Genomic DNA, 55,334 nt, shown 5'->3' with positions numbered 1-55,334 from the left:
TGGCGAACCTTCTCTTCACGCTGGAACTCCAGCGCCGCCTGACGGAGTCCGGCTCCCCGGTCCGCTCCCTCGCCGCCCACCCCGGCTGGGCGGCGACCAACCTGATGAGCCATGCCGCGAATCCGGTGATGAAGACGTTCATAAAGGTCGGCAACAGGTTCTTCGCCCAGGACGACAAGGCGGGCGCCCTGCCGACGCTGTACGCCGCGACGCAGGACCTGCCCGGAGCGAGCTACGTCGGGCCCGACGGGCGGGGCGAGATGCGCGGAGGGCCGACGCTGGTCGGACGGTCGGCGGCGGCGAGCGATGCGGCGGCGGCGCGGCGGTTGTGGACGGTGTCGGAGGAGCTGACGGGCGTGAGCTGGCCGGTGGAGCAGCCGGCCGCCGGGCGCTAGTACCAACGCCGTGTAGTTGGAAGCTGTATCTCAGTCGATCATGGAACGTGCGGGTCGAACAGGTTTCTCGCCGGGGTGATCTTCCCGTCGTTCCGGGCCCGCACGCGGTCTCGCCCCCTCGGTTTGGGTCACCGACCAGGGTGGCGGGCGGCACGCAGGGTGATCTCCATGGGCACCACCAGGGGTACGTCTGGCAGGTCAGCCTTGGGAAACAACGGATTGAGCGGGCCCGCACGTGCCAGAGAGCGGTCGATGACGGGCATCGTCAAGTATCTCGCCAGCCGCTACGCATCTATCCCTGCACCACCGACTTACAGGGGCGCCAAGCCCCCTTCAAGGAGCGGACCGTGTCTTTGACCATGAACCTGACGCGCCCCCTCCTGCGCCTGAGACCGAACACTTTCGTCACGGTGGAAAGCATGCGGAAGTCCATGGCCCGCCCCCACCCGGCTGCCCCCGTCCCGGCAGCGTTGCGGCGTTCCTGCTCCATCGCCACCGATACTGTCCACGGCCACCAGGTCATTACGCTGACCCCGAAGTCGGGCCGCAGGAACACAAACCTGATTTACACCCATGGCGGCGCCTACATCTACCCGCTGGCCGGCATGCACTGGCGGATCATCGCGACGCTGATCCGCCGGACGGGAGCGAGGGTCACCGTCCCGCTCTACGGACTCGGACCCGAGCACACCGCCGACGATGCCTACCAGCTCCTCGAAGACGTCTACCGGACAGTGGCCGAGCGGGCCGGGAACGACCCGGTGTTCCTCGTCGGCGACTCCGCCGGGGCGGGTCTGGCCATCGGCCAGGCGATTCTCTACCGTGAAAAGGGTCTTCGGGCGCCGAACGGCCTGTTTCTGTTCTCCCCGTGGGTCGATGTCACCATGAGCAATCCCGACATCGCCGCCATCACCGGCCTCGACCCCATCCTCGCTCCTCAGGGGCTCGCCGCCGCCGGCGGGGATTGGGCAGGAGCCCGAAGCACCACCGACCCCCTCGTCAGCCCGCTCTACGACACCCTCGAGAAACTGCCGCAGACGTTCATCTACCAGGGGGGTCACGACATCTTCCTGCCCGATGCGAAGAAGTTCGCAGCCAAAACCAACGCCGCGGGCACCAAGGTGGACCTGCGTATCTACCCCGCCGCATTCCACGTCTTCGTCGCGGCAGCTTGGACCCATGAAGCACGCCACGCGCTACACGATGCAGCAGACCGCATCACGGCCAGTTGACCACAGACGACGGTCCTGCCGGCGTGGACGCAAGCTTCCTCTGGTCGCCCCAGACAGATGTCTTGGACCTCGCGCACGATGATGTCCGCTCCGGTCGGGAGATCGGTGCCGGGGACGGCGCGAACTTCACCCACTACCCGCCAACCGTCACCCACGTACTGGCGGTCGAACCCGAACCACACCTGAGGCGACTCGCAGAAGCCGCCGCACAGCAGGCGCCCGTTCCGATCCATGTCGCCGCCGGCAGTGCTGAAAGGCTTTCCGTTCCCGGTAAGAGCTTCGTTGCCGCGGTGTTCTCGTTCGTGCTGTGCACGGTCCCCGATCTCAACGTGGCCCTCGGTGAAGCCCTCCGCGTACTCAGACCAGGTGGACAACTCCGTTTCCTGGAACACATCCGCGCCGATACCTCCGGCCTCATCCGAGTTCAGCACCTGCTGGACGCCACCGTCTGGCCGCTCCTCGTCGGCGGGTGTCACACCGGCCGCGACACTCAAGAAGCCATCACGCGGGCGGGATTCACCATTGAGCACCTCGACCGCTTCCTCTTCCCTGAAGCGCGGATTCCTGTCTCCTTCCACATGCTGGGAACAGCATCCCGAGACTCGAGGTCGAAGTAGGCCGCAAGGTCAAGTTCGTTGCCCCGGCCCTCAGCACGAGACCGCTCGCTAGAGTCCGGGCTTCGTCACACGCCACCCGGCGCACCCCCACCGAGCTTCGTGATCAGCGGAGTGGGGCCTGCAGTTGAGGATGGTCTCAGCGTTCCGGGACTTCGAGCTGACGCGCGGCGGCGTCCACGGTCTGCGAGAGCAGGACGGTGATGGTCATCGGTCCGACGCCGCCAGGGACGGGAGTGATCAGGCGGGCGCGGGTGCGGGCGGTGTCGAAATCCACGTCGCCGATGTTGCCTGGGTTGTATCCGGCGTCGATCACCACCGCCCCCGGTTTGATGTCCTCTCCGCGGATCAACCGGGGCTGTCCTACGGCCGCCACCAGGATGTCCGCTTCCCGGAGGACAGCGGACAGGTCCGCGGTGCGGGAGTGGCAGTACGTCACCGTGGCGTCCTTGGCGAGCAGGAGCATCCCGACCGGTTTGCCGAGGATCGCGCTGCGGCCGACAACGACGGCATGCTGGCCCGCGGGGTCGACATCGTACTCGTCCAGCAGCCGCATGATCCCGCCGGGCGTGCACGATACGAAGCCGGGCAGCCCGAAGCTCATCGCGCCGAAGGAGTGCACCGTGACGCCGTCGACGTCCTTCTCCGGGGCGATGGCTTCGAACGCCGCGCGCTCGTCGATGTGTTCACCCGCAGGGTGCTGCAGCAGGATGCCGTGCACCCCGGGGTCCTGGGACAGGGCGGCGAGCGTGTCGACCAGTTCGGCGGTCGTGGCGGTGGCGGGCAGACCGACATGGCGGGAGGTGATGCCGGCCTTCGCGCAGCGGGCCCGCTTCATACGGACGTACGTCACGGATGCCGGGTCCTCGCCCACCAGTACCGTCGCCAGGCATGGCGCCACGCTGGTGCGCTGTGAGATCTGCGCCGCGCGGGCGGCGGTCTCCTCGATGATGCGCCGGGCGAGTCCGGTGCCGTTCATGAGCTGGGCCGTCTGTGTCGGGGACATGGCCGCCTTCCAGGCGTAGTTGACCACTCGCCCAGGCGCACGGCATCGACCGATTCGTCGGGCCGCTCCCCGGTGGTGCTCCACCTCAGCGCCAGTCACGGCCCACGTCGCACTGTAGTGGACGTGAACGGCCCCGGGAATGACGAAGATCCCGCACCCCCCCGGGGGGGTGCTGTGTCGCAAAGCGTGAGCACTTCCCCCCACGGTGTTCGCGTACCGCTCGCTTGAGCGTCCGAAGGACATCTTCCCCGTGACTGTTCACGCTTTTCACGGATAGGGGTGGGGGCCGGCGATGCCACGGGGCGCGCCAGAGAGGAAGTCAGTGCTGTCCGCCCACTGATCCACGCTGCCGATCAGTGGGCGGGAGCGCAGTTCCGGGTCGGTGACCGTCTGGTTCAGGGCCTGGGCGAAGCGTTCGGCGTGGAGGACCAGGAACGGGCGGTTGTGGTAGCGGCGGCGGGTGGGGTCGATCGGGTCGGTGACGCCGGAGGCGTTGTGGAGGGTGGCGACCTTCTCGTACGCGTCGCAGAGGTGCCGTTCCCGGTCCGCGTACTCCGTCGCGGCGAGCGCACCGCGCAGCGACGGGGTCAGGTCAGCCGCCACCGGCAGTCGGGCGAAGGTGCTGCCGAGCCATTTGCTGTACGGGGCGTATGTCCGCGACAGGAGGAGGCACAGCCGCATCAGGTCGCGTACCAGGCGCGCGGCGACCACCGCGGAGCCGAGGTCGTCCCCGACCTCCGCGCAACGGCCGACGAACGCCTCCTCCTGGGAGAGCCGTTGCCACTGGCAGGCCAGCAGGTAACGCCACACCTGGTCCGGGTACCAGGCAAGGCGCCGCCGTACGGCGTCCAGCGCGCCGAGTCCGTCGTGGAAGACGGCGCCCGCGGTCACCTCGAGGAGCCGCTGCTGCGGGATGGAAAGCCAGTCGTGCACGGTCAGTTCGGGGGTGGCGAGCGCGTCCACGCCGAGCTGCGCCACGAGCCACGGCCCGAGCCCGTCCACGGACACCCGGTGGTCGACGGGCCCGTCGACCAGTTCCATGTGGCCCGACACCGGGTCCAGCGCGTCGTCGTCACGGCGCCGAAAGTGCGTGGGCCAGCCGCGCACCTCCTTGGGCAGGCGCTCCGCCAGCAACCGGTGAATGCGCTTGCCACGCTCGGCGACCTCCTCGTCCGACAGGAACAGGTTCAGGCGCGGACCCCATTCATGATCCGCCGACCGTGCCGTGTCGAAGCCCAGCACCTCCGAACCCGAGCCGATCCGGGCGGCCGTGTACCGCAGCCCCGGGTACGCCTCGGCGAGGATCGGCCGCACGGCCTCCTCGTACAGAATCCGGGAGAGTTCGAGGCCCGGGAGGAACGCGGCTCGTGTCGGCATACGGTCACTCTGCCGGGACCGGGCTGCCGCCCACCACCGGATTACGTGCGGGCCGGGTTCGCGAGCCGAAGGCGGCGGTGGCCGCGTCGGCGGGCATGGTGTACCGGCTGCGAATGTTACACATCTTGGGAATCTGTAACGTTCGTAGATCTACCTGCCTGGGGGCAGCCGCCGCACCACGTGCGTGTACGCGAGCCACTCACAGCGGCACCTCCGCCCAGATCGTCTTGCCCGGACCGTCCGTCTGGAGGTCCACACCCCACCGAGCCGCCAGCCCCGCGACCAGCAACAGACCACGCCCGCCCTCGGATTCAGTGCCTGGCGCCCCTACCACCGGCAACCGGTCCCCGCGCTGATCGGACACCTCGATACGGAGCACTCGCTCGTCCTCCGTCAGCCGTACGCGGAAGTCCCGGCCGGACACCCGCCCGTGACGCACCGCGTTCGCCGCGAGCTCGGCCGCGATGGACGTGAGGGTGTCGTTGGTCTCGCTGCCGTACGGGTGGCCCCACTCGTCGAGCCGGTGGGCGACGAGGCGCCGGGCGAGGCGGGCTCCTCGTGGCGTCGAGCTCAGTCGCTGTGTGAACGTGCGTGCGGTGACCGGGACTTGGGGCAGGGCGTGGTTCGTCATGCGTCCACGGTGGCGGCGTACGCGCGCGGTCACCAGCTCTGCAACCCGTACGCAACGTCAGCGTACGAGTACTCAGGGTAGACAGGACGCTTAACTGACCGTAACCATGGGTGACTTCGCGCGGTTGCGCACACAACACCACCCTGGAGTACGCGACGCAATGACAACCGGCAGCAACAACACCGAACCCGAGCCCTCCGAGAGCCTCCAGACCTTCGGCGCGGTCCTGCAGGGCTTTCGCGAGCACGCTGGACTCACCCAGGAGGAACTTGCCCGGAAGATGAAGTTCTCGGTGCACTTCCTCGCCTCCGTCGAACAAGGCAGACGCCTGCCTCCGGACGACTTCGTGGAGGCAGCCGAGCAGGCCCTCAACGCGTACGGGATCCTCCGGAAGGCGGCCCGCAAGATCGGACGGCAGCCTGGTCTCGCCGCGTGGTTCCGCAAGTGGGCGGGGCTGGAGGAGACAGCCATCAGTCTGTGCACGTACGAATGCCGGTTGATTCCGGGCACGTTGCAGACGGAGGCGTACGCACGGACGCTCTTCGAGAACCGGCTTCCTCTGTTCACCGACCAGGAGATCGAGGACCGGCTGACCGCCCACCAGGATCGGCAACGGATGCTGCGGGAGCGGCAGAACACCGCGTTCAGCTTCATCCTCGATGAGCACATGTTCAAGCGCTGCACGGGAGGGGCTGAAGTCACTCGTGAACTCATCGAGCAAGTCCTGGAGTTGGGCTCGCTGAGGAATGTCGAGATCCAGGTCCTGCCGCTTTCTCGCGGTGTGCATGCCGGGCTGAACGGGCCCATGATGCTGCTGGAAACGCCGCAGAACCAGTGGTACGGCTACATCGAAGGCCAGGAAACCGGCCAGCTCATCTCCGACCCGAAAACGATCAGCGTGCTCCAGATGCGGTATGCGAAACTGCGCTCGCAGGCCCTCACTCCCGAGGACTCCGCGAGCCTGTTGAAGCAACTGCGAGGAGCGCTATGAGCACCGACGAACTGGCCTGGTTCAAGAGCAGCTACAGCGGCGACGCCAGCGGCGACTGCCTCGAAGTCGCCCTGGACTGGCGCAAGTCCAGCTACAGCAGCGGCTCCAGTGGCGACTGCCTCGAAGTCGCCCCCGGCTGGCACAAGTCCAGTCACAGCGGCAGCTCCGGCGACGACTGCATAGAGGTCGCCGCCTGCCCCACCACCATCCACGTACGCGACTCCAAGAACACCGAGGGCCCCCAGCTCGCCCTCTCCCCCACCACCTGGACGGAGTTCGTCACGTACGCCGCCCGCGGCTGAGCGACGGCGTTCAGTGATCCGCGCAGCACGGCGTCGGGTCCGGTACCTCGAACGGGACCAGGACGCCGCCCGCGGCAGGCATGGCGGCCAGGACCAGTTCCCCGTCCCGCCATTCCGGACGTACGAAATCCCTCGTCAGGATCCGCTGCTCCGGCGCGGGTTCGCCGGACCCGCCCAGCACCGCAACCCGGTCGATCGCCGAGCCCGACACAAGCTCCGCGACCGTCACCGTCCCGGTAAGCCGGGCGACCCCGGGGTAGAGGACGGCGCGGCCCACCTCGTCGGGAACGCCGACCGTCACCTCGTACCCCTTCGCCGCCAGCCCCTGCCTCGCCTCCGCGGACGCCCCGGTGAACGACAGCACAACCCGCGGCCGTTCCCCCCGCACCAGGTGCGTGCAGCCGAACACGCCCTCCGGAAGGGCGAGTTCGGCAGCCAGCGACTGGAGCAGATGGTCCGCCTCCTGCAGGGTCGTCGTCTCGGTGTCGACCCAGAAGGCGCTGTCGCCGTCGAACGTGGTCACGACGGGAGGACCCACACGGGGTTGGAGTAGAACCACAGGTCGGCCCACGGGTCCGCGTCGCCGACGACGTCGATCGCGGGGCCGGACGGGTCAACTGCCTTGCCCATCAGGCCCGGTGCCGAGCGGTTGCCGTCGGTGCCGCGCAGGCGGACGTACAGCGGGCGGTCGACGCGGCCGAGTTCGTACGTGAGCCGGACCTTGCCGGAGGACTTTCCGACCTCGTACGACTTGACGACCTTCGCGGTCGGCGCGGTGAAGGTGTCCTTGTCCTTCACCGCACCCGTCACATCGCCCTGGATGACGTCGACTCGGGCCAACTCCGGTACGAAGCCAGCCCAGTTGGCGCCGCTGGCGAGCGCGACCTCGACCGTCAGCGTCACCTTCGTGCCCTTCTTGACGTGCAGCGCGCCGCCGAGCGTGGCCCAGCGGCTGCCGCCCGAGACGCGTACGTCGAGGCCGCTGATGAGCTGACCGTGGTCGACCCAGACGCGGCCGGCGCGGATGCCGTCCATGACGGCGGCGTAGTTGAAGCCGTCGGCGCCGACGTGGGTGCGGCTGTACTGGCCGGGCCAGTAGTCGCCCTCGGTGAGGTCGATCGTGCCGCTGTAGACGGGGTCGGTGTGCTTGCCGTTGGCGAGGTAGTCGCTGTCGGGGCCGCCGCGCTTGGCGGTGTCCGTGTAGACGTTGTGGGAGTCGGAGTTGGCGGTGATCCACCAGGGCTTGCCCTCGGCGAGGAGGCTGTCCCACAGGCCGCCGACGGTGGCGGTCATCCAGTCGAAGCCGCCCCAGGTGCGGTAGCTCTCCAGGGGGTAACCGGCGAAGGAGTTGGCGCTCGGGCTGCCGTCGTAGATACCGCGGGCGCGGCCCATGCCGAGCGGCTCGGCGATACCGCCGGCCTGGTGGCCGGGCGCGCCCTCCATGCCGACCGCGATCTGGTGGCGTGCGGACGTGGCGTCGCGCCAGGCGCGTATCTCGTGCGGCGAGTCGATGCCCTTGCGCGCCGGGTGGTTGGCGAGCATCAGGGCGTCCTTGACCTTGCGCCGCTGGACCTGCTCGGCAAGGAAGTTGAGGCCCGCGATGGCGAGGGCCTCGTTGGCGGGCGTCGAGTCGGTCGCCTTCTTCACGCCGCCGTCGTAGTCGGTCTCGAACTGCTTGAGTACGGAGACCTCGTTCTTGCCGGGGTGGACGAAGACGGTGCCGTGCTCGGCGGCCGGGATGTTCCACTCCAGGCCCTGGAAGACGAGGGTGTCCTCGTACGTGTCGCGGGCCTCGACGATGTCCGGGTTGACCTTCTCCACACCGATCTTGGCGTGCGTCTCGTTGCCGTGGTCGGTGATGACCATCCAGTCCATGCCGTGCTTGGCGCCCTGGCGGACCTGGTCGGAGACGCGGTACTTGCCGTCGTTGCTGTACTGGGTGTGGATGTGGTGGTCGCCGGCCAGCCAGAGGAAGCCCTTGCCCTTCCGGCTGCCGGTGGAGGCCGGCGCGGAATTGGTCACCTGCGCGGCAGCCGTTCCGCCGAGCACTCCGGCCGCCGTCAGACCCGCGCCGAGCAGGCCCGCGCGGCGCAGCATGGAGCGGCGCGAGTGCTGCTCGGGGGTCAGGGCCTCGTCGGGTACGGAGGTGTCGAAGGCGGCCGGGAGATCGGTGCCTTGGTGGTCGTGATGGTGGTGATGCCCGTGTCCATGCTCGTGACCGTGCCCGTGCCCGTGACCCATGTCGGCCTGCCTTCTGTGCCTTCTTCGCCTTCGCGCTGTCGGTTTGACCACGCGGGTGCGAGACTCGGCGCGAAACATGAACAATGTTCAACCAGGGCATGATCCGCAGGCAACTTGGTCGCATCAACTGTCCCCGCGCTTCACAATTTTCGCAGGATTTCCGCAACTACCCTTGTGCGGCGCATGAGTTGCCTCGACCCTGAGCACCGCTGATCTTCCTCTCCCGTTCCTCCGTCCCCTGGAGACACCCCCCATGAGAAGACTCATCGGCACACTTGTGGCGGGCGCGTTGGCCGCGGCCGGGCTCGCCGGCGCAGCCACGGCCAGTGGTGCACCCGCCACGACCTCGGCACAAGCGAGGGCCGCCGCCCCCTCGTCGGGCACCTTCAACGTCCTCGCGTACAACGTCGCGGGCCTCCCGGAGGGGCTGAGCTCCGGCAACCCGGCGAAGAACACCCCGCTGATCTCCCCGCGACTCGGGGCGTACGACATCGTCAACGTGCAGGAGGACTTCAACTACCACGCGGCGCTGTACGCGGGCGACGACCACCCGCACCGCACCGCGACCAGCGGCGGGGTCCCGTTCGGCGACGGCCTCAACACCCTCTCGGACTACGCCTTCGACGACTTCCAGCGGGTGAAGTGGAACAACTGCACCGGCACCAACTGCCTGACCCCGAAGGGCTTTTCACTGGCCCGGGTCCGGCTCGCCGAGGGCGTCTTCATCGACCTCTACAACGTCCACACGAACGCCGACTCGACCGACGACGCCCTCGCCGCCCGCCGCGCCAACATCGACCAGCTCTCCGACTTCATCCAGGCGAACTCGGCGGGCAACGCGGTGATCGTCATGGGCGACACCAACACCCGCTACACGCGCGCGGGCGACAACATCCGCACGCTCGTGAACGAGAACGGCCTGAGCGACCCCTGGGTCGACCTGGTCCGCGGCGGCAACGCCCCCGCGCAGGGCAGCGAAGCGCTCGTCTGCCCCCAGACGGCGCCGACGAACGACTGCGAGGTGGTGGACAAGGTCCTCTACCGCGGCAGCGACCTGGTGAACCTCGACGCCACCCGCTACAACAACGACTGGTCGAAGTTCCTGGACGAGGCCGGTGGCAACCTCTCCGACCACTTCCCGCACACGGTCGACTTCTCCTGGACCCTGCCCTCGGACCTCCGCGCCAGCGACTTCTTCGGCGGCCCGCACGGCACGGCCTTCAACGACGCGGACAACCTCCCGGCCACGCCCGCACCCCGCACGCTCACATTGCGCGGCAACGCCCGCCTGGATGCCGTATCCCTGACTCACGACGGCGGTACGTCCCTCACCCACGGCGGTACGGGCGGCACGGCCACGTCCCTCACCCTGGCCGCCGACGAACATCTCACCTCGGTGAAGCTCACCAGCGGCCAGAAGGACGGCCACACGCGCATCTTCTCGGCGGCCTTCACGACGGACAAGTCCCGTACGGTGGCGGCCGGTTCACCCACCTCGAGCACCGTGACGTACACCGCCCCGTCCGGCTGGCAGATCGTCGGCTTCACGGGCCGCGCGGGGAACGAGATCGACAAGTTGGGGGTGCTGTACGCACCGATCGGCTGACCTGAGGCGCCGTCGAACCACCCCCGGAAGCCAGACCCCCATGGGCTTGGCTCCGGGGGTGGATCCATGCCGGGCAACGTAGACGAACGGATATGGACCTGAGTCTGCTTGGCATGGTTGGGGCGGGTTGCGGCTGGTTCAGTTGAGTTCATGAATGACGACATGATCTTGGTGACGGGTGCTACGGGCAAGACGGGACGCAGGGTTGTACGGCTGCTTGAAGAGCGGGGCGTGGGGGTCCGCGCGGCGTCCCGTTCGGGTACGCCCGCCTTCGACTGGTCGGACCGCGGTACCTGGGAGCCCGTACTGCGCGGCGTGACGAAGATGTACCTGGTGCACCCCGACCTCGGCAGCCCGCAGGCCGCGGAGGACGTCGCCGCGTTCGCCCGGCAGGCAGCCGCCGCCGGAGCCCGGCACGCGGTGCTGCTGTCCACGCCCAGCGATGCCTGGGGTCCCGCCCAGGAACACGTGCTGGCCACGGAGCGTGCGCTGGAGCACGCGGGCCTGGAGTGGACCGTGCTGCGGGTGCGGTGGTTCTTCCAGAACTTCAGCGAGGACTTCCTGTACGACCCCGTGCTGAGCGGCGAGGTGCGGTTGCCGGCCGGGGACGGCAAGGAGGCGTTCGTCGACGCCGACGACATCGCCGAGGTGGCGGTCGCCGCGCTCACCGAGGACGGGCACGCCGGGTGGTGCTACGAGATCAGCGGCCCTCGCCTCATGTCCTTCGCCGACACGGTCGAGGAGATCGCCCGGGCCACCGGCCGCGACATCCGTTACGTACCGCTGACCCCGGAGGAGTACGCGGAGGAGCAGCGCGCGCAGGGCGTGCCCGAGGAGTGGGTGCAGCTGTCGATCGGCCTGTACGAGCACGTACGCTCCGGCGGCCTCGCCACACTCGGTGACGGTGTCAAGCGCGCGTTGGGGCGACCTGCCCGGGACTTCTCCGACTACGCCAAGGCTGTTGCCGCGCAGGGCGTCTGGAACGCCTGACACCCCAGATGGGCAAGCCCACCAGAGCAAGGGCCGCGACAGCAGGGAGAGTTGAGGCGGGGCGCGAGGCCCGCGTGGTGGCGGTGCTCCGGGTTCGGGAGCGCCGCCACCGCGTCTTCCTCGTCACGATCAGCGTGATCGTCCTCGCGTGGCTCGTCGGTTACTGGGCGCTGAGCGCCCATGAGGACGGCGAGCGGAAAGCCGCCGCGGCCAGGAAACACGTACAGGGCGAAAGGGTCTGGGACGCCGACTCGCTGACGTACGACCACGTCAAAGGCACCGTCGACTACCCCATGACCCCGCCCGTCGGCGGTGACCACGACGCGGCCTGGACGAACTGCGACGGCACCGTCTACAGCAAGCCGGTCCGCAACGAGAACGCCGTCCACTCCCTCGAGCACGGCGCGGTGTGGGTCACGTACAACGGCACGGCCACCGCCGCCGACATCGAGAGGCTGGCCGATACGGTCGCCAGGACCCCGTACACCTTGATGAGCCCCGTCACCGGTCAGTCGGGGCCGATCACGCTGTCCGCCTGGGGCCATCAGCTCACCGTCGACGCGGCATCCGACCCCCGCGTCGAGCAGTTCATCACCGCCTATGTGCAGGGCCCCCAGACTCCCGAACCCGGCGCCCCGTGCACAGGCAGCCCGAGCTCGTCCTGAAGGTGCGTGACCTCGGGTTTCTCCTTCGCTAACACTCTGACGGCATGGTTTCGCCATTCGCCAAATCCGCCCATCGGCACCATCGCCATCCTTTGGAGTTCCCCTTGCCTTCCGACAGCACGACCACCGCACCCCCGGCACAGCCGGGTGCCGACGCGTCCGGGGCCCCCTCGGGCGGCCGACGGCATCTGGGTCTGGCGCTCTTCGTGATCGCCACAGCCCAGTTGATGGTGGTCCTCGACGCCACCATCACCAATATCGCCCTGCCGAACATCCAGACCGACCTGGGCGTGTCCGACGCGAACCTGGCGTGGATCGTCAACTCCTACGCGCTCGCCTTCGGCGGACTGCTGCTGCTCGGCGGCAAGGCCGGTGACCTGTTCGGCCGCAGGCGGATGTTCCAGGTGGGCATAGCCGTCTTCACCCTCGCCTCCCTGCTGGGCGGACTCGCCCCGAACGAGGCCCTGTTGATCGGCGCCCGTGTCCTCCAGGGCGTCGGAGCCGCACTCGCCGCACCCAGCGCGCTGGCGCTGATCACCACCACGTTCCCCGAGGGCAAGCCCCGCAACTCGGCGATGGGCGTGTACGCGGCCATGTCCGGGATCGGCGCCACGGTCGGCCTGCTGCTCGGCGGCGTCCTCACCGACTTCCTCGACTGGCGCTGGGTGTTCTTCGTCAACATCCCGATCGGCCTGGCCGTCCTCGCCGGCACCCGCACCCTCGTCGAAGCCGAACGCCACCCCGGCCGTCTCGACGTGCCCGGCGCCATCACCGGCACCGGCGGCCTGATCGCCCTCGTCTACGGCATCACCCGCGGCGGCGAACACGGGTGGACCAACGATCTGACCCTGGCCTCCTTCGCGGCGGCCGTCGTACTGCTCGCGGTGTTCCTGATCCTCCAGTCCCGCGTCTCGGACCCGATGATGCCGCTGCACCTGTTCAAGGACCGCAACCGCTCCGGCAGTTACGCCGCCATGCTGTTCCTGGGCGCGGGCCTGTTCGCCACCTTCTACTTCCTCACCCTCTACATGCAGCTCATCCTGGGCTACAGCCCGGTGAAGACCGGCTTCGCCTACGTGCCCTTCAGTGTCGGTATGGGCATCGCGGCAGCGCTCAGCTCCAAGCTGGTCACGTACGTCGGTCCCCGCATGATCGCCGGACCGGGGCTGCTGGTGGCAGCCGCGGGGATGTTCTGGTTCGCCACGCTGGAGCCGGCCTCCTCCTACGCCGGGCACATCATGCCGGCGATGGTCGTCACCGGGCTCGGCATGGGTACGGGCTTCGTGCCGCTGACGCTGGGCGCGGTCAGCCGCGTCAGCCACCAGGACACCGGCATCGCCTCCGCCCTCCTCAACACCGCCCAGCAGATCGGTGGCGCGCTGGGCCTCGCGGTGCTGTCGACGATCTCCACCTCCGCGGCCGACGACAAGCTGCCCGAGGCGGCCGGAGCCCTCTTCCAGGGCCTCAAGACCCAGGACTTCGCCCTGGTGGCAAAGGCGGGCGAGGCGCTGACCCACGGCTACACCATGGCCTTCGTCGCCGCGGGCGCCATGTTCCTGGCCGGCTCGGCCGTCACCGTCCTCGCGATCAACGCCAAGAAGCAGCAGCACGTGGAGGGTGCGGCGCCCGTCCACATGGGCTGACATCACGGAGGGTGCGGCCCTGTCCCCGTGGGCCCCTGTCCTTCTGGGCCGCACCCTCCGGGCCGCATGACTCCCTCACCCAAGGAGACACCGTGAAAACACTGGTCTGGTGCAGCAGCGTCATCCCCGTACACCCCGCGGAGCGACGCGCACGGCGCCCGATCGGCCGGGACGTCCACGCCTTTCAGGCCATGCTGCGCAACTACGAGGACATCGCCCGCTGGGCCGACGCCTTCGGCTTCGACGGTTTCGGCAGCGCGGAGCACCACTTCCAGACCGAGGGCGGCGAGAACATGCCCAACAGCCTGCTGCTCTACGCGAAGCTCGCGGCGCAGACCAGGCAGATCATGTTCGCTCCGATGTCCCTCGTCCTGCCCGCCCACAACCCCGTGCGCATCGCCGAGGACCTCGCGATGTTCACCCATATGTTCCCCGGCCGGCTCGGCGTCGCCTTCGCCCGTGGCCGCCAGAGCCGCTGGATGCAGACACTGGCCCAGGACGACGCCGTCGTCTCCTCCCACCCGGGCTCCGACGCCCGTAACCGGGAGATCTTCAACGAGTACCTGTCGATCGTGGAACAGGCCTGGGCCGAGGACTCCTTCCAGCACATCGGCAAGCACTTCCAGGTGCCGTACCCGACCGGCGGCATCCGCGACTGGCCGCTCGCCGACTGGACCCGCGCCTACGGCGGCCCGGGCGAGATCGACGACGAGGACACCGTGCGGCAGATCGGCGTGGTCCCCAAGCCCCTGTACCGGCCGACGATCTTCATCCCCACCACCACCTCACCGCGGACCGTGATCGACGCCGCCCGCAACGGACGGACACTGCTGCTGACCGCCCGCAGCCGGGAGAAGGTGCGCTCGATCGCCGAGCTGTACCGCGACACCGCCCGCGCACACCGCCGCGACCTGCGGCTCGGCGAAGGCATGGGCGTCGTCGCGAAGGTCTTCCTCGGCGACACCTTCGACGAGGCCTTCGACCTCGCCGTCCAGACCGCGGGCTACTGGTTCCACAACTTCTTCCAGGCCTTCGGCTTCAACGAAGGACTGCGCACCGCCGCGGACGACCCCCACCGCAAGCTGCGTCTGGACGACGCGCGGGCGCTGACCCGCCGTATGTACGAGACGGGACTGCTCTTCTGCGGCACGGCGGAGCAGGTCCGGGACCAGATGAAGGACATGTACGAGGTCTACGGCGGCGGCCGGCTGGACTGGTTCGTCTGGGAGTACTGGGCGCAGGCGCTGCCCGGCGACGAGGCGCCGGACATTCAGCGGGCGCAGCTGAAGACGTACGCCGAGCAGATCATGCCCGAGTTCCGCAGCACTTCACCCCACGAGGAGTGAGCGATGCCCAGACTGCCCGCGCCCTTTGCCCGGATGATCGAGGTCCGTGGGACGCCGTGCACAGTGACCGATATCGAGGATCTGTCTCCGTCGTTTCGGCGTGTGTATTTCTCCGGCGAGGGTTTGCGGGGGCGTGAGTGGGCGCCGTGCCAGGTGACCACGTTCCTGGTCTCGCCGACCGAGTTCCGGCGGTACACGCCGGACGCGTTCGACGCCACGACGGGAGCGATGTCGATCCTGTTCCACCGGCACAGCGTCGGCGCCGAGGGCCCGCTTTCGCCGGGTGACGCGTGGCTGGACGGGCTCGCGATCGGCGACAGTGTCAGCGCGATGGGGCTGGAGGCGACGCAGAGCTTCCGGGCGCGTGAAGTGCCCGGCCCCGTCCTCGTGTGCGGTGACGGCACCACGGTGGGCCTGTGGAACTCGCTGATCCGCTGGCTGGGTGACCAGGGCCAGGTGTGCGGCGTGGTCGAGGTGCCCGCACCGGACGTACCACTGGTGCAGGACCTGTTGCCCGGCGTGGACGTCGTCGCGCAGAGCGAGCAGCCGGGGGCGGTGGTGCTGTCCTGGCTGGACGACACCCCGCGATCCGGGGAGGTCACGCACGCCTACCTGTCCGGGCACGGGCAGACCATCCAGCGGGCCCGCAACGTCGTCCGTGCCCGGTACGACCTGCACCGGTCCGTCATCTACACACAGCCGTACTGGGCGACGGGCAAGGTGGGCCTGTGACCTGCTGCGTGACAGTGCCTTGGTGCGCTGGACCGAGAGGCCAGTGAAGGGGCAGACTCCGGGGCACCGCTGCCGAGCCGAGTCGCGGACCACTTCGGCAGGCCCTCCTGGTCAGGTGACATGAACGACCCCCGTCAGACAGCGCCCGACGCCGTAGGTCTCATCCAGCACAAGATCTCCGTTCCGGACGTGCCGGAACGGCTCGTCCCACGGCCGAGGATCGACACCGCCCTCGGCACGCTCATCGAGCGACGGCAAGTGGTGCTCGTACTGGCGACGGCGGGCGCAGGCAAGACCATCGCCATCCGGCAGGCGACGACGCGGCTGCCCCACCCGGTGGCATGGCTGTCGGTCGACGCGACCGACAGCCGGCCGGGACGCCTGCTCGCCTACCTCGAGGACGCGTTGGCACGGCACGTACCGGCCGCCCGCCAGGTGGCGACCCGTGCGCTGCGCGCGGGCATCCAGCACGCGGAGTCCGCCGGGCTGCTCGCCGAATCCCTGAAGGGGCACCAACTCGTCCTCGTACTGGACAACTTGGAACGCCTCGGGGTCTCGGGCGACGGATGGGAGGCGCTCGGCGCGTTCCTGCACTATCTGCCGCGTACGGTGCGTGCCGTGCTGCTCAGCCGACGTGACATCCCGGCGGCGGTCCATCGGGAGCTCGACCCGACGTCGGTGGCGTGCCTGCGCGAAGAGGACCTCGCCTTCACCGTCGAGGAGGCGGCCGACGCCCTGCGGCTCAACGACAACGACACGATCGATGCGGCCGAGGCGGTGTCGGCGACGGGCGGCTGGGTCACCGGCGTGCTGTTCGAGGCCTGGCGCTCCGAGGAGCACACCGCGGTCGTCGGGGGTGAGGCCGACCCGCTGCACGGCTACATCTCCTCGCGGATCCTCGGCGAACTGCCCGGCGCGGACCGGGAGTTCCTCGTGACGACCTCGGTCCTCGACGCGGTGACGGCCGAGCGGGCCCGGGTGCTCGGACTGGCCAGGCCAGCCGGGCGGATGGGGTCGCTGCGGTCGGTACGGCTGCCCGTCGTCTGGTCCCCGGACGGGCGGACGATGCGCTGCCACCCGCGATTCCGCGAGTACCTGCTCGAACAGCTCGGCCACCGCGATGACGTGGAGCTGCGCCGGATCCGCCTCGCCCACGGCAGGCTGCTGGCCGCCGAGGGGCATGACGAAGAGGCCACTGAAGTCCTGCTGCAGGCCGGGGAGTTCGCCGAGGCCCGCGTCTGCGGGGCGCGCGTGATCCGGCAGTTGATCGAGCGGCTGGACCTTCCCGTGGCCGAGCGGTGGCTGGACGCGTTCGGCACGGCCGGGCGCGAACCGCGGGAACTGACCACGGCGCGGCTCATGCTGGCCTGGGCCCGGGACGACTTCCGAGGGGGAGCGGCCATCGCCGACGCGCTCCTGGAGTCCGGCGTCCGGGACGAGGTAGCCCGGACATCCGAGCGGGCGGCGGCGCTGATGACGTACTGCTACGCCCAGTGCGGCCGTCTCCAGGACGCGGACGAGATCCTGCGGCTGGCCGAATCCGGTGCGGAGGTCGCCGCCGTGCGCTACGCACTCGGGACCCTGTTTCCCTCGTACCGCATCGATACGCCCCCGGAGCTGACCGGGGGACCCTTCGACGCGGCCGTACTGTTCGCGAAGTACTGGTCCGGCCATCTCACCGACCTCGACGTCTCCTTGGAATCGCACTGGGGCAGGTCTCTGGCCACCCCGTGGCGGATCGCGGCGCTCCGCGCTCAGGGCCACACCCGCGAGGCCCTGGAGCTGTACGAGCGGACCCGTGACTCGGTCTCCAACTCCCTGAGCCTGCACGCGGTCCTGCCGGAACTTCTGCTGGACGCCGGGCGCCCCACCGAAGCGATCACTGCCCTCGAGGAAGGCCGCAAGCTCGCTCTCGACGCCGGGGCACACGCCTGGTACCTCGGTTTCACGGAAGGGCTGGTCAGGCTCCGGATCCTGGATCGCCGCGACGTCGCGACGTCCCTGGCGATCCTCGACGAGCTGGAGAACGACCCGCTCATCGAGCACGCGTTGCAGCCCCTGGCCAAGGGCCGGGCCTGGCGAGGCTGGCTCCTGCTGCGCGGCGGCGCCGACGCCGAGGCGCTCGACTGTCTGCGCGAGGCCGTGTCGCTCATGCAGGCAGGCGGTCTCTTCCTGGAACTGCCCATCGCCGCGGCGCTGTTGGCGGAGGCGGAGTGGCGCGCCGGTCACGAGGACGAGGCCGACCGGGCCGCCGACCTGGCCTTCCGGGTGGCGGGCCGCCACGGCTCCCATCACGTTCTGCTCCAGATCCTCACCGAGTTCCCCGCGGTCGCCTCGCGGCGCATCGACGCCGAGGCCGACGCGGACACCCCGTGGCACGCCGTCGGCCGGGCACTCGCCGCCCAGGGGGCGAACATCCAGGTCATGGAGCGGACGCCGACGGTGACGGTCACGGAGTTCGGACGGCACGCCCTCGCCGTCGACAGCACCGAAGCCCGCCTGCGCATCAGCAAGAGCCTCGAACTGCTCTCCTACCTGGGCAGCAGGCACGGCCACGCCGCCGATCGCCGCGACGTGCTGGACGCCTTGTTCGCCCGCGACGACCGGTCGACCCGCGCCTACCTGCGCCAGGCCGTCCACCAGCTGAACCTGGCACTACCGCCCCAACTGCGCCTCACCATCGAGCAGAACAGACTGGCTCTCGCCGAAGAAGTCGCCCGCGGGTGTCAGTCGCTGCGCTTCGAAGCCGGCCTCGCCCAGGCGCACCGGCTGGCCGGACAAGCGAAGCTGTCCACGATCGAGGGGCTCCTGGCCCGCAACGAGGGCGAGTACCTGTCGGACCGCACCTCTCAGTGGGTGGAGGAACGGCGCGGGACCCTGACCCGGCAATCCGTCGAGGCCCTCTCGTCGGCGGCCGAACTCGCCCTGCAACTCCATCAGTACGGCAACGCCGCCCGCCTGTGCGACCGGGCGACCGCACTCGACCCGCTCCGCGAAGTCGCCTGGCGCGTCCGGATGCGCGCCGCGAACGCATTGGGCGACGACGGCGGCGTCCTCACCGCGTTCCAGCGTTGCGAGGCGGCGCTGAGCCGCATCGACGCGTCCCCTTCTCCCAGCACCCGCAGACTGCTCAAGCAACTACAGCGGTGAGCGTGGGAAACGTGCTTACATTAGGCGCCAACCTAGGAGGTCTAGGTTCTGCCGGAGGTGACACCGCATGGCCCGAGCCGGGCTCACGACCGCCCGCGTGGTCGAGGCCGCCGCCGAGCTCGCCGACGAGGTCGGGTTCGAGAACGTCACCGTCACCGCGCTTGCGCGGCAGTTCGGCGTGAAGGACGCGAGTCTGTACTCGCACGTCAAGAACGTGCAGGAGCTGCGCACGCGGCTCGCGTTGCTGGCGGGCGGCGAGATGATCGAGCGGATCGAGCTCGCCGTGGCCGGGCGGGCCGGGAAGGACGCGCTGGTCGCGTTCGCCGGTGCCTACCGGGAGTACGCGCTGGAGCACCCTGGACGGTACGCGGCCACGCAGATCCAAGTCGATCCGGCCCTGGTCGCCGACTCGGCCGTGTTCCGGCGCACCGCCGAAGTCACGTACGGCATGCTGCGCGCCTACGGCCTCACGGAGCCCGACCTCACCGACGCCGTACGGCTGCTGCGCAGCACCTTCCACGGTTACTGCCACCTCGAAGCGAGCGGCGGATTCGGCCACCCCCGCGACGTCCAGACGTCCTGGGACAAGGCCGTCGACGCCCTGCACATCGCCCTGGAGCACTGGCCCCGAGAGGAGAAGACACATGTCTGAGACCACCCCGCCCCACGAGGTGCGCGGCAGCGGACCCGTGCTGCTGGTCATCCCCGGTGGGGCCGGGCATCCCATGGGCCTCGACGGGCTCGTGGAGCGACTCGCCGACCGGTTCACCGTGGTGACGTACGACCCGATGGGTCTCGCGCACGGCCGGCTCGGCGAGCCCGTGGAGGACCAGCGGGTGGAGGCGTGGAGCGACGGCGCGCGTCAGGTGCTCGACTCGGTGCTTCCCGGCGGCGCGTCCGCGTACGTCTTCGGCAGCAGTTCGGGCGGCATCGCCGCACTCGACCTGCTCACCCGCCACCCGGACCGGGTACGACACGTTGTCGCCCACGAGCCGCCGAGCGTGACGGTACTGCCCGATGCCGCGCGACACCGGGCGATGTTCGAGGAGGTGTACGAGATATATCGCGCGGAGGGTCTCCAGGCCGCGATGGTCCGACTCAACGCCGGGCTGGAGGACCGGGCTTGGGAAGCACCGCCACCCGTCGGTACCTCCCCGACCCCCGCATCACCGTCCGTCCCCGACAACCCCATGGCCGTGTTCGTCGTCCACGTCCTGCGCCAATTCACCGCGTACGTACCGGACTTCGCCGCCCTGAAGCCCCTTTTCGCCCGGCTCACCCTCGCCGGTGGACACGACTCGCACGGCCAACTCCCCCACCGCACCGCGCGCATGCTCGCCCAACGAAGCGGCAGCGACTTCGTGGAGTTCCCCGGCAACCACATCGGCGCGGTCACGCATCCCGTCGACTTCGCGGAACGTCTCGCGGAGAGGTTGCCTCCGGTCACCGCCCCAGGTGTCCCGCTCACCACTTAGGGCGTGCAGACTCGACAGGCGTGGCCTGATGACTCATCAGCGGTCGCTGGTGTCTATGTGCGCTCCTGGCAGGCGGCCTTTGCGGGGCTCGTTCCCCAGCACTACCTCGACGCCATGGACCGGAGCCGCGAAGAGGCCGAGTGGAAGGCACGCATCGCGGAGGCACAGTGGCCGTGGACGGGAGTACTGGTGGCCGAAACCGAGGCGGGCATCGTCGGATTCGCAAGCTTCGGCCCGTCTCAGGAGATCCCTGCCACCGCGGAAATCGGCACGCTCTACGCGATGCCCGAGGTCTGGGGCACCGGGATCGGAAAGCAGTTGATGTCGGCCACGCTGACGACCCTCGGACAGGCCGACTACACGCAGGCCACCTTATGGGTCCTGGAGGACAACGAACGGGCCCGGCGGTTCTACGAAGCCGCCGGATGACGCCCGGACAGCGCGGCCGTGGAGGACACCACCGGCGGAGCCTCTCTCAACAAGTTGCGCTACCGCCGCTGTCTTGGCCGAACCGGGGGCCGTTGACCGCCCAACTGGCCCGGCAGACGTGGACACGGTGCGCGTTACGTTCCACGGTCACGTCCATTGAGGAAGCGGCGTTGCGGAGGCGGGCGTGCCGGTCGGCCGCCGGGCCTGTGGTCCTCCCTGGGGGTTGAGTCCGAAAGCGTGAGCATTTCTCCCTGTTGTGTTCATGCATCGCTCGTTTGGGCGGCTGGAGGACATTTCACCCCTCACTGTTCACGTTTTTGCGTGACAGGCCCATGGGCTCGCTCGCGGCGCCCGGTCCCTGGCCGCGCCGAAGTCGATCGGGGTGGCGGGGCCCGATCAGGCGGCCCGGCAACCTTCGCGGCAGTCTGCAACAGGCCAGGCAGGACAGTCGGGGCCCACTCCTCGATGGTCTTCGCGTGCTTCTCCGCCTCCAAAGCCCGCTCGTAGTACCCGGCATGTCCCTTCCGCTTGGCCTTCCGCACGTCCTCGCACCGTCGCGCGAAGAACCCGTCCGTCTTCAGCACCCGGTCGACATGTACGGCGAGATCCTCGGGCATTCTCCGCTGCCCCCGCTCGATCTCACTCAGGTAAGTAGGTGCGTAGAAGCTGCCCTCCACCGTCTCCTGCAGCGTGAGCCCCATCTCCTCCCGCTTCCACCGCAACTCCTTGCCGTAGAACTCCGGAACGCTCGCCGAACCGTCAATGTCCTTGCGCAAAACCATCGTTGACCACCTTTTCCACACCCGGCGCCGTGGACCCCAAACCCCTTTTACAGTACGCCGCCTGACGTCATTGTGTGACGAGTTCGTCACGCAACGCACAGGAAGGCGTACAGCCATGACCCACCACGGCGATCTCCACGACGTACAGGACTGCGTGGAGCACCTCCGCACCGCGCTGGAAGCCAACGGCATCACGCTGCCGTCGCTCGGCGTCGAGGCGGCGGCCTTCGCGGGGACCTACCCGCCGCGTCACGGGGGCCTCGTGGCGCTCGGCAACTGCAACACGGCCACCGCCCGCAAGCTGGCCGAGGCGCTGCACAAGGCGGCGGGCCGATGAAGCCCCTCGTCCTCGAACTGCTGGCGGTGGCCAAGGCCGTTCCCGAGGTACGTCGGGCTGTGCGCGAGTACTTGGGCGGGCCCTGCCCCGAAGTGCAGCTCTGTGTCAGCGAGTTGCTGGCGAATGTGATCAACCACCTGGGCGAGGGCACGCCGGTGACGGTCCGTCTGAGCCGTATGGACGGTGGCCGTACGCGCCTGGAGGTCAGCGACCCGGAGGCGTACGCCTGGCTCATCCGGCGTCGGCCGGGGCCGGACGACGAGACGGGCCGCGGCCTCCTGCTGCTCGACGCGGTCGCGCTGTGCTGGGGCGTGGAGCAGGGGCCGGGCGGCAAGACGGTGTGGTGCGAGTGCGCCCTGTGAGTAGCACTTAGACTGGAAGCTTCGCCATGACCCACATGTGCCGCCCCTGGGGAGGGAGCGCGCCTTGACTCAACAGCAGCTGGGACGGGGGCCGTTGAGAACGGATCCCGTGCCGCCGGTGCCGGACGGTCCCCGGCCACCCCGTTTCGTACGGTGGCTGGGCGGTTTCGGCTGCGTAGCCGCCGGTTACGCGGTGTTCCAGGCGCTGTTCGGCCTGCTGCCGGACAGCATCGACGGGCAGGCCGCGAGGTATGCGATCGCCGGAGTCGCCGGTCTCGGTACGGCGCTCTCGGCCTGGCTGGCGGCGGAGCTGCTGCGGGCCCGGTCCGAGCGCAACGCCCCAGCGGGGACAGGGCAGTTCATCGCGGGATCGGCGTCGCTGTCGGGGCCAGGACCGCTTCCTCAGCTGTTCTCGTCGGCGTACGACAATCTCGCCGAGCAGATCTGCGTGGTCGACGATCCGGTGTGCGGGCGGCTCACCGGCTGGCCGCACTCGCTCGGCGAGAGCGCGGGCCGGCCGACGCCGGTCGGTACGGCGTACGGGCTGCACATCGCGCTCGATCTCGGCGTCCCCGACGGGCGGTTGAGCACGGGTGAGCTGGTCGAGACGCTGTGGCGGCTGCGCCTGCCGGACGGCGGCTGGTCGGCGCGCTCGCAGGGGACGGTGGCCCGGCCCGAGGTGACCGCGCTGGTGCTCGGCGCACTGGCCCGGGCAGGTGTGGACCCGGCTCGGGTGGCCGCGGAGGTGACGCGCTGCGAGTCGGGCTTCACTCTCGAACTCGACCGCACCGGGCGCGAGTTGACGCATGTCGTGACGACCGTGCTGCGCGGCCTGCTGCGCGCCGCGCCCCGCTCGGACGTACTACGCGTACTCCAGGAGGCCCTCGTCGACGGCGCCGTCACCGACCCGCGCCGCCAGCACCGCCGCTGTTGGAGCTACCGCCTCGCGCCCCTGCACGGCCCGCCCTCCCCGCTGCACACCTCGCAGGCCGTGGTCGCCCTGGACCGCGCGGCCCGCGTCGTGGGCGAGAGCGCCAACGCGCGCGCCGCCCGCGAGGACGGCATCCGCTGGCTGCTGGCCTGCCCGGACGCCCCGCACGACTCCTGCCTCGACCTGACCAGCCTCCGCGAGGAGGTGCGCAGGCCACGCCCCGACGACCCGTCACGCCACGAGGTCCTGAACGTACGGCACTTCACCGCCTCCTGGATCGTCCGCGCCCTGCTCACCCCGGCCGCTCGCGACATCGCACGCGAGGACGGCATGGAGGCGGAGTGGCGCGAGCGGCTGGACGGCGCGGCCACCGCCGTATGGGCGGCGCAGACGGACGGCATATGGACCTGGCCCCGCGAAGACACCACCAGTGAGCTGCGCCGTCCCATGTGGATGACCTACCAAGGTCTTTCGGCGCTGCGCGCTCATGCCGTATGGATGTACCAGCCGCATGGCTGAGTCGGAGGGAGCGTGCATGGGCGGTCGGCAGGTCCGGGCGGCGCGACAGCTGCTGGCCGAGGCACTGGACGGCGAACTGCCCGAGCACGAACGGGTGTTGGCGGCCCGCTCCGTAATCGCCGAACTCGGCTCCTCCGACCGGCTGTTGGAGCTGACCGCCGAACTCGCCTCCGGCGAGGGCGACCCGGAGGGCTGCGCCCGGCTCTCGTACCGCCATGTCCTCGGCTTCGACAAGCTTCTGCTCATCGACGGCGGCCCGCACCACATGCTGCGCGCCCACCTATGGCACGCAGGTCGCGGCGCGGTCGGCAAGGAGGACATCCACAACCACCGTTCCCCGCTTGCCTCTTACGTCGTACGGGGGCGCCTGACGATGGAGTTGTACGCACCCGTGCCCGACGGCGGGGTCGAGGCGGACCGCTACCAGGAGTCCCTGTCCGACGAGTCCGCCGACTGGCTCCTGGAGCCCGCGGGCCCGTCCCGGCTGCGTCTGACGCACGTGGCGCAGTACGCGGCGGGCAGCACGTACGCCCTCCCCGCCCACACCCTGCACCGCGCGTGGACCGGGACGACGGAGCCGACGGTGACGCTCTTCCTGGAGACGGGCAGCGGGCGACGGCGGCACACCGATGTGTTCACGGCGGCGGGACCGCATCCGGGCGCGGTGCCGAAGGTGCCCATGAGGGTGGAGGAGTATCTGGGGGAACTCGACGCGTTGGCGGAGCTGCTCAGGAGCTCGTAAGAGCCTGTGTCTGAGCCCCACATGACAAGTCGAGTTGGGCTTCGACACAGGTCAGAACCCTATCGCAGGGACGGATCCGCCCGCTGACCTACTGCCGTGTCAACGAGTAGCAACGGCCAAGCTGACCACGTAGCGCTCCTCGACCGTCCCGTTCGGGAAGGCTTCAGTCAGGAGGTCGCGCTCAGCGGCCAGGAACGTCTCGGTGGCCACCCGTTACGACGTGGGAAAGACGGCCAAACGCCCCGAGAGCATCACCGAATGCAACCAACTCAAAGCTCGCAAACCATAAAAAACAAGCTTAGAGACGACTTCCGACGACAAGCCTGCGGCCACAGCCTCACCGTCCACAGACAGCAGCAGCGCCCTCTGACTCGGACTGGGGATCGGCGTCGCCGTGCTGTTCGGTGGCGCGGTGGTAACTGCTGACCGATGGCGGGGTGACCGTCGAGGTCGAGTACCGACTGCTGGAGGGGCGAGTACACACGCGACGACGTTGAGCGGGACGTCCACCAGGCCGACACTTCACGTACACGCGTGCCCTCGTCCGCGTTCGGCAGGGACGGGCCGCCCAACCCGGAGAACACGCCTGCCTCGAAGCGCCGGCGGACCCGCACCAGGCGCACGGCGCCTTCGTAGAAATTTGTGAACGCAACGCGCGTAACTGTGAAGGTGTGGTGTGCCAAAACCGGCCGGAGTTGGGCGTGCGGATGGGCGTTGCATAGGTGGGTGAGGGTGGGCGGGGCCTGCCGGTCCACGCTCAGGCGTCGCCTCGGGTGTCGAGGCGACGGCGGTGTTCCCGCAGGCGGGCTACGAGGGGGAGGGCGGAGCTGGGCGCGTCCAGCCTGGACGGGGAGGCGGGCATGCGAAGCGCCTAGCGGGCGCGGGTTCTTCCTGGTCGAAAACCCATCTACCAGGGATTTTTCTCGTCTGTCAGCGCAACTGCCCAGTTTTCTGGGGGAGGTTGAAAGGGCTTAATCATTGCCCGACGACAGGGGTATGTGACATCAGTGGCAGCTGATAACCTGCGCGCACTCTGAGGCCGCCTGAGGCTCCAGGGGCCCCCGTAATGGACGCGACGAGATGTCGCTTCATCGCCTCGGATCGCCCCGAGGCGGCCGGTATCGGCCTCCGGGCCGAGGCCCGGCGGGCCTGACGAAGGCCGGTTCTTCCGGGGGCAGCTTCGAAGGCGCAAAGAAAGTGGACGAATGGAAAAGACCCCGATAACGGGCGCCGGGCCGACGCCCGGCGCCCGCGCGCGCAGACGCCGTTCCCGATGGCTCAGCGGGAAGTTCCTGGCGCTCTCCCTCGCCGGGGCCACGCTGCTGGGCGGCGGCGCCCTGGTGCTCCCGCAGTTGCAGAAGGCCGACGCCGCCCAGGACGATGCCCCCAGCCGTGGGATGCGGTCGAGTCGTCCGGAGATCGACCCCAAGCGCGCCCACCAGGCGGCGGTCGACTACCTGATTCGCTCCGGCATGACGCGCAGTGCCGCGGAGACGCGGCTGAAGAACCAGGAGCGGTCCCGGCAGGTCGCCCGCAAGCTGCGGGCCGAGGCGCCGGGTGACTTCCAGTCGCTGTACATCAACCGCGCCGGCCTGCTGGTGGCGAACGTGGTGACCGAAAGGGGCGCTGCGCTGGCACGCGCTGCCGGAGTGACGCCACATAAGGTAACTGCCGGCTGGAAAGAGCTGACGGGCATCAAGGAGCAGCTGCTGGCGTCGGTGAAGAACAGCCATGGCCTGAGCGTCGGTATCGATCCGAAGAGCGGCACCGTCAACGTCACCTACTCCTCCGGCTTCTCCGCGAAGGACCTTGCGTCGCTGCGGGCCAAGGCCAAGCAGTACGGCGATCTGGTGACGGTCACCAAGGGCGCCGGCACGCTCCGCACCACCGCAGACGCCAATCCCGGAAGCGGCTTCACCAATGCTTCGGGGGGAAATTGTACGGCCGGGTGGGGAATCGACATCTCCGCTCTCGACCCAGGAGCCGAGGGAGGAACAACACGCGCCGACGGCTTCATGTCCGCCGGCCACTGCCTCCGGAACAACGAGGGGATTGAGGTCAACGGCCAGGACGCCGGTACCGCGTTCAACGTCCACCTCGGGCCGGAGGGCGACTTCGGCATGGTCAGGCTGAATGCCCAGTTCTCCAGCCAGCCAAAACTCGCATTCATCGAGGACCCGGTCACCGGGGTGGACCGTAATCCGATCGTGGGCACCGCCGTCTGCAAGCTCGGAATGACAACCGACTACACGTGCGGAGAGATCACGGAGCTCAGCGCAAGCACCAGATCCCGGATGAACGACGGCACCATCGCGTCTATCGGTGGGTTGATCAGGACAAACCTCTGCGCTGAGGGCGGCGACAGCGGCGGCCCGGTCTTCACAGAAAGCGGCAATTCGGTCATTGCCATCGGAATTGTCCAGGGGGGCCGGGCAGACGCTCAAGGCCGCTGCGGGGAGAGGCAGAACCCGAAGGCACCGAACAGTACCAATGTCCAGCCGATCGACCCCATCGTTCCGGAAGGCAGCCCGTACCAGCTGAAGCTTGCCGACGACGGGTCGCAGGGCGACAGCGGCCGACCGCCAGAGCGCCAGCCCCGGGACGTCGAGCCGACCTCGGGCAGCGGCCGACCGCCAGAGCGCCAGCCCCGGGACCTCGCCAGCCTGCTGGACAACAGACTGAATTACGTCGCCCTCGGCGACTCCTTCTCGGCCGGCACCGGCGCCGGGCCGTACCTGTCCAACGACAAAACGATCACGCCGGTCGACGGCCTGGAAGTGAACAACCCGCCTGCCTCGGTCAACCACAACAACAACTGCCAGCGCAGTGAGCAGGCCTACGGCCCCCTGATCGCCAAGCAAGACTCACTCTACGGAAATGTTACCGTCGGCAACTTCACCTTCGCCGCGTGCGCCGGGGCGGTCACGCAGAACGTCCTGAACGGGCAGCTGGACGCGCTGAGCCCGGACACGGAGCTGGTGACGCTCACCATCGGCGGCAACGACATCAGGTTCGCCGACGCGATGAGGGAGTGCGCCAAGCCCGTGGGGTTGTTCTCGCAGAAAGCCTGCTCGGACGCGCTGAACATATCCGAGACGCTCATGATGAACCTGGAGGGGCGGCTGACGGAGACCTACCAAAAGATCCTGGCCGCCGCACCGAATGCCCGTCTCCTCGTCCTCGGATACCCCAAGCTGTTCGATGAGCAAGGCCAGTGCACGCTCACGCAGAACCGCATCAACCCCTTCCCGAACGTGCGCAAGCGCATGAACCATTCCGCCGAGACTCTCAGCCAGGTGGTCCAGAACGCGGTGAAGCAGGCTGGGCGACGAGTCCAGTTCGTGGATCCCCAGCCGGCCTTCGACGGACACGGCGTCTGCTCAGCGGACCCCTTCATCACCGACCCGGGCACCATTGGCCTGCTCCATACCGAAGACTCGTACCACCCCAACGCCAAGGGACATCAAGCGTACGCGTCCCTGCTCAAGGAAGCGGCGGACGACCCCGTCCCGGTGAACACCTACAACCGGGGCTGCTCGGCGATCAATCGCTGCCGCAGGTGAGCCGGTGATCCCGGGCGCAGGGCTCCGCGAGGGGCTCAAGGGCGGCCCGCACCGGGACTGCCCGGGCCGTCGGTATCAACCGGCGGACCGGAAAGCGATGGCGTAACGGGTGCAGCGCGTCCGGGCGGTACACGGCGGCACCACCGATCTCCGCGGTGGTGCCGCCCGTCGTCTGAGGAGACCGCGCCTGCCACCCCTTCCCGCTGCCTGAACCGGGCCGACGAACGTCCTCATCCACCTGGACCCGGGCCCGGCAGGACTCCCTCGGCTCTCCGGCATTCGGCTCTTGGCCGTCCTGCGCCCACTGAGGAGTTGGGCCTCCCTTGCGGTCGGCTTACCAGGCGCCAAGGGCGGCGCCAGGACCCCAACAGGGTTGTCACGTTCCGCACGTGTGAGATGCGACCGGGGTGGGCGCCCTCATTGCTCCGGGACGGTGGTGTCCTCCCGGCCGACTCGGTGTCTTCAGCCGGCACCGCGGCTGAGGGCGGCGACGAAACGGCCCCAGGCGGTGGCGGGGAACACGAGCACGGGGCCGTGGGGGCGTTTGGAGTCCCGTACGGGGACGATGCCGGGGAAGTAGCAGTACAGGAGCAGCGCAATCGGCCTCGCGGGAGGGTAGGCCACCCCGCCCCGCCCGTCGTGTTCCGAAACCTCCCCGCACCCGCGCATCAGGCGCGGGCGGGTCACACGCGGTGGAGGGCCTGCCGCACGATGTCGAGGTTGTACTCGTCGATGTCGACGCTGCTCAGCTCGGCCGGGCTCAGCCAGGCGTACGCCTGGTCGGGCTCGGGCAGGGTGATGTGCCGGGAGAGGGGCTTGACCAGGAAGTTGTCCTGCCAGTTCTTGACCTCGCGCCCGCGATACTCACTCACGAACGACGATTCGCCGACCTTCCGGACGACCTCGCCGAGAAGCCCGGTCTCTTCCTTCAACTCCCGCAGAACGCCGTCCTGAGGGCTCTCCCCCGGCTCGAGCTTCCCGCAGGGCACCCCCCACACCCGGGGCAGAAACCGCTCGGTCTCACTACGCCGCACCAGCAGCACACGCCCTTTGTGCATCACTACGGCGGCGGCCAGTCGCTTGTCGCCGGGGATGTCCATGTCCATGGTTTTCCTCGGTCCCTTGCCGGTCGGAGTCCACAGGGCTACGTACCCACGAAAGCTATAACCGTACCAGGATCAGCCCCCTCGGCGCGGGCTCAGCGCCTCCACCTGGGCGTACGCGGGGGCGCTGCCGCTGGGCGTGCGCCCGGCCCGGATGTCGGCGGCCGTCTCCAGTGCCGCGCCCAGGGCCCGCCGGTACAGCAGCGAGCCGAGGCTGACCCTGCGCACTCCGAGGTCGCCGAGCTGGGGGACGGTGGGGCCGGACGGTGAGTAGAGGATGTTGAGGGGGACGTCGAGGGTCTTGAGGAGGGCGGCGATGCGTGCCGGGTCGGTGAGCTCCGGCACGAACACGCCGTCGGCGCCTGCCTGTTGGTAGGCGTCGAGGCGCCGGTACGTCTCCTTCTCGTCGCCGTCTCCCAGCCGGTACGTGTCCGTGCGGGCGTTCACGAAGAGGCCTGGCACGGCGGCCTTCACGGCGGCGATCTTCGCGGCGTGCCGTCGTGCGGAGCCGAGGCCGTCCTCCAGGTTGATGCCGACGGCTCCGGCGGCGGCGAGCTCGCGCGCGACCTGCGCGACCTCGTCCGGATCGTCGCTGAAGCCGCCCTCGGCGTCCACGGACAGCAGATACGGCCCTTGCCCGAGCCGCAGGGCCAGGTCCAGCGTGGCGTCCCGGGTGGCGCCCGCGCCGTCGCCGTCGGGCAGTCCGGCCGCCGCGGCGACTCCCAGGCTGGTCGTCGCGATCGCCTCGAAGCCCTGCGCGGCGAGGGCCGCCGCCGAGGCGTGGTCCCAGGCGTTGGGGAGGAGAAGGGGCGCGTCCTGGTGGTGGAGGTCGGCGAAGGTGGTGGTCATGAGAGGTCGCCCACGGCGTCGGCGTAGTACGTGGATTCCGTGAGGTGGAAGGCCAGTTGGCGGAAGGTCCAGCCGTCGCCGGGCGAGTGGTCGAGCTGTTCCGGGGTGAGGGTGCCGAGCCGGTTCGCCCAGATCCGGGCGAGCCGGGTCAGCCGGCTGCGGGCCTCGTCGAGGTCGTCCTGGGTGAACGGCGCCATGTCCGCCTCGGTGGTGCTGGCCGAGGCGTGCCAGTGGTCTGGGAGCGGTTGATCGCCGACCAGTCTGGCCTCCAACTCGGCCAGGTGGTCGACAAGATGGTCGGCGACTCGGCGGATCGCCTTGTGCGGCGTGTAGATCCGGTCGTCGACGTGGGCGGGCTTCCCGTCCCAGGCGGTCCAGGTCGCCGCGAGGGCGAGGACGTGGTCGACCATGGCGCCGACGGCTTCGCCGGGGTCGCGGTCGTCGGTGACCGGCCCACCGGCGAGGATGGTCGGGGCTGGTTCCTGCGAGGAATCCGTCATACGGCAACGCTAGAAGCGGGACGCTTCGGTACCGGCCGAAGCATTCGTACCGGGAAGCGTCCGTACGTACGACGAAGCAGTTCCGACGGTGACAGCTGCCCTGATCGCAAAAGAAACGAGGGTCAGCCTGGGCGTCTCCTCCGCTGCCGTCGACCGCTTGCCCGGCGGTGTCGGTTCCGGGCCCCGGGGACTCTGAGAGGAGTACGAGCGCGCGCTCTCGGCCGCTTCGGCAACGGAACGAACCCGTGCCGATCTTGCGGCAGACGGAGGAGGCCGTTCCCGCCTTGGTCAGCATGCGCAGTGCTTCGCGACGACCGCCGACAGGTGACCATGAGCCGTCATTTGGTGGCAACCCGTCGCTGACTGACGGCATACCCGGCCGTCGGTGTCAGCAGGTCAGTGCGGGCACATCATGTGCCGCCATCCAACGTTATGGTGCTGTCGCGTCAAGCAGCCGCAGCCCCAAGGGAGTTGCCGCGTGCAGGACGCACTTTCCGGCGCGGTGGCTGGCCACGAGTCCGCCGTCGCGCAGGACGCCGATCTGGTAGCTGACGCTCGGCAGGGCCAGGCCCACTGCCGCGGCGACGTCGGAGGTAGTGGGGTCGTTGCGCCGGGCGACTGCGGCAAGGATCGCGGCCCGGGACCGGCCCAGCAGGCGTACGAGTCCGTCTTCTGTTACGTGCGGGACATCGAACGGGTTCTTGGCCACCGGGTAGACGAGCACAGGGGGCAGCTCAGGGTCGGCCAGGGCGGTCGGACGGCGCCAGCAGAAGTAGGAGGGGACGAGGAGCAGGCCGCGGCCGTCGAGGAAGAGGTCGCGCTCGACGGGATAGTCCACTTCGAGGACCGGTGCATTCCACCGTGCCAGCGGGCGTAGCCCGTCCAGCAGAGCCTGGGTGCCGCCGTCCAGCAGGGCGCGGGTCCGGAGGCCGACATCGTTGCCGACCACCGTACGGACATGGGACCAGTGCGGCTCCATCAATGCGTCGAAGTACACAGCCAGGGCGTGGGCCAGCGATGCGAGCGCGTTGCTTCCCGGTCTGCTCAGTGACGCGGTCCAGCTCGGGAGCGGCCGGGACTCGGCCAGCTGCCCCAGCTCTCTGGCCAGACGGTTGCGGGGTGTCGCGCGCACCTGGTCGAGTGCGGCGGACAAATCCGTTCCGGTTACCGGCGGCGTGAGGAAATCAGGGATGTAACCGACGCTGGGGATCAATCCGCGAAGCGGCTGAAGGGCCTGATGCAAAGCCGTGTCCCGCTGGATTCCGTCACGGGCCGCACGGCGCCAATGGCCGAATTCCAGCGGTCCTTGTCCTGTTTGCAAACGGCACACGCTGCAGACGAGTTCCCACAGCGGATCGGGCTGCCGGGCGAGGCGGATGTTCTGCAGATCATGGGAGGTGAAGTGAATGCGGAGCATGCATCCTCTTTCGCTCGCAGTCCTGTACGAGCCATGGCCGCCCCGCGGTCGGCGCGACTGTGGAGAAGGACAGGCCTCGTGGGTTCCTGGTTGCGCCCAGGGGCGTCCGGGGTCTGTTTTCGGCACCAGAACGCCAGATTCCGGATATCCGGTCGTCAGCCACGGCGTCCGGAACTAGTCACTACATTTCGAAGGACATCGAAGGGATGGCGGATGTGGTGCGGTTCCTCCAAGAATCGGGTGCCGCCGAAAGTGGCCGACCAAGCTCGCCTCTGCCACGAGAGAAGGAGTCCGACATGCGCTTACCCCGTCTATTCACCGCAACAGTCGCGACCGCCGCCCTGATTGCGGGGCTCACGGCAACGGCCACCGGCCCTGCGGCCGCAGACCGGGACCTACGCAAAGCCGCGCCGGGAACGAGCGCCTCCGTGCGGACGGCCGGAGAGGAAGGTGACCTGATGTCACCTGCAGGCGGCATCGGGATCGCTGCCTGGACGCCCACCGTGTCCCCGCTCTACACCAACTCGCTTCCCGCAGAGCACGTTTACAGGAACCAGACCAACGCCCAGCGGAGCTCTCGTCTCAACAACTGTCCGAGCGGGCGTCTGTGCATCGCGGTTGGACAGGGCGACGGCAGGCACGCCGTTTTCGAGCTCTACTATTGCAGCGAGCGGAGGCTGGGTAATTTCATCGACGCCGGCGCCGTTAACAACAACCAAACCGGCGGTGTGCGCGCATGGTTCGCGAGCGCGGACGGACGTACGCACGAATACATCCCCGCCACCGGCAGGCCTGTGGGGTTCAATCCGTATCCGTACGACTATCTCAGGCCGTGCTTCGGCTGAGTGGCCTGTCGCCCGGCCAACCCGTAGTTGTGCGCTCCTCTGCCACCCACCGCAACCGACCCTGGATGCGGTGGTGCGGGATCGATTGCGGCAACTGCCGCCATCAGAGGGTTCGGGAGGATGCCGAACCAGAGCCGCGCGGCCTGGCCGACCAGGGCCCGCTCCGAGGCGGTGGGCGAGGGCCGGGACGTGGCCGGCGAGCCGGGCGACGGCTCCCGCGCCCCGCTAGGGTCCGGCGTCCTTGTTGCGGTGCGGACGGTGTCGAGACGGCGCAGCGGGTCGGGGAACCGTTCCTCGAATGGAAACGCCGATGCGGAACGGGCCCTTCGAAGATCTAACGGCACACACGATCGGTGCGCCGGCCGACGAGTGACATGGAGGAAACGCATGCGTATGCGCAGGAGGCTCGGAGCGGTGCTGGCGACGGCGGCGCTGACCGTGGGGATCGGTGCCGTGGCGGCGCCGTCCGCCCATGCGGCACCCGGCTGCTGGACGAACGACGGCGGGATCAAGTGGTACTGCAACAACGTGTCGGGCGCTCCGGTGTACGGCATCATCGGCAACAACCACTCGTACCCGGACCCCAACAAGGTCGTCGGACACATGTATTCCAACCCGAGCTGGTTCTTCTGCAAGCTCGACGGCCAGGCCTGGGTCGGCGGCCCGCACCCGACGCGCTGGCTGATGACCGTCGCGGACAACGGCCAGCTGGGCTTCATGAAGGACACCGCGATCTACAGCGAGACCAACCCCGTACGGAACTGCTGATCACGGCCTGCACCGGCGGGCATCGGCTGCTGAAGTAGGGCCGGGGACTGACGCGGTGGCTTCCGCTCCGTTTCCAGCCCCCGACCCTACTGACCCGCGACGCCGACACGTACAGCCGTCTACCGCGGGCGCGCCGTGAACTGGGCCCACAGGTCGACCGCCGCCTCCAAGTCCAGCGCGGCTACCCGCTCACGGGGGATGCCGGCCGTGTGGATCAGACGGTTGGCCAGCCAGTCGGGCACGGGCTCCCGGACCGCCTCCACGCGTACGGTGATGTCCCCGGCCAGGCGGCCGAGCCGCTCCACAACATCGGAGAGCTGCACGAACTCAGGCTGCGTCCCCTCGGCCTCCCGCACTCGTGCGGTTGCCTCCTCGTACACCTCCACGTCGGCTCTGGCTCCGACAGCCCAGATCTCGCAGACCTCCACCGACTTGTCCTCGGTGACCCGATAGACGACTCGCCAGGTGTTCCGACCAACGATCAGCTTGCGATAGCCGGTCAGCTCGCCTCCCAGCGGATATCCGGCGGCCGGGTCGTCCAAGAGAAGAAGAACCTCTTTGAGCACCTTGGGCGCGGCGTCGGGGCCGATACGCCGAAGATCGTCAATGGCGGCGTCCGTGAAAGTGATCTCAGGCATGGCTCAGTCGTCGTCCGGCAGAGCGTCGAGGGACTCGCGTGTGTGCCCGAAGGCGGCGAGTACGTTGTCGAGCGAGGTTCGCTGCCCAGTGTCAGAGGCGCTCCGGGCCAGTACGAGCGCAAGATCGTGCAGGTCGGAGGCGGCAGCCTCCAGAGCGGCGAGCCGGTCCATTCCGACGACGGCTGCCACGGGCCGATGGCGGCGTGTGACGACCAGATCCGAGCCCTGCTCGGCTTCTGCGACAAGCTTGGCCACACCGCGCTGGGATGCCTCGGTCACCGTCAGTTCGTGGGCGTCGCGCAGTATCGTCATGGAGCTAAACTATACAGAAAACTATGTAAGTCGTCGAGTCGTACCTGATCACTCGTCCACCGCTCGTCCTTGAGCGCGCGGCAACCTTCCCCGGCGCGGCGGCGACTCGAAGGCATGGCATCTGCAAGACCCAAACCACCAGCGACTCCCACAACATCGCACCGCCGCCGCCGAGTCGCCCGCAAGCCCGTCGTGGCCTCGCTCGCGGCAGCCGCCCTACTGGCCGGTGCGTGGTACGCGACCGCCACGGCGAACCCCGCGCCGAAGGCCGCCGACGACCTCGCCATCACGAACACCACGGTGAACCTCGCTGCCAAGTTCCCCTATCTGTCGGCGGGTTACAACAACACCCGTGAGTGGACGCGCACGGCGACCGCCGTGGCGCCGAACGGCACCCTCCGCGTGGCCTGGCCCGCGTCCGACGGGATTCACGTCACGCCGCTCACGAAGGCCGGGAAGCGCTCCGGCTCCGACACCGTCGTCAAGGGTGCCAAGGAGGTCGGCGGGCTGGTCGCGCACAACGACGGGTTCGCGCTGCTGACCCGCGTGTCCGACAGCAACAAGTGGAAGGAGACGGCCGCCGCGCTCGTCCGCTACAAGAACGGCAAGCAGGCGTTCCGTACGAAACTCACGGGCACCGCCTCGCACGACACGGCCCCGCTGCTCGACGGGCAGCTCGCCTGGAACGGGAAGAAGTACGGCGCGTACTTCGTCGTCCATGGCGCGGGCGGCTTCGCCGACGGCCACTTCGGCGACAAGATGCAGTACGTCAGCGCCAAGGGCGCGAAGCTCAGCGGCGGTTGGGGCTGGGGTTGCAGCCACAACGAGGGCATCGCGCTGCACGCCGAGCCCACCGGAGCGTTCACCTCCCTCTGCTTCGACGACTGGCGTTCGGGCCTGTTCGTGTCGACCGGCATCGGGGCGCCCGACAACGCGCCGGTCGTGCAGCGCGAGCAGTGCTGGGCGGGCTACTGCGGCGGCACCTTCCCGGGCCGTACCGGCGACCTCGTGAAGTCGTCCAGCGGCCGCTACGCCACCGCCTTCGCCTCCCGCGGCGCTGCCTCCGCCGCCAAGAACCCGGACGACGCGAGCGGCCGCGGCTGGACGGTGAAGCCGAAGACGAAGACCCACCAGGTCGCCGTCGCCTTCCTCAAGAACCGCAACTCCCCTGCGGGCAAGCCGACTTACCTCACGAACGCCCCCGGCACCGAGCACGTCAACGTCCGCATCGCCCCGTACGGCAAAGACCGGCTGCTCGTCTCCTGGGAATCCCTGAAGAACGCCAAGTGCGCGGACGGCACCTGCACGGGCACCTTCACCGGCACGCACCTGCGCCTGATCGACTGGAACGGCAAGTTCAAGACGCCGGACAAGGTCGTCAAGGCCCGTATCACCGGTGACATCGCGACCCTCGCGGACGGCTCCCTCACCTGGGCGTACGCACCCGTCACGCCGTCCTACTCGACAGCGCTCACAGGGGCGTCACCGACCACGAAGACCCTGCGGATCGCCCGTCTGGAGCGCTGAACCGAAAACGCGTCTCGGGGCCGTCGGCCCAGCGGACGCGCATCTCATACGCCCCCTCCACCTCCACGGACACCAGGGCCTGGAGCGGGAGGGGGTTCGACTCGGCGGTGAGGCGGGCGAGGGCTACGAACAACGTGGGCTCTTCGGTCGTTACGCCCGTCAGGGTGGATGTGCCCGACAGGCCGAAGGCCGGGACGAGTTCAGCCCGTAGGCCCTCCTCGCCGTCCTGCCACTCCTCCCCCGTCGACCAGCCCGTGACCCGCACCGGGGTTCCGGCAGGCGCCCCCGTCACCAGGTGGGCGCGCACCTCCACCGCGCCGGACGCCACGATCAGGCTCGTGACCCGGGCAGAGCCCCCAGCCTCGTGCCGCGAAGCCACCCACCCGTCGCCAACTCCCAGCGGCTCGATGCCCGTTCGGCTCGCATCCTCGTCGACGATCACGCTGTTGTCGTACGCCTCCGAAGGCGCCGTCACCGTCGAGTACGCGAGCCGTGTGTAGTACGGGTCGTAGCGGACGTCCTCGCTGCCGTGGTTGTGGAGGCGCACCAGGCCGTCCGAACTGGTCGACTGGAGCAGCCAGTTGGGCGGGCCGACCGGCCGCACCTCGTCCTGCCGTTCCACCGGGCCGGGTTCCTCGGGCGCCGTCCACACCTCGTGGTCCGCGGGGAGGAGCAGACCGAGGAAACCCTTGCTCGCCCAGTACGGGGACGCCGGGCCCGAATAGCCTTGCAGGACAGCGGAGTTGGGGCCGTGCCAGCCGAGGGTGAGCAGACCTCGGTCGTCCACGGCTCCCCGGTCGAGGAAGTACTTCAGCGCGCCGGAGGCCAGCCGTCGCGTCTCCCCCGACGGCAGCGGCGTACGTCCCGTCAGGGCGCCCAGCCACAGCGGTGCGGTCGTCGCGAAGCGGTACGTGAGCGAGCGGCCCTGATGCATAGGGGCGCCGTCGGCGCCGAACAGGCGGGCGTAGTCGGCGAGATGGGTCGACAGCCGGCCGCCGTACAGGTCGAGCAGGCGCGTGTCGTCCGCGAGCCAGGCGTGCAGCACCGGGTACAGGTGCATCGCCCAGCCGTTGTAGTAGTCGAACTTGCGGCCGTCGCCGTCGGTGTACCAGCCGTCGCCGACGTACCACTGCTCGATGCGGTCGAGGCCGCGGTCGATCGCCGCCCGCGACGACTCCACCTCGTACCCGATCTCCTCCAGGAAGCCGCCGACCGTGACCGGGAACAACTCCCAGTTGCAGGGCCAGGCTTCGACGGTCAGCGCGTCACCGAGCCAGGCCGCCGCCCGCTGCCGTACGCCGTCGTCGAGGCGGTCCCACAGGAGGGGGCGGGTCAGGCGCAGGGCGAGGGCGATCGAGGCGGCCTCGACGAGGGGCTGGCTGCGGTCCTCGATGCGCGGCCAGACGCCCGCGGTTCCGGCGGCCAGCCCGTCGGCGTACCGCGCGAGGGCCTTCTCGTCGCGGCGGAAGGCCGCCAGCAGAAGCGTACGGGCGTATCCCTCCAGGCCGTCGGACAGGCGGCCCGACCAGCTCGTGTGCTCGCCGGGCAGGTGGTACAGCGCGCGGTCCTCGGAGGCGTAGGGCTCCACGGCCGCGAGCAGCGAGTCGGCCCCGGCCTCCCAGTGGGCGCGCGTGTAGCCGGTGTACGGGCTGAGAGTGCGGTCCTCGGGAACGCCTGCGGTCATGGGTCGTGCTTCCTGTCTAGGCGGGCCTTGGTGAAGTCGGGGTGCAGTATCGCGCCCCTATTGAGGGGCCGCAGGCCCTCAATAGGGGCGCGGGGCGGTGACATATGCGGCTCCGCCGCGGGGCGCGACCAGCCCCCACCGACCCGCAGGTTCTAATCGTGCTCCCAGCGGAGCGCTGAGGTACCTGGGGCGCCCCGGTTCCGGTCGGGACGCCCCAGGGTCTTGGGTCACCTCACCAGGCCCCTGGGGACCAGGCGCTGGGCGACCAGCTCGTCGCGGACGAGGTCCGCGTAGACGGTCGCGCCGTGCGCGGAGGTGTGGGTGTTGTCCCGCTTCTCGTTGTAGAGGTAGAGCGCCTTGGAGGCCTCGACGCCGAGCGACTCGACCAGGGCCTTGGTCTTGGCGGTCATGTCGATGAGCGGTACGTCGTGCGCGGCGGCCACCGAGCGGGTGACGGCGGGGTGGTCGACGCCGAGGCCGTTGACCAGCAGGGCCGTGTTGTTGTTGAGGGTGCCGTCGGCGTTGAACCAGCGGCGGACGATGGGCGTGAGCAGTATAGGCCGGCCGCCCCGGTCGCGTACGCCGGCGACGAGCTTTTCGAGGTTCGCGCGGTACGTCGCCTCGTCGGTCTGCTTGTCGTTGTGGGCGAGCTGGATGAGGACCAGGTCGCCCTTGCGGATCAGCGGCTGGACGGTCGCGAAGAGCGCGGGGTTGTCGAGGTAGCTGACCGTACTCTCCCCGGAGTCCGCGTAGTTGGCGACCGAGAGGCCCTTGCGGAGGTACTGGGGCAGCTGCTGGCCCCAGCCGGAGTACGGGGCTCCGGGCTGGTCGCAGGAGGTGGAGTCGCCGACGAGGAAGATCTGACGGGCGTGCCGGGCGGGGGTGACGCGGATGTCGGCGAGCGTGGGGGCCGAGCCGCCGAGGACGAGGTCGAGGCCGGGGGTGCCCGCGGGGCCGGTGGGTTCGCCCTCGGGGGTGCGGACGTTCACGGTGAAGCTACGGGCCACGCGCTCGCCCGCCGCGGTGGCCGTCTCGGGGAGGAGGGTGCGGCGGGTCTCTCCGGTGATTCCGGTGCTCGCCGCTGTGTCGCCGCCGAGCAGCACGCGTACGTCGTACGTGCCGGGCGCGACGTCGAAGTGGCAGGCCGTCGCGGTGCAGTTCTCGAGGCCCGCGCCACGGCCGTGCGCCTGCGCCGGAGTGGCGGACGAAGCCGGGGTGGCGGACAGAGCCGTGGCGACGGTCAGTGTGGCCAGCACGGCGATCAGGGTGCGTCTCAACGCGACTCCTTCAACAGGGCGACTTCTCCTGGTCGCTGGACCGTACCCCGCGATGGCAAGCGCTTTCTAGGGGCGTGCGGCATCTCGGTTCCGTACCACCGGAAAGAAACCGGCCGTGGCTGGAAGACGCCCTGGCCGGCCCACGTTTCGAAGTGATCGAATCAGGACCATAAGCAACTCGACAAAAGGGAAGTCGCAGTGAATTCAGCCTCATATGTGGACCTGTACCGGCAGTTCTCCTCGGATATCGACGCGGGGATGAAAGCCGGGATCGAGCGGCTCGGTCCCTCCTCGACCGCGGTCAAGGACGCGGTCACCAAACTGCTTCAGCACCAGACGTTCAGGTATCCCCTGCAAGTGCTGCCGCTCCTGGTGCATGGCGCCGAGACGGGAGATCCCGGACCGGCTGTTCCACTGTCCGCGATCCATGTGCTGTGGTGGACTTCCGCGTGCTATCTCGACGACTTGGCGGACGGGGAAGCCGCGAGCGTTTCGCGGGAAATCGGCGAGAACGAGGCACTGCTCGCGTCGATCATCAGCGGTAACGCCCTCCCGCTGCACATCATCCAGTCGCAACAGGTTCCCGACTCGGTGCGCAGCGCCCTGACAGCCGAGCTCGTGACCTGCGCAATCGTCGGCACCGAAGGCCAACTGAGCGATCTGCGCCGAGATGCCGGCGACGCCACGCGGGACTCGGTGGTCACGACGTACCGAGGTAAATCCGGGGCACCCTTCGGCATGATCACGGCGATGGGTGCGATATTGGCCGGCACGGAACACGAACGAATACGGATGTGGCGTGAGTTCGGCGATGTCTTCGGCATCCTGTGGCAACTCTTCAACGACCAGCAGGACATTCTCTCCGGCCGCAATGAAGACCTGCGGAACGGCACCGTCACCTATCTCTTCGCCTACGCCCTCGAGAACGCGTCACCTCGGTCCAGGAGCCGCCTCCTGGACCTGCGCGCTGCCGCGAAAAGTTCCGAGGAAGCGAGGTCAGAGCTCATAGCCTCGCTTCTCGCGCCCACCAGTCTTCAGCAGTACGAAGCAGACCTGCGCAGGTTCCGCGACGAAGCCCAGCGCCTCCTGACCGAACTGGGTGGCGATGGAAACTACATGCCGGTGCTGCACCGCCTGGTGGAGGAGTCAGCCGAACTGCTCCTCCACCAGACGGAGTAAGGGCCTGCGTCAACTGGCCCGCGTCCACTGCTGGTTGGTCGCTCCATTGCAGGCGTACGTGATGATCGCGGCGGAGTCGGCGGTCGACGCGCCGTTCACGTCCAGGCACTCGCCGCTGGCGCGGGACTTCAGCGTGACGTAGCCGCCGGACGTGGTCACCGACCACTGCTGGGTGGTGACGGAGGTGGAGCAGGCCTCCTGGGTGACGTTGGAGGCGTTCTCCCGCAGGCACAGCGAGCTGTGACGGGCCATCAGCTGGACGTATCCGTTGCCGAGGTCCTTGAACCAGAACCGCTGGTTGCCGCCGCCGTTGCAGGTCCACTGCTTGATCTGGGCGCCCGCGAGGAGCGACTGGTCGGGGACGTCGGCGCACTTGCCGCTGTGCCGGGCGGCCAGCGTCTCGTACGGGCCGCCCCGGCCGGTGATCGTTCCGGCGGCCGTGTCGATGGTGACCTCCGGATACCAGGACATGGACATCGTGGTGGAGTTCGAGAAGGTCAGCGGCAGCCAGACGTATCGCGAGTCGTTGACCGTCCCGCCGAAGGAGTTGCCCCAGCGGTCGCCCATGTAGAGGTAGGAGGTGCCCGAACTGCCCTGCACGGGAAGGACGTACGTGGTCTGCGAGCCGTACGTCGTCGAGTCGCCGATGTTCCTCATCGCCGTCCAGGGACCGGCGAGCGAGGTGGCCGTCGCGTACTGCTGCTGGTTGGGGCTCCAACCCGTGGCGCCCGAAGTCAGCATGAAATAGACGCCGTTGCGCTTGAAGAGGGCCGGAGCCTCGCGGTGGCCGCCGTGCCAGGGGTCGGCGACCAGGGCGGCGATGCCGGTGTAGTCGCTGGTGAGCCGGTAGATGTGCAGGTCGTAGTTCTCGCGGGCGGCGGACACCATGTAGCCGGTGCCGTCGGTGTCGGTGAAGACGGTGATGTCACGGGACATGTGCTGGCCGAGCGGGCGGAAGCTGCCCTGCCACTCGTAGTCGCCGTCGACGGTGTCCGAGACGGCGACGGCGGCGCGCGCCTCGCTGTAGTCGACGCCGTTCTCCTTGTGCATCCACATCACGTACTTGCCGGTGGCGGCGTTGTACATGACTTTCGGCCGCTCGATGTTGGCGGTCGCCAGCTCGGGGTCAGTGGCCTCGGTCAGGACGTGGTTGCGGAATTCCCAGTTCTTCAGGTCGGTGGAGCGGTAGGCCGACACGTACCGGAAGGTGTTGTCGGAGTTCCGGTTCTCGCCGAACCAGTAGTAGTACGAGCCGACCTTGAGGACCCCGCCGCCGTGCGCGTGCAACGGATTGCCCGAAGTGTCGGTGAACTGCGTGCCGTTGGTGATGGTCTGGGGCGCCGCCTGGGCCGGGCCCGCGGTCGCGAGTGCTCCGGCGACTGCGAGACAGAGGGCGACGAGGATCGCGTACAGACGTCTCATCCCAGCACGTTTTGTTGCGGCACGTCTTATCCCAGCATGTGGCATCTGGACACTCTCCTTCAGAACGGTGAAGTGACGTGCGAAGCCGGTCAGTTGGGACGCTTGCCGTCCCGGGCGGGGGTGTCGGCGACGGGGATGCCGAAGTCCGGTGTGCCGTCCGGCTTCCAGCCGAGCTTCTGGATGCGGGTGTGGCGGTTGGGGTCGTTCAGCGGGTCGCCGACGATCTCCTTGTACTGGCGGGCGTGGTAGACGAGGACGTCGGTGCGGCCGTCCTCGGCGACCGTGAAGCAGTTGTGGCCCGGCCCGTACTGCTTGGTGGTGTCGTTGCTGGTGAACACCGGGGTCGGGGACTTCGACCAGTTCGCCGGGTTCATGAGGTCGGCGTCGGCGTCCACCGTGAGCAGGCCCATGCAGTAGTTGTGGTCGGTCGCGCTGGCCGAGTAGGACATGAAGATGCGGCCGTTGCGCTTGATGAACGACGCGCCCTCGTTGACCTTGAAGCCGATGGTCTCCCAGTCGTACTCCGGTGTGGTGAGCCGTACTTGAGGGCCTGTCAGGGTCAGCGGGTCGGCCATCTTCGACAGCCAGACGGCAGTGTTGTTGTCCATGCCGGGCTCGTGCTGCGCCCAGGAAAGGTAGCGGGTGCCGCGGTGGGTGAAGGTGGTGGCGTCGAGGGAGAAGGTCTCCCAGGCCGTCTTCAGCTGGCCGCGCTCGACCCAGGTGCCCTTGAAGGGGTCTCTGTGGGAGTTCTCCAGGACCCAGATGCGGATCGCCCAGATGTCCTCGGCGGGGGCGGAGGCGAAGTAGATGTACCACTTGCCGTCGATGTGATGGATCTCGGGCGCCCAGATGTGCGCGCCCATGACACCGGTGGCGTGCTTGCGCCAGATGACGGCCTCGTCGGCGGTCGCGATGCCGCGCAGGGTGCGGGAGCGGCGCAGGATGATGCGGTCGTACTCCGGGGACGTGGCCGTGAAGTAGTAGCGGTGGTCGGTGTGACGGTGGATGTGCGGGTCGGCGCGGTTGCGGACGAGCGGGTTGACATACGAGGAGCTCCCGCCGGCGGCGGCGGGGGTGGCGGCCTGGGCTATTCCGGGTACGGCGGTGAGCGCGCCCGCGGCGAGGGCGCCCTTCAGGACGAGTCTGCGGCTGGGGATGTCGGGGCTCTCGTCAAGGCGGCTCATGCGGTTCCCTCACACTGGACCATTCGAAATTCCGAACGGTATCTGCCATTCCGAACGCCGAAACGGTAAGGGTGTGTTACGAGGAGGTCAACGGGTCGGGAGCTTAGAAAAAGTCGGACACTGGCGGACCCGAAGTCGGGCCCAAGTTTTTGTTATCGCCCCCGCCCTGTTCCCGTCTCCACAGGCGTGAACAAGAACATCCGTGTACGGGCAGCAGGAGCGGGCGCGGCACTGGCCGTGCTCGCGACAGGGATCATGACGCCGAGCGCGGCAGCGGCACCCGCCGCCGACGACGCCACGGCGGCGGTACTCGCAGGGCGCGACGTGACGCTCGACGGCGACACGGTGGTGACCGTGCCGGCCGGGAGGACGACGTACAACGGGGTGTTCCGAGGCGAGGGCACGCTCACCGTACGCGGCTCCGGCACCCTGATCCTGACCAAGGACAGCGACTTCACGCTGCCGAAGTCCCGGCAGCGGCAAGCGGTGCGGACGCAGGGCGGCAACCACCCGTACGTCACCACGACCAACCCGGACCCGCCCGCGATCACGGTCGAGCGCGGCGCGACCCTGCAGTACGGCAACGGCGGCACCACCGGGCTGATCGGTCACTTCCCGTACAACACCCCGGCGTTCCGGCTCAACCAGGACAACATCCGGGTCGACGGCACCCTGCGGCTCTCCCTGAAGAGCGCCTACAACCTGGGCACCATCAGCGGCTCCGGGCTGATCACCCAGCCGAGGTTCCTCTGGGGCACCTGGGACCTGTCGGGCGCCCACTCCTTCTCCGGCGTGATCGACAACGGCACACAGGTGAACGCCGGACGCCCGGAGTTCGCGACGTCGCTGCCGAACGTGCGCAAGATCCTCAACCAGGGCACGTACACCGTCGACACCCCGCTGGGCCAGACCGTCACCATGGGCATGGACTTCTACCAGCGCGAGTACGGCAGCGACATCAACGTCCAGTCCCGGCCGGGCAGCAAGGTCGTCCTCACCGGCCAGTACAGCTGGTCGAACCAGGGCGGTGACACGGATCCCTCGCTCAGCGACCCGGCCCTGAACTGGACGCCCGCGCGGAAGAACATCAACAAGCGCGGCACCAACATCAAGGGCGCCAACGTCCAGTGGGGCGACGGCACCACGAACAAGATCTTCATGCCGGGTACCGCCGAGACCGTATACATCAACCTGCTGGCGGCCCGCTCCCGTTCGCTGCTCACCTTCAGCTACAACGGCCCGGTGACACTCGGCGCGCCGATCGGCGGCGGCGTCTTCCACGACACCCTGTCCGCGCCCGGCGCCGGCGACATCGTCATCAAGGGGACGCAGGGCAACGACGTCACCTTCGCCGCCGTCCAGTACTACAACGGCTCGACGACGATCGAGAAGGGCGCGGTGCTGCGGCTGGGCAGCGGCAAGTCCGGCGGCGACGGCGGCCTGTACACCAAGGGGGACCTCTACAAGGTCGTCAACAACGGTGCGCTGGTGCTGCGCAACACGGCCAAGCCGCTCTCCCTGTCCAAGATCAGCGGCAGCGGCTCCCTCACGCAGTCGGGTGCCGCCACGACCACGCTGACCAGTGGCGTGACGTACTCGGGCACGACGACCGTCACGAAGGGCACGCTGGCGCTCGACGGGGCGAGCCTGGCGCGCAGCAAGGGGATCCGGCTCACTTCGCCGGGGGCACAGCTGGATGTGCGGAAGGCGCCGGGCGGGGTGCTGAATCTGAGCTCGTCCCTCGCCGGGAAGGGCAAGGTCGTCGGATCGGTGGCGAATACGGGTTCGGGGAAGGTCTCCGGCGGGGTGACGGTGACCGGGGACTACACGCAGGGCGCGGGCGGTCAACTGACCGTGAAGGACCGGGCGTTGAAGGTCGGAGGCGCGTTGCGGCTGGGCGGGAAGCTCGTGGTCGAGCCGGTCTCTGCGACGGCTGCGACTCCTTCGACTCCTTCGACTCCTTCGACTCCTGCGAAGACGGTGACCGTCATCGACCACACCGGCAAGGCGAAGACGAAGGGCACCTTCAAGGGCCTTAAGGAGGGCGCCAAGGTCAAGGTGGGCAAGACCGAGTACCGGATCAGCTACCGCGGCGGCGACGGCAACGACGTAGTCCTGACCTCCGGCAAGAACACCGCGAGCCCTTCAGCGACGTCCCGAGCCACTCCCTTGGCCTCCGGCGCCGCCCCGAAGTCCGCCACCACCCAGAACGCGAGCGAGGAGAGTTCCGTACCGCTCGCGTGGTGGGTGGCCGCGGCGGTTCTGGGAGGGCTGGTGGCGCTGATGGTGCCGGTGAGCAGGCGTAGGCGTACGGGGAGGAGGGGTGGACGACATGCAGCGTGAGCCATCGTGGACCTAGAAGGCATGATCTTCGATCATGCCGTTTGACCTGCGATTACGTTGGTTGCAGCGTCTCCCTTTCCGCACCCGGTCCTCGGGGCGCCTAGAACGGCGCCCGTGATGGATCGGGTGCGATCGTTTTCGTCCGGATACAGGTGGGCGTAGGTCGTGGGACGCCCCGCGAGGTAGCTCGACGGGACCTCTCAGACAAGGCGTACGGCTGCGCCGTTACCTGGACCTGTGCCAAGCGGTCGGCCCGGCCGCGGCGCCGGTCGCAGCTCTGCCACAGGGTGGCTCTGGATGAGGGGCGCGTTTGGTGGCCGTGAACGTGCCCTGGACCCTCCGCTGCATGACCGCGCCTCCACGACCAGCACGGGACGTGACTAACCGGTCGTTAGACGAGTGATCCTCGGGTACTCGCCTCAGCGAGCCGAGGCCGCGGGCTGGTCGTTGGTCCTGGCTGCGACCAGCCCAGTAGAGAGGGAGGTTCTCAGATGAGCACGGTCAAGGAAGCGGTGGAAGTCGAGGTTCCTCTGCACACCGCCTACAACCAGTGGACCCAGTTCGAGGAGTTCCCGCAGTTCATGGAAGGGGTCGAGGAAGTCAGGCAGCTCGATGAGCGCCACAACCACTGGATCACCAAGATCAGCGGGGTGGAGCGGGAGTTCGACACCGAGATCGTCGACCAGCTCCCCGACGAGCGCATCACGTGGCGCACCACCACGGGTGACACCAGGCAGAAGGGCACGGTCCGCTTCCAGCGCCTGGACGACACGCACACCCGGGTCGAGCTCGTCATGGACGTTGAGCCCACCGGCGTCGTGGAGAAGACCGGCGACATGTTGGGAGTGATCGACCGGCGTGTGAAGGGCGACATGCGGCGTTTCAAGGAGTACATCGAGGGCCGCGGCGGCGAGTCCGGAGCCTGGCGTGGGCGCATCAAGCCCGGCGAATGACCCCCCTGTCCCGCCCCCGAAGCGCATCGCTGTCGGCGTCGGTGACCACATGGTGGCCGCCGACGCCGTGACCGTGTCACGACCGCAGCGCCGGCCCGATCCCGTATCCGTGCCTCGAATCCGTACCCGTGGCAGCCCGCGCGCCACCGCAAGCGCCGCCGGGGATGAACCGAACGACGCGGTGCGCACCGCACCCGACGATCACTGCATCGTGCGCACCGGTGCGCACACTGACGATGCGGTGAACTCCCCACTGCCGCGCCGGTGTGCGTCATTGCGCACCGCGATGCGCACCGACCACCAGCGGTGCGCGCACGAAGGGTGACGGTGCGCCGGGCCGGACGGACAGGGTGCTTACGAGCTGGCCCTGGACGCGACCCGGGTCGCGCTGAACTCGTATCCGCCGCCAGGCCACTGCCAGGCGCCAGTCAGTGTGTTGTGATCGGCGCTGAATGTCGCTCGCGCGAACGCGGGTGACCCCTTCTGGCCGCCCCAGATGGTCAGCACCTCGCCTTGTAGCTCCCAGGTGTAGTCGAGAGTGTCCCCGCTGTCGGTGTAGGCCCGTGAAGAGATGGTCTCGGCGGCCTGCTCGGCCATGAACGGCTTCTCATAGCCGATGACCTCGGTCACGTGGTGCGTCTCGCCGCCTTGGGTCAGACTCGCTCGCTGGATCAGGAAGTGCCCGCCGCGCATCCACGAGTACGTCGTCTCGCCCTCCGCGTCGCCGCTCAACTTCCACGTTCCGACGAGCACGTCGAGGGCTTTGAGCTGGGGGCGCGCGTCGTCGTTCACCGAGTACGTCACAAGGTCTCCTTCGGTAGGGCCGCGGGTCTTGCGGCCGTTGCTGAATGAAGACCGGATGTACTCGCTCAACTCATCGGTCGGTCCCGCTCAGCGCAACCCACGGTGTCCCTTCTTGACCCACTCGCAGGTTGCCAGGGTTCCGCCGAGGCCGAGGGCGCCACCGCCTGAACGCACGCCCGCCAGCACGGCCAATCGCCCGTCCACCACACGCTGCCACCCTCAAGCCCCCAACTGGCGTGAGGCGGCGGCTCACCGAGCAGTCGGCTGTCCTGGCCTCGGCTTGAAATGCACCAGCCTCACCTCACGGACGTTGGCCACGGCCGAACAGCAAGGAGACGACGCTCTCGCCGGTGGGCCAGTAGTCGTGCGAGGCGTTCTTGACCCGGGCCTCGTAGAGCTCTTCGGCCCGGCGCATGTTGGCTTCGTTGAGCTTGCCGCGTTTCGCGAGGGCCGCTGCCATGCTCAAGGCAGCAGGAGCGGTCAGCGGAGACTGATGGACCTCCAGGAATGCTGCCGCCTGTTCTTCGGCGTTCCTGGCGGACCGCCAGCGGTCGTCGACCGCATCCCGAGCTGCTCGCTTCTCGTCCTCTGCGCGCTTCTCGTCCTCTAAGCGCCGTCGCATCGACCGAGGCGCGGCTTCCGTCTTGGTCTGCGCAGCGCGCCGCAGCAGACCCGACAGGGCCTGTCGGTCAGTCGGGGAGAGGGCCAGCGTGAACTTCCGTCCCTCGGGGCTCTCGAGCCACCCTGAGGTTCCCAGGCCGGCGTCCTTGGCGCGTTTGCGCACCTCATCAGCCAGCTGATACGCCCGCGCAGCGTGCTGAGTTGCCTTCTCCACATCCTCAGGTGACCGAGGGAGGCGGCGTCTGGAGTCCGCCTCCCTCGCGGCGAGAGCCTGCTGCGCCTCCCAAATCTGCCGCTGGAGGCCGGCGTCGTCGAACGGCTGCGGAAACATCCGCGCCCACATCCGCTGTATGAACCCCATGCTGCCCCCACGCTTCTCTGATCTCAGCATGGCAACGGGCGTGGCGAGTGTCCATGGGCCTGCGATGGCGTCCCCGGCCAGTGACCACACGAAAAACAAACCGACATCGCAAACTCAGTCAGAAAGGTGACTCCTACAGTCACATCGAATAACAAAGCCATTCGGTTGAGCGTCTTCGGGGCGTCCTGACGTCAGCAGGTCTGTTTGTAAGCCCGCAACGGGGGGCGCGGGAGTGCGGGTACGGTCAGCATTGCCGTCTCGTGCTGCTTCCGCGATGGGGCGGGGACGGGGGCCGTATGCAGTTCATCGAGGTGACCGAGTTGGCGGGGGTGCGCTCGGCGGTCATACGGTTTCGCAAGCCGGGGGCGGGGCTCGAGTTCCTGCTCTTCCCGATGATCCACCTCGGCGAGGCGGACTTCTACCAGGAGGTGACGGTCCGGCTGCGCCGCCGCTGCGATCTGGTGATCGCGGAGGGCGTCGGCAAGGGTTCGGTCAGTGCGGACGCGCTCGTGGCCTCGTACGCCCGGTTGGACGGGCACGAGCGGCTGGGGCTCGTCGTGCAGGACATCGACTTCGACACGCTCGGCATGCCCGTGGTGTGCCCCGACATGGGCGGGGAGGAGTTCGAGGAGGGTTTCCGGCGGCTGCCGTTGAAGGAACGGGTGATGCTGGCCGCGATGGTGCCGGCCGTCACGGCGGGCATGCGGCTGTTCGGCACCCGCCGCTACCTCGCCCGGCATCTGGCCACCGAGGACCTGCTGAGTGAGGCCGAGGAGGCGACAGCGGACTTCTTGCCGGGCCTTGAGGATCTGGTGATGCGGCGCCGCGACCGGCTGCTCGTGCGGGCGCTGATGGATTTCCACCGCGGTTCTGCGGACAGGACCGGTTCCTTCACCATCGGCGTCGTCTATGGCGCCGAGCACATGCGCGCCGCGGCCGACGCCCTGGTCGGCCTGGGCTACCACGCGTCGGACGCCGACTGGCTGACGGTTTTCCTCCTGGACCTCCCGGACAGGTCGGGCCCGGAGGGCACCGGGGCCCGCTCGGGGTGAGCGTGCGCTGCATCGGTGCGGTGCGCGGCCACCGCATGCACGAGGACCGCCTGTGACGCGGTGCTGCTGTGCTCCGGACATGTCCGCCGCCCGGCTGGTTTTGTACGTGGGAGCAGGCAACGTTGGTGACGGTTTCGGGCAGCACCTAGTGTCCTGCGGATCATGCTTCGGACACGGTGGTCTGGCACCCCCATCTGCGGCGTTGTCGTCTGGTGAGGGAGGAAGAGTGAGCGGCATGACCATGGTGAAAGACATCGATGTCCGCCAGCCGGGCCAGCACGGGGTCGACCTCCACGCTGACCACCTGGTGGCTGCCCAACCGCTCCGACAGCAGCGCCGCGTTGTAGCCGGTGCCGGTCGCGATCTCCAGCACCCGGTGACCGTCGGCGACGTCGAGGGCCTGGAGCATGGTGAGCATCAGGCCGGGCGCCGTCGACGACGAGGTGGCCACGCCGTCGGTCAGCTGGGTGGCCAGCGCGTCATCCGTGTACACCAGGTCAAGCCAGTCCGGGTCGGCGGACGTCACGCGCCGCTGTCCCTCGCCGGTCAGGGTCCAGAACTCCGGCACGTACGGGTGGCGTGGAACGGTCTCGAACACCTTCCGCCATGCGAGGTCGGTGAGTTGGCCGCTGGCCTCCAGGTCGTCGGCCAGCGCCGCGCGCAGTTCCTCGGCGCGCTCTTCGGTGTGCGTCGTCATGGTCGTCCTTTGGCGAGTAGGTCAGCGAGGTGCGCGGCGATGGGCAGGCCCGTCTTGTTCTGGATCCAGGACCACTCTCCGGACGGGTTGCACTCGAACATCACCCAGTCCCCGGTGGGAGTGACGGCGAAGTCGAACGCGCCGAAGTTGAGCCGGAAGTGCTCCAGCCAGCCCAGCACGCCCACCCGCACGACGTCCGGCACTTTGCACACGTCGTAGGTCAGGGCGTCGTACTCGCTACGCCAGTCCACCCGGGCCGCGTCGCTGCCCGCGTGGATCTCGGCGGCGAACAGGTCCGTGCCCACGACGGTCAGCCGCACCTCGTGCGACTTGGGCACCCACTCCTGGAACAGGTGCGCCGTCAGGGACACGGAGTCGTCGATGGCGTCGGGGTCGACCACGTGCGTGGGGACCCCGGTGCGGCGGCCGTCCGGGTACTCCAGCGGGCCTCCCATGAGCGGCTTGCAGATCACCCGGCCGCCCACCTGGTGGCAGAACTTCCGGGCCGCTTCGGGATCGGTGGTGATCAGCGAGCGGGGCGTGCGAAGCTCGTGCGCCGCCGCTGCCGGGAGTTGCCCCGGCTTGTGGGAGGCGATGCCGTCCACCTCGGGCCGGTTGACCCACGTCACCGGCAGCGCGTACAGGGTGCCGAGGAGGCCGGCCAGTGCCTGTTCGTTGGCCCACGTGCGGTGGGGCTCCTCCATGTGCTCGGAGACGGCGGGAAGGCGGGGCCGCCTGTAGTAGACGGCCCTCACCTCCTCCAGCCGCACGGAACGGTACGTGTCAGCCAGGACCCCCGCCCAGGGCGCTGCGGCATGCTCGACGGACAGAGACATGGTCTGCGGGAAGTCACCCATGTCGAACCGCATCACCGGCACATGCCGGACCGTCAGCTCGTCGACCACCAGGTCCGCCGCCGGGTCCAGTTCCTTGGTGACGACCAGCACCGGGCCGCCGGACAGGTGCCGTGTCACCGCATCAGGTACGGGTCGGCGGTGTCGTCGTTCTTGCTGTCCCAGTTGGTGTTGGTGCAGCTTCCGGCCAGGTTGGTGGACCGGCTCCACAGCGAGCCGGAGCCGTCGGTCATGACGTTGACCTGCCGGGCCGGGTCGTAGGTGAACGAGCCCGCCTCCAGGATCACGGTGTACGGGATGCGCTCGGCGCGAGCTCCGAACGGGACGAGTGCTGCCGTGGGCATGGTTGCCTCCTGCTGGTTGGTAGTGCTCGGACTCTTCTCCACCTCGTCCAGGCTCGAGAGCCCGGGCGAGGGTCTTGCTGGGCCGCTCCGCCCCGGCGGGGAGCCTGAAGGGGCGGAGCGGGCTTTCAACTGCTCGGGCCGGAAAATCGATCTCCGGCCCTGGGCTGCGCCCGCTGTCGGGGCTGAGCAGGCCGACGTCCGGCAGCCCGGCCACGGGCTGTCCGCTCACTACACGCCGTCCCCACGCAGCTCGGCCCACACCCGCTTTCCGCCGTGGACCAGTTCGCTCCCCCAGTCGTGGGCGAGCGCGTCGACGATGAGGAGGCCACGCCCGTTCTCGTCGTCGCTGGACGGCGCGGCCGGTGCGGGTCTGGTGCGGGAGGTGTCCGTAACGACGATCCGCACGGCCTCCGCTCCGGTCCGGGTGACGGAGGTGCCAACCGTGGCCGCGTCGGTGTGCTCCACGGCGTTGGCGACCAGTTCCGTGACGATCTGCTCGGCCGCCTCGACCAAGTGGGCAAGGCCCCAGCTCTCCAGGGCCAGCGCTATGTCCCGACGCGCCTGTTGGGCGGTTTCCAGCTTCGCCGCATAGCGCTCCTGGTAGCGCGGTGGTCCTACCGATGCAGCCGTCATGGTCATCGTCGCGTCCCTCTGGGGTGCTCGCGTTCCGTGTCGTCCCATCACCGGCCGTCAAGGCTGCCTGTGCATCCAGAGTGAGCGGATGGAAGCCCACGGTGACCGCCTCCCTACTAGGCTCGTCCGGTGATGCATACGACGGTAGAGAGCCGCGATCACTGCTTGAAGTGACCGCGAGTACAAGTGGTTTGCTGCGAACACACGGGAATGGGGCTGTGCATGCGGTCAAGTTCGCGACGAACCCTGACCGGCAGTCAGGGAGCAACCGGACGCCCTCGCACGGGCGTCATCTCCGGCTACGTCTTCCGAGTCATAAGAGAGCAGCTCGGCATCACCCAGGAGGAAGTAGCCGAGCAGTTGCGGGTGTCCGCGGACACGATCGCGGGATGGGAGTCCGGCCGCCGCCCCCCCCTGACCGCTGTACCAGTTGGACAGATGCTCGTGCACCGTCACCGGCTGATGCAGATGGGCACCGCCCCCGCGCTCCTGCAGGCCCTCGACCGTGCCCTGGAGGCGGACGTCCTCCTCACCGCCGCCCTCGACGACGAGGCCACGGTCGAGGACAGCCCGCTCGGTGCCTGGGTGATGCAGCGCGACCTCGTCGAGGTGCTTGCGTGGCCCCTCAACGACGTACCACCCCAGCCCGTCCGTGACCTGCCCGACCCGCCCCGCAGGCGCCGAGGACCCGCGCCCGCCGGACCGGAGCTGTCGGCCTCCGAACGGACCCGTTTCTTCACACAGATGCGCCGTACCGCAGAGCAGGCCCGTGGCGAGGACCAATTCCTCCTCCGCCGCCAGGCCCTGTACCTCTCCGGGTACGACGATCAGCCCGACACGTCGGAGTGGCTCGCTCACCAGCAGGCCACCGAACGCTCCGGCGACTGGCTCACGCGTTGGCTCAACTCCCGTTCCGTCGCCGCCGTCTCGGCCCGGCAAGGAGACCGGGACCGCATGAGCCACTTCATCGACACCGCCCTGATCGACGATGACACCGGCGAGGCCGCGAACCTGAACTACTGGGCGTACTGGATCGGTGAAACCGCCCATCTCGAGTTGAGCGACGACTTCATCGCCGCCCGCAGCCCCGGCCCCTGGCCGGGCGCCAGGCTCCTCACCCACCTCGCTCAAGGACTCGCCCCACACCACGGCTACGTCGATCTCAACATCCACTCCGTGTGGTCCCTGCTCCAGGTCCGGCCCCACCTGCTGCAATCTGGCGCAGCCGCCCGTGCCCTGCGCGACCGGCTGCCTGTGATGTTGGATAGCCGGGAGCTGTCGGCGCGCGGGCGCCGGGAGCTGGAGAGCATCCGGTACGCGATCCTCCCCCACTGCCTTAAGGACGTGGGCGGTACCCCCATCTCCGAGGCGTGAGAGGAGCCCGACGGTGGGTGAAGACCTGTCCGCGGTGGCGCGCTTCCTGTACGAGGCGGGGACGTTGAAGCAGACCAAGCGCACCGGCTGGTGGATGGCCGGCGTACGCGACCCGGAGTCGGTGGCAGAGCACTCCTGGCGTACCGCTCTGCTTGCGACGATCATCGCGAAGCTCGAAGGCGCCGATCCCGCGCGGGCCGCGTACCTCTCGGTGTGGCACGACTCCCAGGAAACACGGACCGGTGACGTGAACCACCTCGGAAAGAAGTACGCCACCGAGGCGGACCCCCAGGCGGTCACCGCCGACCAGGTCGCCGACATGCCCGAGATCCTGGCCTCGGCCGTACGGGAACTCGTCGCCGAGTACGAGGCGAAGGAATCCGCCGAGGCGATCTGCGCCCGGGACGCCGACAAGCTGGAGTGCATGATCCAGGGCATCGAGTACAAGGCCCAGGGCTACGAGAACGCGCAGCGCTGGATCGACAACAGCCGCGGCCGGCTCACGACGAAGTCGGCCAACGAACTCGCCGACGCGGTGCTGGCGACCGGGTCTCTGGACTGGCTGCGCACCGCACTTGGAGAGAAGCCGAGCTGACGTCGCCCGCTACCGGCAAGCACCAACCGCAAGGAGCGCTCCCGCCCCATGACCGACAGCACCGCCCGCGTCCGCGAACTCAGCCTCTACCGCCAGTACTTCGACCTCGTCGCCGCGGGCACCAAGACCATCGAGGTGCAGGTGAAGTACCCGCACCTCGCCGATCTTGCGGCAGGCGATGTCATCCGCTTCCGCATCAAGGGCACCGACGAGACCTGTGCGGTGAAGGTCAAGCGGGTCACCGAGTACCCCGACTTCGAGACCCTGCTCGACGGCGAGGGACCCGCCAACGTCGACCCGACCGCCACCCGCGACCAGCAGCTCGCCAACATCCGCGCCATCTACCCGCCCGAGAAGGAAGCTCTCGGCGCCCTCGCCATCGAAATCGCAGGCGCCACGCCGTAAGCGCGAGTACGGAACTCGACGCGTACGCCGAGACGTTGGGGCCGACGCAGCGCATGGTCGCCGCCGGTGACGGCAGCCAGCCCGGTGATGCGGTGAGGGCTGCGGCTTGCACAGGTACCGGTTGGACGGCGGCCGGGAGCAGCAGAGCCAAAGGCAACCTCCGTCGCGACAGTTCAGCGAAGCAGTGCTGCACGCAGGGTGATGCCGTGCCGCGTACGCAGCCGCCGCAGCTCCCACATCGCCAATGCGGTGACGGTCAGCGGGGCTCCCAGGATGAAGGTCATCCGCACTCCGAACGGCACACCGTCGTAGGCACCCCGGAATACGTCGAAGAAAGCGACTTCCCAAACGAGCAGCGTCGCGAGCAGTGGTGGAACCGTCTCGTGGAGGTCTGCTGTCCGGAAGACGTGCACGAGTGACTGCGCGATGCCGTAGAAGCCAAAGGGGGCGAGCCACAACAGGAAGGCGCCCAGGGCGAACAGCAGCACCACCCGCCCTGCCGACGCCGTCCAGTTCGTGTTCTCGTCCACGTAACCCAGCCCCGTGATCAGTCTTGGCACAGCGAGCGTGACGACCAGCGCGAGCAGCGCCCCGGCGGGTTTACCCGCGCGGCGCAAGAACAGGCGCCGGTTGGGTGGGCGGGCCGCCGCGATGAAGACGGCGACGGCGACCGGGAACGTCACTGCCAGGACAATGAGGGTGGTACGGATCTGGCCGAAGCGGTCGTCCACCACGGCGTCGGCGTTTGACGCCAGCCCATAGGACAACAGCATCCACGTGACAGCGACCAGGCCGACGACCGTCCGCCAGACCTGCACCCTCCTCACCACCGGGTCGCACACACGGTCCGGCCGGGACGGCGTGAACACCACACGCCCCACAGCGATCGGATTGAAGAGACATCCAAAGGTCAGTCGGCGTGCCGGAGCCGGCGGCCACGGGCCCGCCGGCGGTACGGGTGGCGAACCCGGCCCCGGCGGTTGTCCTCCTCCGTATGGATTCCACGGTGCCCCGCCCCCGTTGCCGCTCATCTCCGCGTCCTTCCTGTCGTCGTTTCCAGAGGTCACGAGGAGGATCGCAGATCTCAGCGCGTGAAAACGCCTAGTTCCACTGCAGTTCCACCGCAGTTGTGTGCCGAAGTTGTGTGCTGACAGCCGCCGGGCCACCACCGCTGGCAGGTCGTCTCGGCTGCCGGTTCACGACTGAATCAGCGGGTGGGGAACGAAGCCAGAGCAAGATCCCACTGATCAGCTGCGCGAAGCAGAGCAGCTACATCTACCTGGGCCTCCACGAAGTACTGGTAGATGTCTGCTCTGTTTTCACCCTGCTGCCATGGGGGCGCCGCCTCCATGGACAGGTGCACACGAATCACCGCACCGTCCTCGCTTCGATCGACGAGGCTGAAGGCCAGGACCGGCTCGACGAACCACGTGTCCGGGGACAGCAAGCCGTCGGCATCAGGTCCGGTCACCGCAACCGTCCCCGCCGCCACCGCGCGCAGCCAAGCGGACACCTGGCGGGCTTCATCGATC

General features: G+C 68.8%; 54 protein-coding genes, 1 pseudogene and 1 riboswitch (1 of these 56 running past the window's edge). Of the genes and pseudogenes, 30 read left to right on the top strand and 25 right to left on the bottom strand.

Annotated features, from left to right (window positions below; genetic code table 11):
- From ACYVO6_RS16750 to ACYVO6_RS16740, 3 genes are all read left to right on the top strand, one after another.
- A protein-coding gene (locus ACYVO6_RS16750; protein ID WP_461062007.1) for an oxidoreductase crosses the window boundary here: on the top strand, positions 1-395 show its end. Its footprint begins 529 nt before the window's first position; the window shows 395 of its 924 coding nt (coding positions 530-924); the start codon falls outside the window, past its left edge; it ends in the stop codon at positions 393-395.
- A gap of 347 nt (positions 396-742) precedes the next feature.
- Entirely contained in the window at positions 743-1,627 is an 885-nt protein-coding gene (locus ACYVO6_RS16745) for an alpha/beta hydrolase fold domain-containing protein (protein ID WP_461062005.1), read from the top strand.
- Positions 1,624-2,244: a class I SAM-dependent methyltransferase gene (locus ACYVO6_RS16740; protein ID WP_461062003.1), complete on the top strand. Its 621-nt coding sequence runs from the start codon at positions 1,624-1,626 to the stop codon at positions 2,242-2,244. The genes ACYVO6_RS16745 and ACYVO6_RS16740 overlap by 4 nt, the downstream gene beginning before the upstream one ends.
- Positions 2,245-2,380: 136 nt before the next feature.
- Here ACYVO6_RS16740 and ACYVO6_RS16735 read toward each other — a convergent pair whose 3' ends face one another.
- The 3 genes from ACYVO6_RS16735 to ACYVO6_RS16725 form a co-directional block, all read right to left on the bottom strand.
- Positions 2,381-3,247, bottom strand: a complete 867-nt coding sequence (locus ACYVO6_RS16735) for a bifunctional 5,10-methylenetetrahydrofolate dehydrogenase/5,10-methenyltetrahydrofolate cyclohydrolase (RefSeq protein WP_461062001.1) — start codon at positions 3,245-3,247, stop codon at positions 2,381-2,383.
- Between the two features lie 22 nt (positions 3,248-3,269).
- A riboswitch (ZMP/ZTP riboswitch) is annotated at positions 3,270-3,356 on the bottom strand.
- Positions 3,357-3,514: 158 nt separating this feature from the next.
- Complete coding sequence (locus ACYVO6_RS16730) at positions 3,515-4,624, bottom strand: DUF4037 domain-containing protein (RefSeq protein ID WP_461061999.1); 1,110 nt, start codon at positions 4,622-4,624, stop codon at positions 3,515-3,517.
- A gap of 199 nt (positions 4,625-4,823) precedes the next feature.
- The gene (locus ACYVO6_RS16725) at positions 4,824-5,255 is read right to left on the bottom strand and encodes an ATP-binding protein (protein ID WP_461061997.1); all 432 of its coding nucleotides are present in this window, start codon (positions 5,253-5,255) and stop codon (positions 4,824-4,826) included.
- 160 nt (positions 5,256-5,415) lie between these two features.
- Here ACYVO6_RS16725 and ACYVO6_RS16720 point away from each other — a divergent pair, with 160 nt between their 5' ends.
- Together ACYVO6_RS16720 and ACYVO6_RS16715 are read left to right on the top strand one after the other, a co-directional pair.
- Positions 5,416-6,246: a helix-turn-helix domain-containing protein gene (locus tag ACYVO6_RS16720; protein WP_461061995.1), complete on the top strand. Its 831-nt coding sequence runs from the start codon at positions 5,416-5,418 to the stop codon at positions 6,244-6,246.
- Positions 6,243-6,548, top strand: coding sequence for a DUF397 domain-containing protein (locus ACYVO6_RS16715; RefSeq protein WP_461061993.1), 306 nt, complete (start codon positions 6,243-6,245; stop codon positions 6,546-6,548). Before ACYVO6_RS16720 ends, ACYVO6_RS16715 begins: the two co-directional genes overlap by 4 nt.
- A 10-nt stretch (positions 6,549-6,558) precedes the next feature.
- Here ACYVO6_RS16715 and ACYVO6_RS16710 read toward each other — a convergent pair whose 3' ends face one another.
- On the bottom strand, positions 6,559-7,071 hold the full coding sequence (locus ACYVO6_RS16710) for a hypothetical protein (RefSeq protein WP_461061991.1): 513 nt from the start codon (positions 7,069-7,071) through the stop codon (positions 6,559-6,561).
- Positions 7,068-8,789: a PHP domain-containing protein gene (locus ACYVO6_RS16705; protein ID WP_461061989.1), complete on the bottom strand. Its 1,722-nt coding sequence runs from the start codon at positions 8,787-8,789 to the stop codon at positions 7,068-7,070. Before ACYVO6_RS16705 ends, ACYVO6_RS16710 begins: the two co-directional genes overlap by 4 nt.
- 253 nt (positions 8,790-9,042) lie before the next feature.
- On the opposite strand from ACYVO6_RS16705, the gene ACYVO6_RS16700 reads away from it, so the two are divergent.
- The 10 genes from ACYVO6_RS16700 (at position 9,043) to ACYVO6_RS16655 (ending at position 20,825) form a co-directional block, all read left to right on the top strand.
- Positions 9,043-10,395: a jacalin-like lectin gene (locus ACYVO6_RS16700; protein ID WP_461061987.1), complete on the top strand. Its 1,353-nt coding sequence runs from the start codon at positions 9,043-9,045 to the stop codon at positions 10,393-10,395.
- Positions 10,396-10,545: 150 nt separating this feature from the next.
- Positions 10,546-11,385: an NmrA family NAD(P)-binding protein gene (locus ACYVO6_RS16695; protein WP_461061985.1), complete on the top strand. Its 840-nt coding sequence runs from the start codon at positions 10,546-10,548 to the stop codon at positions 11,383-11,385.
- Between the two features lie 8 nt (positions 11,386-11,393).
- Positions 11,394-12,050, top strand: a complete 657-nt coding sequence (locus tag ACYVO6_RS16690) for a DUF3105 domain-containing protein (protein ID WP_461061983.1) — start codon at positions 11,394-11,396, stop codon at positions 12,048-12,050.
- Positions 12,051-12,154: 104 nt separating this feature from the next.
- Positions 12,155-13,693 carry an MFS transporter gene (locus tag ACYVO6_RS16685; protein WP_461061981.1) on the top strand — a complete coding sequence of 513 codons (1,539 nt, stop codon included), beginning with the start codon at positions 12,155-12,157 and terminating at the stop codon, positions 13,691-13,693.
- A gap of 92 nt (positions 13,694-13,785) precedes the next feature.
- Positions 13,786-15,039 (top strand): LLM class flavin-dependent oxidoreductase, encoded by a 1,254-nt coding sequence (locus ACYVO6_RS16680; RefSeq protein WP_461061979.1) that lies wholly within the window; start codon positions 13,786-13,788, stop codon positions 15,037-15,039.
- 3 nt (positions 15,040-15,042) lie between these two features.
- On the top strand, positions 15,043-15,771 hold the full coding sequence (locus tag ACYVO6_RS16675) for a siderophore-interacting protein (RefSeq protein WP_461061977.1): 729 nt from the start codon (positions 15,043-15,045) through the stop codon (positions 15,769-15,771).
- Between the two features lie 120 nt (positions 15,772-15,891).
- Positions 15,892-18,921: a BTAD domain-containing putative transcriptional regulator gene (locus tag ACYVO6_RS16670; RefSeq protein ID WP_461061975.1), complete on the top strand. Its 3,030-nt coding sequence runs from the start codon at positions 15,892-15,894 to the stop codon at positions 18,919-18,921.
- Between the two features lie 67 nt (positions 18,922-18,988).
- Positions 18,989-19,573, top strand: coding sequence for a TetR/AcrR family transcriptional regulator (locus ACYVO6_RS16665; RefSeq protein WP_461061973.1), 585 nt, complete (start codon positions 18,989-18,991; stop codon positions 19,571-19,573).
- Positions 19,566-20,396 carry an alpha/beta fold hydrolase gene (locus tag ACYVO6_RS16660; protein ID WP_461061971.1) on the top strand — a complete coding sequence of 277 codons (831 nt, stop codon included), beginning with the start codon at positions 19,566-19,568 and terminating at the stop codon, positions 20,394-20,396. The genes ACYVO6_RS16665 and ACYVO6_RS16660 overlap by 8 nt, the downstream gene beginning before the upstream one ends.
- 57 nt (positions 20,397-20,453) lie before the next feature.
- Positions 20,454-20,825 carry a GNAT family N-acetyltransferase gene (locus ACYVO6_RS16655; RefSeq protein WP_461061969.1) on the top strand — a complete coding sequence of 124 codons (372 nt, stop codon included), beginning with the start codon at positions 20,454-20,456 and terminating at the stop codon, positions 20,823-20,825.
- Between the two features lie 416 nt (positions 20,826-21,241).
- On the opposite strand, the pseudogene ACYVO6_RS16650 reads toward ACYVO6_RS16655, so the two are convergent.
- Positions 21,242-21,607, bottom strand: a pseudogene (locus tag ACYVO6_RS16650) (helix-turn-helix domain-containing protein); the annotation flags it as partial.
- Between the two features lie 115 nt (positions 21,608-21,722).
- On the opposite strand from ACYVO6_RS16650, the gene ACYVO6_RS16645 reads away from it, so the two are divergent.
- The 5 genes from ACYVO6_RS16645 to ACYVO6_RS16625 all read left to right on the top strand — a co-directional run bounded on the left by ACYVO6_RS16645 (position 21,723) and on the right by ACYVO6_RS16625 (position 28,061).
- Positions 21,723-21,944, top strand: a complete 222-nt coding sequence (locus tag ACYVO6_RS16645; RefSeq protein WP_461061967.1) for a hypothetical protein — start codon at positions 21,723-21,725, stop codon at positions 21,942-21,944.
- Positions 21,941-22,306, top strand: coding sequence for an ATP-binding protein (locus tag ACYVO6_RS16640; RefSeq protein WP_461061965.1), 366 nt, complete (start codon positions 21,941-21,943; stop codon positions 22,304-22,306). The genes ACYVO6_RS16645 and ACYVO6_RS16640 overlap by 4 nt, the downstream gene beginning before the upstream one ends.
- A gap of 64 nt (positions 22,307-22,370) precedes the next feature.
- A complete protein-coding gene (locus ACYVO6_RS16635; RefSeq protein ID WP_461061963.1) occupies positions 22,371-23,756 on the top strand; it encodes a hypothetical protein in 1,386 nt (461 codons plus the stop codon).
- Positions 23,757-23,772: 16 nt separating this feature from the next.
- Complete coding sequence (locus ACYVO6_RS16630) at positions 23,773-24,498, top strand: hypothetical protein (protein ID WP_461061961.1); 726 nt, start codon at positions 23,773-23,775, stop codon at positions 24,496-24,498.
- A 1,205-nt stretch (positions 24,499-25,703) separates the two neighbouring features.
- Complete coding sequence (locus ACYVO6_RS16625; RefSeq protein WP_461061960.1) at positions 25,704-28,061, top strand: GDSL-type esterase/lipase family protein; 2,358 nt, start codon at positions 25,704-25,706, stop codon at positions 28,059-28,061.
- A 462-nt stretch (positions 28,062-28,523) separates the two neighbouring features.
- On the opposite strand, the gene ACYVO6_RS16620 is transcribed toward ACYVO6_RS16625, so the two are convergent.
- The 5 genes from ACYVO6_RS16620 to ACYVO6_RS16600 all read right to left on the bottom strand — a co-directional run bounded on the left by ACYVO6_RS16620 (position 28,524) and on the right by ACYVO6_RS16600 (position 31,666).
- On the bottom strand, positions 28,524-28,685 hold the full coding sequence (locus ACYVO6_RS16620; protein WP_461061958.1) for a DUF397 domain-containing protein: 162 nt from the start codon (positions 28,683-28,685) through the stop codon (positions 28,524-28,526).
- Between the two features lie 59 nt (positions 28,686-28,744).
- Positions 28,745-29,167, bottom strand: a complete 423-nt coding sequence (locus tag ACYVO6_RS16615; protein ID WP_461061956.1) for an NUDIX hydrolase — start codon at positions 29,165-29,167, stop codon at positions 28,745-28,747.
- Between the two features lie 72 nt (positions 29,168-29,239).
- Complete coding sequence (locus ACYVO6_RS16610) at positions 29,240-30,013, bottom strand: isocitrate lyase/PEP mutase family protein (protein ID WP_461061954.1); 774 nt, start codon at positions 30,011-30,013, stop codon at positions 29,240-29,242.
- Positions 30,010-30,513: a hypothetical protein gene (locus ACYVO6_RS16605; RefSeq protein ID WP_461061952.1), complete on the bottom strand. Its 504-nt coding sequence runs from the start codon at positions 30,511-30,513 to the stop codon at positions 30,010-30,012. Before ACYVO6_RS16605 ends, ACYVO6_RS16610 begins: the two co-directional genes overlap by 4 nt.
- A gap of 430 nt (positions 30,514-30,943) precedes the next feature.
- On the bottom strand, positions 30,944-31,666 hold the full coding sequence (locus ACYVO6_RS16600) for an ArsR/SmtB family transcription factor (RefSeq protein WP_461061950.1): 723 nt from the start codon (positions 31,664-31,666) through the stop codon (positions 30,944-30,946).
- A gap of 560 nt (positions 31,667-32,226) precedes the next feature.
- Here ACYVO6_RS16600 and ACYVO6_RS16595 point away from each other — a divergent pair.
- Both ACYVO6_RS16595 and ACYVO6_RS16590 read left to right on the top strand, forming a co-directional pair.
- Entirely contained in the window at positions 32,227-32,775 is a 549-nt protein-coding gene (locus ACYVO6_RS16595) for a hypothetical protein (protein WP_461061948.1), read from the top strand.
- Between the two features lie 387 nt (positions 32,776-33,162).
- The gene (locus ACYVO6_RS16590) at positions 33,163-33,543 is read left to right on the top strand and encodes a hypothetical protein (protein WP_461061946.1); all 381 of its coding nucleotides are present in this window, start codon (positions 33,163-33,165) and stop codon (positions 33,541-33,543) included.
- 119 nt (positions 33,544-33,662) lie between these two features.
- On the opposite strand, the gene ACYVO6_RS16585 is transcribed toward ACYVO6_RS16590, so the two are convergent.
- The gene (locus ACYVO6_RS16585) at positions 33,663-34,181 is read right to left on the bottom strand and encodes a type II toxin-antitoxin system RelE family toxin (RefSeq protein ID WP_461061944.1); all 519 of its coding nucleotides are present in this window, start codon (positions 34,179-34,181) and stop codon (positions 33,663-33,665) included.
- A 3-nt stretch (positions 34,182-34,184) separates the two neighbouring features.
- On the bottom strand, positions 34,185-34,493 hold the full coding sequence (locus ACYVO6_RS16580) for a type II toxin-antitoxin system Phd/YefM family antitoxin (protein WP_461061942.1): 309 nt from the start codon (positions 34,491-34,493) through the stop codon (positions 34,185-34,187).
- Positions 34,494-34,607: 114 nt separating this feature from the next.
- Here ACYVO6_RS16580 and ACYVO6_RS16575 point away from each other — a divergent pair, with 114 nt between their 5' ends.
- Positions 34,608-36,020 carry a hypothetical protein gene (locus tag ACYVO6_RS16575; RefSeq protein WP_461061940.1) on the top strand — a complete coding sequence of 471 codons (1,413 nt, stop codon included), beginning with the start codon at positions 34,608-34,610 and terminating at the stop codon, positions 36,018-36,020.
- Here ACYVO6_RS16575 and ACYVO6_RS16570 read toward each other — a convergent pair.
- Both ACYVO6_RS16570 and ACYVO6_RS16565 read right to left on the bottom strand, forming a co-directional pair.
- The gene (locus tag ACYVO6_RS16570) at positions 35,965-37,704 is read right to left on the bottom strand and encodes a DUF2264 domain-containing protein (protein ID WP_461061938.1); all 1,740 of its coding nucleotides are present in this window, start codon (positions 37,702-37,704) and stop codon (positions 35,965-35,967) included. The two genes, ACYVO6_RS16575 and ACYVO6_RS16570, sit on opposite strands and share 56 nt — an antisense overlap.
- A gap of 227 nt (positions 37,705-37,931) precedes the next feature.
- Positions 37,932-38,981, bottom strand: a complete 1,050-nt coding sequence (locus ACYVO6_RS16565; RefSeq protein WP_461061936.1) for a rhamnogalacturonan acetylesterase — start codon at positions 38,979-38,981, stop codon at positions 37,932-37,934.
- Between the two features lie 216 nt (positions 38,982-39,197).
- On the opposite strand from ACYVO6_RS16565, the gene ACYVO6_RS16560 reads away from it, so the two are divergent.
- Positions 39,198-40,160, top strand: a complete 963-nt coding sequence (locus ACYVO6_RS16560) for a polyprenyl synthetase family protein (protein ID WP_461061934.1) — start codon at positions 39,198-39,200, stop codon at positions 40,158-40,160.
- 9 nt (positions 40,161-40,169) lie between these two features.
- On the opposite strand, the gene ACYVO6_RS16555 is transcribed toward ACYVO6_RS16560, so the two are convergent.
- Positions 40,170-41,582, bottom strand: a complete 1,413-nt coding sequence (locus ACYVO6_RS16555) for an RICIN domain-containing protein (RefSeq protein ID WP_461061932.1) — start codon at positions 41,580-41,582, stop codon at positions 40,170-40,172.
- 89 nt (positions 41,583-41,671) lie between these two features.
- Positions 41,672-42,766: a glycoside hydrolase family 43 protein gene (locus ACYVO6_RS16550; RefSeq protein WP_461061930.1), complete on the bottom strand. Its 1,095-nt coding sequence runs from the start codon at positions 42,764-42,766 to the stop codon at positions 41,672-41,674.
- A gap of 255 nt (positions 42,767-43,021) precedes the next feature.
- On the opposite strand from ACYVO6_RS16550, the gene ACYVO6_RS16545 reads away from it, so the two are divergent.
- On the top strand, positions 43,022-45,109 hold the full coding sequence (locus ACYVO6_RS16545; RefSeq protein WP_461062315.1) for an autotransporter-associated beta strand repeat-containing protein: 2,088 nt from the start codon (positions 43,022-43,024) through the stop codon (positions 45,107-45,109).
- 491 nt (positions 45,110-45,600) lie between these two features.
- Positions 45,601-46,062 (top strand): SRPBCC family protein, encoded by a 462-nt coding sequence (locus ACYVO6_RS16540; RefSeq protein ID WP_461061928.1) that lies wholly within the window; start codon positions 45,601-45,603, stop codon positions 46,060-46,062.
- A gap of 354 nt (positions 46,063-46,416) precedes the next feature.
- Here the strand turns inward: ACYVO6_RS16540 and ACYVO6_RS16535 are convergent, their stop codons facing one another.
- On the bottom strand, positions 46,417-46,866 hold the full coding sequence (locus ACYVO6_RS16535; protein WP_461061926.1) for a hypothetical protein: 450 nt from the start codon (positions 46,864-46,866) through the stop codon (positions 46,417-46,419).
- 301 nt (positions 46,867-47,167) lie between these two features.
- Positions 47,168-47,818 (bottom strand): hypothetical protein, encoded by a 651-nt coding sequence (locus ACYVO6_RS16530; RefSeq protein WP_461061924.1) that lies wholly within the window; start codon positions 47,816-47,818, stop codon positions 47,168-47,170.
- Positions 47,819-48,108: 290 nt separating this feature from the next.
- Here ACYVO6_RS16530 and ACYVO6_RS16525 point away from each other — a divergent pair, with 290 nt between their 5' ends.
- Entirely contained in the window at positions 48,109-48,900 is a 792-nt protein-coding gene (locus ACYVO6_RS16525) for a hypothetical protein (protein WP_461061923.1), read from the top strand.
- A 160-nt stretch (positions 48,901-49,060) separates the two neighbouring features.
- On the opposite strand, the gene ACYVO6_RS16520 is transcribed toward ACYVO6_RS16525, so the two are convergent.
- The 4 genes from ACYVO6_RS16520 to ACYVO6_RS16505 form a co-directional block, all read right to left on the bottom strand.
- On the bottom strand, positions 49,061-49,597 hold the full coding sequence (locus ACYVO6_RS16520) for a methyltransferase domain-containing protein (protein ID WP_461061921.1): 537 nt from the start codon (positions 49,595-49,597) through the stop codon (positions 49,061-49,063).
- Positions 49,594-50,571 (bottom strand): ATP-grasp ribosomal peptide maturase, encoded by a 978-nt coding sequence (gene tgmB, locus ACYVO6_RS16515; protein WP_461061919.1) that lies wholly within the window; start codon positions 50,569-50,571, stop codon positions 49,594-49,596. Before tgmB ends, ACYVO6_RS16520 begins: the two co-directional genes overlap by 4 nt.
- Complete coding sequence (tgmA, locus tag ACYVO6_RS16510; protein WP_461061917.1) at positions 50,568-50,795, bottom strand: putative ATP-grasp-modified RiPP; 228 nt, start codon at positions 50,793-50,795, stop codon at positions 50,568-50,570. Before tgmA ends, tgmB begins: the two co-directional genes overlap by 4 nt.
- Positions 50,796-51,023: 228 nt before the next feature.
- The gene (locus ACYVO6_RS16505; RefSeq protein WP_461061915.1) at positions 51,024-51,434 is read right to left on the bottom strand and encodes an ATP-binding protein; all 411 of its coding nucleotides are present in this window, start codon (positions 51,432-51,434) and stop codon (positions 51,024-51,026) included.
- Between the two features lie 204 nt (positions 51,435-51,638).
- On the opposite strand from ACYVO6_RS16505, the gene ACYVO6_RS16500 reads away from it, so the two are divergent.
- Genes ACYVO6_RS16500 through ACYVO6_RS16490 form a run of 3 tightly spaced genes read left to right on the top strand, consistent with a single transcriptional unit; the run spans position 51,639 to position 53,802 of the window.
- Positions 51,639-52,802, top strand: coding sequence for a helix-turn-helix domain-containing protein (locus tag ACYVO6_RS16500; protein ID WP_461061913.1), 1,164 nt, complete (start codon positions 51,639-51,641; stop codon positions 52,800-52,802).
- A 13-nt stretch (positions 52,803-52,815) separates the two neighbouring features.
- A complete protein-coding gene (locus ACYVO6_RS16495) occupies positions 52,816-53,397 on the top strand; it encodes an HD domain-containing protein (RefSeq protein ID WP_461061911.1) in 582 nt (193 codons plus the stop codon).
- 48 nt (positions 53,398-53,445) lie between these two features.
- Positions 53,446-53,802: an ASCH domain-containing protein gene (locus ACYVO6_RS16490; protein WP_461061909.1), complete on the top strand. Its 357-nt coding sequence runs from the start codon at positions 53,446-53,448 to the stop codon at positions 53,800-53,802.
- Between the two features lie 173 nt (positions 53,803-53,975).
- On the opposite strand, the gene ACYVO6_RS16485 is transcribed toward ACYVO6_RS16490, so the two are convergent.
- Both ACYVO6_RS16485 and ACYVO6_RS16480 read right to left on the bottom strand, forming a co-directional pair.
- Complete coding sequence (locus ACYVO6_RS16485) at positions 53,976-54,620, bottom strand: hypothetical protein (RefSeq protein WP_461061907.1); 645 nt, start codon at positions 54,618-54,620, stop codon at positions 53,976-53,978.
- A 389-nt stretch (positions 54,621-55,009) separates the two neighbouring features.
- A partial coding sequence (locus tag ACYVO6_RS16480) for a WapI family immunity protein (RefSeq protein ID WP_461061905.1) occupies positions 55,010-55,334 on the bottom strand: 325 nt, incomplete at its 5' end.

It is taken from the genome of Streptomyces pseudoechinosporeus (assembly GCF_054783935.1).
The sequence above is the reverse complement of the archived record's forward strand: the minus strand, read 5'-3'. Positions and strand labels throughout refer to the sequence as shown.

What these genes read in the sequence shown, in the direction of transcription:
- ACYVO6_RS16735 (WP_461062001.1), bottom strand. Translation starts at nt 3,247, where the DNA reads ATGTCCCCGACACAGACGGCCCAGCTCATGAACGGCACCGGACTCGCC.
- ACYVO6_RS16730 (WP_461061999.1), bottom strand. Translation starts at nt 4,624, where the DNA reads ATGCCGACACGAGCCGCGTTCCTCCCGGGCCTCGAACTCTCCCGGATT.
- ACYVO6_RS16725 (WP_461061997.1), bottom strand. Translation starts at nt 5,255, where the DNA reads ATGACGAACCACGCCCTGCCCCAAGTCCCGGTCACCGCACGCACGTTC.
- ACYVO6_RS16720 (WP_461061995.1), top strand. Translation starts at nt 5,416, where the DNA reads ATGACAACCGGCAGCAACAACACCGAACCCGAGCCCTCCGAGAGCCTC.
- ACYVO6_RS16715 (WP_461061993.1), top strand. Translation starts at nt 6,243, where the DNA reads ATGAGCACCGACGAACTGGCCTGGTTCAAGAGCAGCTACAGCGGCGAC.
- ACYVO6_RS16705 (WP_461061989.1), bottom strand. Translation starts at nt 8,789, where the DNA reads ATGGGTCACGGGCACGGGCACGGTCACGAGCATGGACACGGGCATCAC.
- ACYVO6_RS16700 (WP_461061987.1), top strand. Translation starts at nt 9,043, where the DNA reads ATGAGAAGACTCATCGGCACACTTGTGGCGGGCGCGTTGGCCGCGGCC.
- ACYVO6_RS16695 (WP_461061985.1), top strand. Translation starts at nt 10,546, where the DNA reads ATGAATGACGACATGATCTTGGTGACGGGTGCTACGGGCAAGACGGGA.
- ACYVO6_RS16690 (WP_461061983.1), top strand. Translation starts at nt 11,394, where the DNA reads ATGGGCAAGCCCACCAGAGCAAGGGCCGCGACAGCAGGGAGAGTTGAG.
- ACYVO6_RS16675 (WP_461061977.1), top strand. Translation starts at nt 15,043, where the DNA reads ATGCCCAGACTGCCCGCGCCCTTTGCCCGGATGATCGAGGTCCGTGGG.
- ACYVO6_RS16670 (WP_461061975.1), top strand. Translation starts at nt 15,892, where the DNA reads ATGAACGACCCCCGTCAGACAGCGCCCGACGCCGTAGGTCTCATCCAG.
- ACYVO6_RS16665 (WP_461061973.1), top strand. Translation starts at nt 18,989, where the DNA reads ATGGCCCGAGCCGGGCTCACGACCGCCCGCGTGGTCGAGGCCGCCGCC.
- ACYVO6_RS16660 (WP_461061971.1), top strand. Translation starts at nt 19,566, where the DNA reads ATGTCTGAGACCACCCCGCCCCACGAGGTGCGCGGCAGCGGACCCGTG.
- ACYVO6_RS16645 (WP_461061967.1), top strand. Translation starts at nt 21,723, where the DNA reads ATGACCCACCACGGCGATCTCCACGACGTACAGGACTGCGTGGAGCAC.
- ACYVO6_RS16640 (WP_461061965.1), top strand. Translation starts at nt 21,941, where the DNA reads ATGAAGCCCCTCGTCCTCGAACTGCTGGCGGTGGCCAAGGCCGTTCCC.
- ACYVO6_RS16630 (WP_461061961.1), top strand. Translation starts at nt 23,773, where the DNA reads ATGGGCGGTCGGCAGGTCCGGGCGGCGCGACAGCTGCTGGCCGAGGCA.
- ACYVO6_RS16625 (WP_461061960.1), top strand. Translation starts at nt 25,704, where the DNA reads ATGGAAAAGACCCCGATAACGGGCGCCGGGCCGACGCCCGGCGCCCGC.
- ACYVO6_RS16615 (WP_461061956.1), bottom strand. Translation starts at nt 29,167, where the DNA reads ATGGACATGGACATCCCCGGCGACAAGCGACTGGCCGCCGCCGTAGTG.
- ACYVO6_RS16610 (WP_461061954.1), bottom strand. Translation starts at nt 30,013, where the DNA reads ATGACCACCACCTTCGCCGACCTCCACCACCAGGACGCGCCCCTTCTC.
- ACYVO6_RS16605 (WP_461061952.1), bottom strand. Translation starts at nt 30,513, where the DNA reads ATGACGGATTCCTCGCAGGAACCAGCCCCGACCATCCTCGCCGGTGGG.
- ACYVO6_RS16595 (WP_461061948.1), top strand. Translation starts at nt 32,227, where the DNA reads ATGCGCTTACCCCGTCTATTCACCGCAACAGTCGCGACCGCCGCCCTG.
- ACYVO6_RS16590 (WP_461061946.1), top strand. Translation starts at nt 33,163, where the DNA reads ATGCGTATGCGCAGGAGGCTCGGAGCGGTGCTGGCGACGGCGGCGCTG.
- ACYVO6_RS16585 (WP_461061944.1), bottom strand. Translation starts at nt 34,181, where the DNA reads ATGCCTGAGATCACTTTCACGGACGCCGCCATTGACGATCTTCGGCGT.
- ACYVO6_RS16580 (WP_461061942.1), bottom strand. Translation starts at nt 34,493, where the DNA reads ATGACGATACTGCGCGACGCCCACGAACTGACGGTGACCGAGGCATCC.
- ACYVO6_RS16575 (WP_461061940.1), top strand. Translation starts at nt 34,608, where the DNA reads ATGGCATCTGCAAGACCCAAACCACCAGCGACTCCCACAACATCGCAC.
- ACYVO6_RS16570 (WP_461061938.1), bottom strand. Translation starts at nt 37,704, where the DNA reads ATGACCGCAGGCGTTCCCGAGGACCGCACTCTCAGCCCGTACACCGGC.
- ACYVO6_RS16555 (WP_461061932.1), bottom strand. Translation starts at nt 41,582, where the DNA reads ATGAGACGTCTGTACGCGATCCTCGTCGCCCTCTGTCTCGCAGTCGCC.
- ACYVO6_RS16550 (WP_461061930.1), bottom strand. Translation starts at nt 42,766, where the DNA reads ATGAGCCGCCTTGACGAGAGCCCCGACATCCCCAGCCGCAGACTCGTC.
- ACYVO6_RS16545 (WP_461062315.1), top strand. Translation starts at nt 43,022, where the DNA reads ATGACGCCGAGCGCGGCAGCGGCACCCGCCGCCGACGACGCCACGGCG.
- ACYVO6_RS16540 (WP_461061928.1), top strand. Translation starts at nt 45,601, where the DNA reads ATGAGCACGGTCAAGGAAGCGGTGGAAGTCGAGGTTCCTCTGCACACC.
- ACYVO6_RS16530 (WP_461061924.1), bottom strand. Translation starts at nt 47,818, where the DNA reads ATGTTTCCGCAGCCGTTCGACGACGCCGGCCTCCAGCGGCAGATTTGG.
- ACYVO6_RS16520 (WP_461061921.1), bottom strand. Translation starts at nt 49,597, where the DNA reads ATGACGACGCACACCGAAGAGCGCGCCGAGGAACTGCGCGCGGCGCTG.
- tgmA (WP_461061917.1), bottom strand. Translation starts at nt 50,795, where the DNA reads ATGCCCACGGCAGCACTCGTCCCGTTCGGAGCTCGCGCCGAGCGCATC.
- ACYVO6_RS16505 (WP_461061915.1), bottom strand. Translation starts at nt 51,434, where the DNA reads ATGACCATGACGGCTGCATCGGTAGGACCACCGCGCTACCAGGAGCGC.
- ACYVO6_RS16500 (WP_461061913.1), top strand. Translation starts at nt 51,639, where the DNA reads ATGGGGCTGTGCATGCGGTCAAGTTCGCGACGAACCCTGACCGGCAGT.
- ACYVO6_RS16490 (WP_461061909.1), top strand. Translation starts at nt 53,446, where the DNA reads ATGACCGACAGCACCGCCCGCGTCCGCGAACTCAGCCTCTACCGCCAG.